The organism is Variovorax sp. OV084 (assembly GCF_900111625.1).
Lineage (GTDB): Bacteria > Pseudomonadota > Gammaproteobacteria > Burkholderiales > Burkholderiaceae_C > Variovorax.
The window spans coordinates 1-55,279 of the sequence record NZ_FOII01000019.1 but is presented as its reverse complement, the minus strand read 5'-3'; the positions used below and the strand labels follow the sequence as shown (position 1 = coordinate 55,279).

At 68.0% G+C, this 55,279-nt stretch carries 55 protein-coding genes (1 of these 55 cut by a window edge); 33 read left to right on the top strand and 22 right to left on the bottom strand.

From position 1 onward, the window contains the following. On the top strand, positions 1-11 hold the end of the coding sequence (locus BMW87_RS29265; RefSeq protein WP_177192871.1) for a Bug family tripartite tricarboxylate transporter substrate binding protein. 1,000 nt of this gene lie to the left of the window's left edge; 11 of the gene's 1,011 nt are visible here — the last part of the coding sequence; its start codon lies beyond the left edge, outside the window; it ends in the stop codon at positions 9-11. A gap of 100 nt (positions 12-111) precedes the next feature. Then, complete coding sequence (locus tag BMW87_RS29260; RefSeq protein ID WP_093081008.1) at positions 112-1,119, top strand: Bug family tripartite tricarboxylate transporter substrate binding protein; 1,008 nt, start codon at positions 112-114, stop codon at positions 1,117-1,119. 12 nt (positions 1,120-1,131) lie between these two features. On the opposite strand, the gene BMW87_RS29255 is transcribed toward BMW87_RS29260, so the two are convergent. After that, positions 1,132-1,824, bottom strand: coding sequence for an ArsR/SmtB family transcription factor (locus BMW87_RS29255; protein WP_093081005.1), 693 nt, complete (start codon positions 1,822-1,824; stop codon positions 1,132-1,134). Positions 1,825-1,906: 82 nt separating this feature from the next. On the opposite strand from BMW87_RS29255, the gene BMW87_RS29250 reads away from it, so the two are divergent. After that, a complete protein-coding gene (locus BMW87_RS29250) occupies positions 1,907-3,085 on the top strand; it encodes a cytochrome P450 (protein WP_256216970.1) in 1,179 nt (392 codons plus the stop codon). Here the strand turns inward: BMW87_RS29250 and BMW87_RS29245 are convergent. Together BMW87_RS29245 and BMW87_RS29240 are read right to left on the bottom strand one after the other, a co-directional pair. Beyond that, complete coding sequence (locus tag BMW87_RS29245) at positions 3,043-4,035, bottom strand: pyridoxamine 5'-phosphate oxidase family protein (RefSeq protein ID WP_093081003.1); 993 nt, start codon at positions 4,033-4,035, stop codon at positions 3,043-3,045. The two genes, BMW87_RS29250 and BMW87_RS29245, sit on opposite strands and share 43 nt — an antisense overlap. After that, positions 4,032-4,691, bottom strand: coding sequence for a glutathione S-transferase family protein (locus tag BMW87_RS29240; protein WP_093081000.1), 660 nt, complete (start codon positions 4,689-4,691; stop codon positions 4,032-4,034). Before BMW87_RS29240 ends, BMW87_RS29245 begins: the two co-directional genes overlap by 4 nt. A gap of 116 nt (positions 4,692-4,807) precedes the next feature. On the opposite strand from BMW87_RS29240, the gene BMW87_RS29235 reads away from it, so the two are divergent. Continuing rightward, the gene (locus tag BMW87_RS29235; RefSeq protein ID WP_093058682.1) at positions 4,808-5,698 is read left to right on the top strand and encodes a LysR family transcriptional regulator; all 891 of its coding nucleotides are present in this window, start codon (positions 4,808-4,810) and stop codon (positions 5,696-5,698) included. Here the strand turns inward: BMW87_RS29235 and BMW87_RS29230 are convergent. Genes BMW87_RS29230 through BMW87_RS29220 form a run of 3 tightly spaced genes read right to left on the bottom strand, consistent with a single transcriptional unit; the run spans position 5,695 to position 7,807 of the window. Next, positions 5,695-6,294, bottom strand: a complete 600-nt coding sequence (locus tag BMW87_RS29230) for a hypothetical protein (protein WP_256216968.1) — start codon at positions 6,292-6,294, stop codon at positions 5,695-5,697. The two genes, BMW87_RS29235 and BMW87_RS29230, sit on opposite strands and share 4 nt — an antisense overlap. Beyond that, positions 6,291-6,914: a hypothetical protein gene (locus BMW87_RS29225; RefSeq protein ID WP_256216967.1), complete on the bottom strand. Its 624-nt coding sequence runs from the start codon at positions 6,912-6,914 to the stop codon at positions 6,291-6,293. The genes BMW87_RS29230 and BMW87_RS29225 overlap by 4 nt, the downstream gene beginning before the upstream one ends. A 50-nt stretch (positions 6,915-6,964) precedes the next feature. After that, positions 6,965-7,807 (bottom strand): hypothetical protein, encoded by an 843-nt coding sequence (locus tag BMW87_RS29220; protein WP_093080995.1) that lies wholly within the window; start codon positions 7,805-7,807, stop codon positions 6,965-6,967. Positions 7,808-7,933: 126 nt separating this feature from the next. Here BMW87_RS29220 and BMW87_RS29215 point away from each other — a divergent pair, with 126 nt between their 5' ends. Both BMW87_RS29215 and BMW87_RS29210 read left to right on the top strand, forming a co-directional pair. Then, entirely contained in the window at positions 7,934-8,884 is a 951-nt protein-coding gene (locus BMW87_RS29215) for an ATP-binding cassette domain-containing protein (RefSeq protein ID WP_177192870.1), read from the top strand. Between the two features lie 3 nt (positions 8,885-8,887). After that, positions 8,888-9,733 carry an ABC transporter permease gene (locus tag BMW87_RS29210; RefSeq protein WP_093058678.1) on the top strand — a complete coding sequence of 282 codons (846 nt, stop codon included), beginning with the start codon at positions 8,888-8,890 and terminating at the stop codon, positions 9,731-9,733. Here the strand turns inward: BMW87_RS29210 and BMW87_RS29205 are convergent. After that, positions 9,723-10,775, bottom strand: a complete 1,053-nt coding sequence (locus tag BMW87_RS29205) for a MerR family transcriptional regulator (RefSeq protein ID WP_093080990.1) — start codon at positions 10,773-10,775, stop codon at positions 9,723-9,725. The genes BMW87_RS29210 and BMW87_RS29205 overlap by 11 nt on opposite strands. 194 nt (positions 10,776-10,969) lie before the next feature. On the opposite strand from BMW87_RS29205, the gene BMW87_RS29200 reads away from it, so the two are divergent. From BMW87_RS29200 to BMW87_RS29185, 4 genes are all read left to right on the top strand, one after another. After that, positions 10,970-11,425 (top strand): MarR family winged helix-turn-helix transcriptional regulator, encoded by a 456-nt coding sequence (locus tag BMW87_RS29200; RefSeq protein ID WP_093080987.1) that lies wholly within the window; start codon positions 10,970-10,972, stop codon positions 11,423-11,425. Between the two features lie 100 nt (positions 11,426-11,525). Further along, entirely contained in the window at positions 11,526-11,951 is a 426-nt protein-coding gene (locus BMW87_RS29195) for an organic hydroperoxide resistance protein (protein WP_093058675.1), read from the top strand. Between the two features lie 160 nt (positions 11,952-12,111). Further along, entirely contained in the window at positions 12,112-13,227 is a 1,116-nt protein-coding gene (locus BMW87_RS29190) for a DUF2855 family protein (RefSeq protein WP_177192869.1), read from the top strand. Positions 13,228-13,260: 33 nt separating this feature from the next. Further along, complete coding sequence (locus BMW87_RS29185) at positions 13,261-14,295, top strand: serine/threonine protein kinase (protein ID WP_093080982.1); 1,035 nt, start codon at positions 13,261-13,263, stop codon at positions 14,293-14,295. On the opposite strand, the gene BMW87_RS29180 is transcribed toward BMW87_RS29185, so the two are convergent. After that, the gene (locus BMW87_RS29180; protein ID WP_093080980.1) at positions 14,292-15,272 is read right to left on the bottom strand and encodes a LysR family transcriptional regulator; all 981 of its coding nucleotides are present in this window, start codon (positions 15,270-15,272) and stop codon (positions 14,292-14,294) included. The genes BMW87_RS29185 and BMW87_RS29180 overlap by 4 nt on opposite strands. A 101-nt stretch (positions 15,273-15,373) precedes the next feature. Between BMW87_RS29180 and BMW87_RS29175 the strand changes: the two genes are divergently transcribed. The 3 genes from BMW87_RS29175 to BMW87_RS29165 all read left to right on the top strand — a co-directional run bounded on the left by BMW87_RS29175 (position 15,374) and on the right by BMW87_RS29165 (position 19,336). Beyond that, positions 15,374-17,068, top strand: a complete 1,695-nt coding sequence (locus BMW87_RS29175; RefSeq protein WP_093081083.1) for an acyl-CoA dehydrogenase family protein — start codon at positions 15,374-15,376, stop codon at positions 17,066-17,068. A gap of 36 nt (positions 17,069-17,104) precedes the next feature. Further along, positions 17,105-18,082 carry a Bug family tripartite tricarboxylate transporter substrate binding protein gene (locus BMW87_RS29170; protein WP_093080977.1) on the top strand — a complete coding sequence of 326 codons (978 nt, stop codon included), beginning with the start codon at positions 17,105-17,107 and terminating at the stop codon, positions 18,080-18,082. 111 nt (positions 18,083-18,193) lie between these two features. After that, positions 18,194-19,336, top strand: a complete 1,143-nt coding sequence (locus BMW87_RS29165; protein ID WP_093080975.1) for a CaiB/BaiF CoA transferase family protein — start codon at positions 18,194-18,196, stop codon at positions 19,334-19,336. Here the strand turns inward: BMW87_RS29165 and BMW87_RS29160 are convergent. Beyond that, complete coding sequence (locus BMW87_RS29160; protein ID WP_093081081.1) at positions 19,322-20,665, bottom strand: UDP-glucose dehydrogenase family protein; 1,344 nt, start codon at positions 20,663-20,665, stop codon at positions 19,322-19,324. The two genes, BMW87_RS29165 and BMW87_RS29160, sit on opposite strands and share 15 nt — an antisense overlap. Before the next feature lie 96 nt (positions 20,666-20,761). On the opposite strand from BMW87_RS29160, the gene BMW87_RS29155 reads away from it, so the two are divergent. Genes BMW87_RS29155 through BMW87_RS29140 form a run of 4 tightly spaced genes read left to right on the top strand, consistent with a single transcriptional unit; the run spans position 20,762 to position 24,735 of the window. Then, positions 20,762-21,787: a glycosyltransferase family 2 protein gene (locus tag BMW87_RS29155; RefSeq protein ID WP_093080972.1), complete on the top strand. Its 1,026-nt coding sequence runs from the start codon at positions 20,762-20,764 to the stop codon at positions 21,785-21,787. A gap of 49 nt (positions 21,788-21,836) precedes the next feature. Beyond that, positions 21,837-22,850: a hypothetical protein gene (locus tag BMW87_RS29150; protein WP_093080970.1), complete on the top strand. Its 1,014-nt coding sequence runs from the start codon at positions 21,837-21,839 to the stop codon at positions 22,848-22,850. Next, on the top strand, positions 22,840-23,613 hold the full coding sequence (locus BMW87_RS29145) for a ferritin family protein (RefSeq protein WP_093080967.1): 774 nt from the start codon (positions 22,840-22,842) through the stop codon (positions 23,611-23,613). The genes BMW87_RS29150 and BMW87_RS29145 overlap by 11 nt, the downstream gene beginning before the upstream one ends. A gap of 3 nt (positions 23,614-23,616) precedes the next feature. Next, entirely contained in the window at positions 23,617-24,735 is a 1,119-nt protein-coding gene (locus BMW87_RS29140) for a glycosyltransferase family protein (protein WP_093080965.1), read from the top strand. Here the strand turns inward: BMW87_RS29140 and BMW87_RS29135 are convergent. From BMW87_RS29135 to htpG, 4 genes are all read right to left on the bottom strand, one after another. Beyond that, on the bottom strand, positions 24,725-26,380 hold the full coding sequence (locus BMW87_RS29135; protein WP_093080962.1) for a hypothetical protein: 1,656 nt from the start codon (positions 26,378-26,380) through the stop codon (positions 24,725-24,727). The two genes, BMW87_RS29140 and BMW87_RS29135, sit on opposite strands and share 11 nt — an antisense overlap. A 138-nt stretch (positions 26,381-26,518) precedes the next feature. Beyond that, positions 26,519-27,505 (bottom strand): Bug family tripartite tricarboxylate transporter substrate binding protein, encoded by a 987-nt coding sequence (locus BMW87_RS29130; RefSeq protein WP_093080960.1) that lies wholly within the window; start codon positions 27,503-27,505, stop codon positions 26,519-26,521. A 74-nt stretch (positions 27,506-27,579) separates the two neighbouring features. Then, a complete protein-coding gene (locus tag BMW87_RS29125; RefSeq protein ID WP_093080957.1) occupies positions 27,580-28,248 on the bottom strand; it encodes a hypothetical protein in 669 nt (222 codons plus the stop codon). Further along, a complete protein-coding gene (htpG, locus tag BMW87_RS29120) occupies positions 28,245-30,281 on the bottom strand; it encodes a molecular chaperone HtpG (protein ID WP_093081078.1) in 2,037 nt (678 codons plus the stop codon). The genes BMW87_RS29125 and htpG overlap by 4 nt, the downstream gene beginning before the upstream one ends. Positions 30,282-30,564: 283 nt before the next feature. Between htpG and BMW87_RS29115 the strand changes: the two genes are divergently transcribed. From BMW87_RS29115 to BMW87_RS29085, 7 genes are all read left to right on the top strand, one after another. Then, the gene (locus BMW87_RS29115) at positions 30,565-32,832 is read left to right on the top strand and encodes an SdrD B-like domain-containing protein (protein ID WP_093080955.1); all 2,268 of its coding nucleotides are present in this window, start codon (positions 30,565-30,567) and stop codon (positions 32,830-32,832) included. A 57-nt stretch (positions 32,833-32,889) separates the two neighbouring features. Then, positions 32,890-33,495, top strand: a complete 606-nt coding sequence (locus tag BMW87_RS29110) for a hypothetical protein (protein ID WP_093080952.1) — start codon at positions 32,890-32,892, stop codon at positions 33,493-33,495. After that, positions 33,495-34,139 carry a hypothetical protein gene (locus BMW87_RS29105; RefSeq protein WP_093080950.1) on the top strand — a complete coding sequence of 215 codons (645 nt, stop codon included), beginning with the start codon at positions 33,495-33,497 and terminating at the stop codon, positions 34,137-34,139. Before BMW87_RS29110 ends, BMW87_RS29105 begins: the two co-directional genes overlap by 1 nt. Continuing rightward, complete coding sequence (locus tag BMW87_RS29100) at positions 34,136-34,630, top strand: hypothetical protein (RefSeq protein WP_093080948.1); 495 nt, start codon at positions 34,136-34,138, stop codon at positions 34,628-34,630. The genes BMW87_RS29105 and BMW87_RS29100 overlap by 4 nt, the downstream gene beginning before the upstream one ends. After that, positions 34,627-35,439: a COG1470 family protein gene (locus BMW87_RS29095; protein WP_093080946.1), complete on the top strand. Its 813-nt coding sequence runs from the start codon at positions 34,627-34,629 to the stop codon at positions 35,437-35,439. Before BMW87_RS29100 ends, BMW87_RS29095 begins: the two co-directional genes overlap by 4 nt. Further along, entirely contained in the window at positions 35,436-36,098 is a 663-nt protein-coding gene (locus tag BMW87_RS29090) for a hypothetical protein (protein ID WP_256216966.1), read from the top strand. The genes BMW87_RS29095 and BMW87_RS29090 overlap by 4 nt, the downstream gene beginning before the upstream one ends. A 93-nt stretch (positions 36,099-36,191) precedes the next feature. Continuing rightward, the gene (locus BMW87_RS29085) at positions 36,192-36,725 is read left to right on the top strand and encodes a DUF3761 domain-containing protein (protein WP_256216965.1); all 534 of its coding nucleotides are present in this window, start codon (positions 36,192-36,194) and stop codon (positions 36,723-36,725) included. A 109-nt stretch (positions 36,726-36,834) separates the two neighbouring features. On the opposite strand, the gene BMW87_RS29080 is transcribed toward BMW87_RS29085, so the two are convergent. Continuing rightward, a complete protein-coding gene (locus BMW87_RS29080) occupies positions 36,835-37,875 on the bottom strand; it encodes an ABC transporter substrate-binding protein (protein ID WP_093080943.1) in 1,041 nt (346 codons plus the stop codon). 48 nt (positions 37,876-37,923) lie between these two features. Beyond that, positions 37,924-38,835, bottom strand: coding sequence for a LysR family transcriptional regulator (locus BMW87_RS29075; RefSeq protein WP_093080941.1), 912 nt, complete (start codon positions 38,833-38,835; stop codon positions 37,924-37,926). Positions 38,836-38,945: 110 nt separating this feature from the next. Here BMW87_RS29075 and BMW87_RS29070 point away from each other — a divergent pair, with 110 nt between their 5' ends. Together BMW87_RS29070 and aqpZ are read left to right on the top strand one after the other, a co-directional pair. Continuing rightward, on the top strand, positions 38,946-39,956 hold the full coding sequence (locus tag BMW87_RS29070) for a zinc-dependent alcohol dehydrogenase family protein (RefSeq protein ID WP_093080938.1): 1,011 nt from the start codon (positions 38,946-38,948) through the stop codon (positions 39,954-39,956). 164 nt (positions 39,957-40,120) lie between these two features. After that, positions 40,121-40,828 carry an aquaporin Z gene (gene aqpZ / locus BMW87_RS29065; RefSeq protein ID WP_093058653.1) on the top strand — a complete coding sequence of 236 codons (708 nt, stop codon included), beginning with the start codon at positions 40,121-40,123 and terminating at the stop codon, positions 40,826-40,828. Between the two features lie 38 nt (positions 40,829-40,866). Here aqpZ and BMW87_RS29060 read toward each other — a convergent pair whose 3' ends face one another. The 5 genes from BMW87_RS29060 to BMW87_RS29040 form a co-directional block, all read right to left on the bottom strand. Beyond that, the gene (locus BMW87_RS29060) at positions 40,867-41,205 is read right to left on the bottom strand and encodes a hypothetical protein (RefSeq protein ID WP_093080935.1); all 339 of its coding nucleotides are present in this window, start codon (positions 41,203-41,205) and stop codon (positions 40,867-40,869) included. 188 nt (positions 41,206-41,393) lie between these two features. Next, complete coding sequence (locus tag BMW87_RS29055; protein WP_093080933.1) at positions 41,394-42,776, bottom strand: sensor histidine kinase; 1,383 nt, start codon at positions 42,774-42,776, stop codon at positions 41,394-41,396. After that, positions 42,773-43,429, bottom strand: coding sequence for a response regulator (locus BMW87_RS29050; RefSeq protein ID WP_093058650.1), 657 nt, complete (start codon positions 43,427-43,429; stop codon positions 42,773-42,775). Before BMW87_RS29050 ends, BMW87_RS29055 begins: the two co-directional genes overlap by 4 nt. Before the next feature lie 142 nt (positions 43,430-43,571). Beyond that, the gene (locus BMW87_RS29045) at positions 43,572-44,687 is read right to left on the bottom strand and encodes a winged helix DNA-binding domain-containing protein (RefSeq protein ID WP_093080930.1); all 1,116 of its coding nucleotides are present in this window, start codon (positions 44,685-44,687) and stop codon (positions 43,572-43,574) included. After that, complete coding sequence (locus BMW87_RS29040; protein ID WP_093080928.1) at positions 44,654-45,487, bottom strand: pseudouridine synthase; 834 nt, start codon at positions 45,485-45,487, stop codon at positions 44,654-44,656. Before BMW87_RS29040 ends, BMW87_RS29045 begins: the two co-directional genes overlap by 34 nt. 82 nt (positions 45,488-45,569) lie before the next feature. Here BMW87_RS29040 and BMW87_RS29035 point away from each other — a divergent pair, with 82 nt between their 5' ends. The 7 genes from BMW87_RS29035 to BMW87_RS29005 all read left to right on the top strand — a co-directional run bounded on the left by BMW87_RS29035 (position 45,570) and on the right by BMW87_RS29005 (position 52,476). Continuing rightward, positions 45,570-46,640 (top strand): bifunctional nicotinamide-nucleotide adenylyltransferase/Nudix hydroxylase, encoded by a 1,071-nt coding sequence (locus BMW87_RS29035; protein ID WP_093058647.1) that lies wholly within the window; start codon positions 45,570-45,572, stop codon positions 46,638-46,640. Positions 46,641-46,706: 66 nt separating this feature from the next. Next, on the top strand, positions 46,707-48,152 hold the full coding sequence (locus BMW87_RS29030; RefSeq protein ID WP_093080925.1) for a nicotinate phosphoribosyltransferase: 1,446 nt from the start codon (positions 46,707-46,709) through the stop codon (positions 48,150-48,152). A gap of 255 nt (positions 48,153-48,407) precedes the next feature. Further along, a complete protein-coding gene (locus BMW87_RS29025) occupies positions 48,408-49,562 on the top strand; it encodes an MGDG synthase family glycosyltransferase (RefSeq protein WP_093080923.1) in 1,155 nt (384 codons plus the stop codon). Then, a complete protein-coding gene (locus tag BMW87_RS29020) occupies positions 49,559-50,062 on the top strand; it encodes a hypothetical protein (RefSeq protein WP_093080920.1) in 504 nt (167 codons plus the stop codon). Before BMW87_RS29025 ends, BMW87_RS29020 begins: the two co-directional genes overlap by 4 nt. Further along, positions 50,059-50,634: a dual specificity protein phosphatase family protein gene (locus tag BMW87_RS29015; protein ID WP_093080917.1), complete on the top strand. Its 576-nt coding sequence runs from the start codon at positions 50,059-50,061 to the stop codon at positions 50,632-50,634. Before BMW87_RS29020 ends, BMW87_RS29015 begins: the two co-directional genes overlap by 4 nt. Before the next feature lie 87 nt (positions 50,635-50,721). Continuing rightward, positions 50,722-51,852 (top strand): zinc-binding dehydrogenase, encoded by a 1,131-nt coding sequence (locus BMW87_RS29010; RefSeq protein ID WP_093080915.1) that lies wholly within the window; start codon positions 50,722-50,724, stop codon positions 51,850-51,852. Positions 51,853-52,035: 183 nt separating this feature from the next. Further along, positions 52,036-52,476, top strand: coding sequence for a hypothetical protein (locus BMW87_RS29005; protein ID WP_093080912.1), 441 nt, complete (start codon positions 52,036-52,038; stop codon positions 52,474-52,476). A 19-nt stretch (positions 52,477-52,495) separates the two neighbouring features. Here the strand turns inward: BMW87_RS29005 and kdpE are convergent, their stop codons facing one another. Continuing rightward, positions 52,496-53,197: a two-component system response regulator KdpE gene (gene kdpE / locus BMW87_RS29000; protein WP_093080910.1), complete on the bottom strand. Its 702-nt coding sequence runs from the start codon at positions 53,195-53,197 to the stop codon at positions 52,496-52,498. 4 nt (positions 53,198-53,201) lie between these two features. Continuing rightward, on the bottom strand, positions 53,202-55,279 hold a 2,078-nt coding region (locus tag BMW87_RS28995), incomplete at its 5' end, for a DUF4118 domain-containing protein (RefSeq protein ID WP_093080907.1).

Below are 55,279 nucleotides of genomic sequence, written 5' to 3'. Positions count from 1 at the left end.
TGAAAGCCTGAGAGCGCCCGCTCCTGCGGGTTTTCCCTAGGCCACGAAGGCAAGGGATTGACACGTTTTTCGGACATCATCCGGTTACTTTTACAGGGAACTGGAAACAAAATGTCGCATTTCGTGCCGACCGGCCTCTCTCGCCGCAGCCTTGCGGCATGGATCGCATCGACCGCTGCCGCGGGCGCAATGCCCGCAGCGCTCTGGCCCACGATGGCCGGCGCGGCCGAACCGCAGCTCGCCACCAAGCTGCGCATCGTCATTCCCGCCAATGAAGGCGGTGGCTGGGACCAGACCGGCCGCGCCCTCGGCGCCGCGATGATCGCGTCGGGCGCGGTGGGCGACATCAGCTACGAGAACATCGGCGGCAAGGGCGGCACCATCGGCCTGGCGAAGTACGTCGAGAAATACGACGCCGACCCCGACACCCTGCTGATGAGCGGCATGGTCATGGTCGGCGCGGTGGCGCTGCAGAAGCCCGCCGTCACGATGGCGCAGGTCGCGCCGGTGGCACGGCTCACCAGCGACTACGAAGTGGTGGCGGTGAAGGCCGACTCGCCCATCAAGACCCCGAAGGACCTGATCGCGCAGCTGCGCGCCGATGCTGCAAAGACGGTCATCGCGGGCGGCTCGGCCGGCGGCGTGGACCACATGTACGCCGGCATGCTGGCGCGTGTGGCCGGCAACGCGGGGGCTCTGGTCTACCTGCCGCACCCCGGCGGCGCACAGGTGGTCGAGGCGCTCGAAACGGGCAAGGCGGCCGCCGGCATCTCGGGCTACAGCGAATTCAGCGATCACCTGGCCAGCGGCAAGCTGCGCGCCATCGGCGTGTCGTCGAAGCGGCCGTTCCAGGGCATTCCGTCGGTGCGTGAACAGGGCGTGGACGCCGACCTCGCCAACTGGCGCGGCGTGCTCACCGGCAAGAAGGTCCCGGCCGAGCGCAAGGCCGTGCTGCTCGAAGCCGTGCGCCGCGCCACCACGGCCGATGTCTGGCAGAAGACCATCAAGCGCAACAACTGGGACGCGTACTGGATGGCGGGCAAGGACTTCGAGAGCTTCCTCGATCTCGATACGGCGATGGCCGGGCCGTTGATCTACCTGCTCAAGCTGAAGGCCTGATCGCTCGAAGCATCACGCGAAAAGCTCGGGCATTTCGCGCTGCGCCTTCGGCGTGAGCGTGAGCGCCCGCCCGTCGAGCTCTTGCCTCACCCATCCCCGACGCAGCGACAGCTGCAGCCATGCAGCGCCCAGCGCACCGCCCAGGTGCGGACGGCGCTCGCTCCAGTCGAGGCAGGCGCAGGCGAAGCGGCGGCGCGAGCGCCGCACCGCATCGACCTCCACGCCCAGGCTCTCCAGCGCGATCGCGCCTTCGGACGTGAGGTCATACGAGCCGCTCTGCAGGCCGCTGAGCCAGCCCTGCGCATGCAGCCTGTCGTGCAGCGTGACGCCGGCCGTGCCCGCCATGTGGTCGTAACAGGTGCGCGCGCTGCGCAGGCGGCTCGGCGTGTTCGGCTTGAACTCTGGCGTGCGCGGCGCGCCGGCCACCACCATCAGGCTTTCGAGCGCGGCGGCGACGTCGTCGTTGGCGAGGCGGAAGTAGCGGTGCTTGCCCTGCACCAGCAGATCGACCAATCGCTCGTCCTTCAGGCGCGCGAGGTGCGCGCTCGCCGTGGACGCGGCCACTTCAGCCACGGTGGCGAGCTCAGTGGCAGTGCGCGCGTGGCCGTCCATCAGGCAGCTCAGCATGCGGGCGCGCGCCGGTTCGGCAATGGCGCCGGCCAGGCGGGCCAGCTGGAAATCGGCGGATGAAGCGGTGGTGTCCATGCGCCCATCGTAAGACGGCGCCGCATCCGACACTTCGTTCGCGGACGAAGTGTGGCGGCGGCTTCGATCGCACACTGATGCCATGAACGAAAGCAACAGCCCCACCCTCGCCGAGATGCCCGCCGACCCGGTCGCTGCCGTCACGCATGCCGATCCCTATCCGTACTACGCCGCCCTTCGCGACGGGCCGCCGCTCGCTTGGAACGAGAAGCTGCGCCTCTGGGTCGCGAGCCGCGCGGACGTGATCGAAGAGGTGCTGCTCGCGCACGGTGCGTTGCGTGTACGGCCGCCCGCCGAGCCGGTGCCGCGCGCCATCGTGGGCAGTGCGGCCGGCGAGGTTTTCGGCCATCTGGTGCGCATGAACGACGGCGTGGCGCACCAGGCGCATCGGCCCGCTCTGCAACGCGCACTGGCCGGGCTCGACCTGAACGCGGTGCACGCGGCAGCCCTGCAGATAGCGCTGCGGGTTCCGCAGCAGCAGCCGCTGTCCGACGCGCTGTTCTCGATGCCTGTGCAGGCCGTCGCGCACCTGCTGGGTTTTGCCGACGACGCGCTGCCGCAGGTGGACCGGTGGATGCGCGACTTCGTGGCCTGCCTGTCGCCGTTGTCCACGCCCGAGCAGTTGCAGCGTGCGAGCGCCGCGGCGGGCGAATTGATGACGCGCTTTGAAGTTCTGGTGGCAGGCAAGTCGCCACGGCACGGCACGCTGCTCGCCGCCGTGCTCGCCGAAAGTGCGGGCGATGCGCCTCTGTCGCGCTCGCTGCTGGCGAACGTGGCCGGCCTGCTATCCCAGACCTGCGATGCAACGGCGGGCCTGGTTGGCAACAGCCTGATCGCGTTGATGCGCGAGCCTTCGCTGCGCACGTCGACTCGCACGCGCGACGGCCTGCAGGCCATCGTCGAGGAGACCGCGAGGCACGATCCGTCAGTGCACAACACACGGCGCTTTGCCGCCGAAGCCGTCACCATCGCCGGCACACCGCTGGCCTCAGGCGATGCGGTGCTGGTGCTGCTGGCGTCGGCCAATCGCGACCCGGCGTTCAACCCCGATCCCGACCGATTCATGCTCGTGCGCGCCCGTCGCCGCATGCTCGGCTTCGGCCACGGCATGCATGCGTGTCCCGGCCAGGCATTGGCGTGCACGCTGGCCGCGGCCAGCCTTGACGCCCTGCTGCGCCGCGCGCCCGACCTCGATGCTCAGCGCCTGCGCGGCTGGAGCTACCGGCCGTCGGTCAACGGGCGCATTCCCGTGTTCCACTGACCCGTGCCCGCCAGGTGAGGCGACAGCTGCGCATCGCCCCAGCGAAGCGGCAACGCCGCCGGGCGACGCAAGGCATGCGTGACGTGGAAGCGCATCAGCCGCTCCGCGCCTTCGAATTCGGCCACCTCGGGCCCGTCCCAAACGATCTCTGCCGTGACTGCCACGTGCAGCAGATCGCCGCTGTCGAAGTCGACGAACAGCAGCCCCGCGCGCGGATGCGCCGCCAGGTTGCCGAGCGTGTTGAAGAAGCGGTTGCCGTTGAAGTCCGGCACGGTGAGCACGTCATCGCCGTCGATGCGCACGAAGCCAGGGCGACCGCCGCGGTGCGACACATCGACGCCGTGCGAACTCGCATCGGCCTCGTCGCCCGCCGCAACCTCGTTCGGATAGGCGGTGGCGATGAACAGCGTGTCGGCGCTGCCGATAAGGCGATGCGCCGCAAGGTCGAGCTTGTCGAGCCATTGCGCCTGCGGCGCTGCATCGGCACGCGGCGAAACGAACACCGGCTCGCGCGCCTGGATGTAGCGCGGGCAGTTGCCGAAGCTCTGCTGCACAGCGACCATGAAACCCGCGTCATCGAGCGCCTCGACCGTACCGTTCATGCGATTGCGCCGCCGCGTATGCGGCTGGATGCCGAGCAGGCCCAGCGTGGCGCCCTGCTTCAACTGGCCAACGAGCGGATCGCCCGACGCGGGCAGCGCATCGACGCGCAGGTGCGTGGCATCTGGTGAATGCGCGAAGCCGGCAGGTGCCGCGAGCACGCTGGCCCAGGGCTGCATATCCGCGTCAAGGCTGCCGACCACGAGGAACGGCAACAGCCCGAAGAACTCGCGGTGCTGGTCGGGCATGTAGTCGCGAATGACGCGCGGCCCGGCCACCTCCATCTGCTCGCGCGAGCCCGCCAGGGCCTGCAACGCCCGCTCGCCGGCGTGGAACGGCGCGGCGATCATGCGACCGCCGCAAGCCCGATGGGCGTGCGCACCATTGGTACGAAGCCCGGCAAGGCTTCCACGCGCTCGAGCCAGCCGCGCACGTTCGGGTAGGTATCGAGCGCCACGCTGCCTTCGGGCGCATGCGCCACATAGGCGTAGTTCGCGATGTCGGCCAGCGTGGCGGCGGGACCGGCAAGGAAGGGCTGCTGCTGCAGGTGCATCTCCATCACCGAGAGCAACGCATGCGAGCGCTTGACGGTCTCCGTCGGGTCGGTGGTGTGGCCGAACAGCGCCATGATCCGCGCGGCCGCCGGGCCATACGCCAGCGGCCCCGCCGCCACCGAGAACCAGCGCTGCACGCGCGCCGCACCGACGGCATCGCGCGGCATCCAGCGCGCGGGGTCGGACGCATAACGCTCGTTGAGGTAGACCAGGATGGCGTTGGAGTCGGCCAGCGTAAGGTCGCCGTCCTCGATCACCGGCACCTGGCCGAAGGGGTTGCGCGCCAGGAACTCCGGCGCACGGTTGTCGCGCTTGCGCATGTCGATCTCGACGTTCTCGAAGGGCAGGCCGAGCATCGTGAGGAACAGCCGCACGCGATGCACGTGGCCGGAGAGCGTGGTGCCGTAGAGCTTGATGGGCTGGGCGGGGCGATTGGCGACTGCGGCGTTCATGGAGGCGTTCCTTTTTCGAGATGGCTGGGACAGTGCCCCGATTCTTCTCTCTTGCGGCAAATGAATGAATAGCCATTCCTGTATTTGACTGCTGCGTTTTCCGGTTTAATCTCCCCATGGATCGTTTCAAGGCCATGCAGACCTTCGTGCAGATTGCCGACCAGGGCAGCCTGACCCGCGCCGCCGAGGCGCTCGGCACCTCGCTGCCCGCGGTGGTGCGCTCGCTCGCCGCGCTGGAGGCGCACCTGGGCGTGCGCCTGTTCCACCGCACCACGCGCCGCCTTTCGCTCACCGAGGAAGGCCGCCACTACCTGTCGAGCGCACGCGAGGTGCTGCTCGCGGCCGACGCCGCCGACCTCGCGTTGAAGGCCGAGGCGCGCGAGCCGGCGGGCCAGCTCACCATCACCGCGCCGGTGCTCTTCGGCCACATGTACGTGGCGCCGGCCATCGTGCGCTTCATGCAGCGCTACGAAAAAGTGCGCTGCAGCGTGCGGCTGTACGACCGCACCGTGAACCTGCTCGAAGAAGGCATCGACGTGGGCATTCGCATCAGCCCGCTGGAAGATTCGTCGCTGGTGGCGCAGACGCTGGGCACCATCCGCCGCGTGGTGGCCGTGAGCCCCGACTACCTGGCGCGGCACGGCACGCCAACGCATCCGCGCGACCTGAACGGCGCGCCCTGCGTGCGAGGCCGCGTCGATGCGCCGGCGCAGTGGCTGTTCCACGAAGGCGGCAAGACGATCAGCGTGACGCCGAACAACCGCCTGGAGTTCAATCACCTCGCGCCGGCCATCGAGTCGTGCGCAGCGGGCATGGGCTTCGGCACCTTCTTCTCGTACCAGGTGATGCCGCACGTGGCGCAGGGTCGGCTGAAGCTGGTGCTGGAAGACTTCGAGCCGCCGCCGCGGCCGGTGAGCGTGATCTATCCCAATGCGCGGCTGCTGCCCGCGCGCACGCGGGCGTTCATCGAGTGGATGAAGATGGAGTTCAGCGGGCTCAGGCTCTAGGTGCAGTTGCCATTGCAGCTGCAGTTGCGGGGCAATTCGCGGCTGTCGAGCAGGCAGATTTCCGAGTCCTGCTTCAGCACCGGCCAGCCGTCGCGCTCGAGCTGTCCGGTCACGGCCGATACGCGCGACGTGAATTCCTCCAGGGATTCGCAGCTGCGCAGCGTCACGAAGCAGGTGCAGGCTTCCTCACGCAGGCTGTCTCGCGACAACTGCGCGCCGTGCGCCTCGCACAGCTGCTGCAGCGCAGACATGTCGCACTGTTGCTGGCGCAGCTTGCCGCGCCACTCGAAATACTGGCCGTCGCAGTCGAGCTGGTCGGCGTCCTGCACAGGCGCATCGACCTTCACGCCCAGCACTGCCATGCCCGCCCGCGCCAGCCATTGCGCCAGCGCCATCGCTTCGGCCTTGGCTTCTTCGAGATCGGCGCGCAACCAGGCGGTAGCCGAGAGCTGCCGATTTCGCTCGCCGCCGTTGTCGCGGTGATGGTCGATCAGCAGCGGCCGCAGCCCGATCTGCTCGCACACCGCGACAAAGAACGGGATCTGCGATTCGTGCGGCACATCGCAGGTCAGGTGAAGTTCCAGTCTGCTCTTCATGGCACGACCACCGGCGCAGGCAAAGGCAGGCCATCGCAGAGCGCGGCGGCATCGCTCGCCATGCCGCGCACCGCCTCTTCGAGGCCGAGATTCAGCACCGACATGAACTCGCCATTGGCGCTGGCCCAGTTGGTGCGCGTGCCCATGCCGTGGTACTGGCGCAAGACAGTCTCGCCGCCGGGCAGGCGGTAGTTCACCTTGAGCACGACGTGCGAAACCAGGTTCAGATCGACCGACCACGCGTGGGCCAGGCGCAGGGCCACATCCGCAGTCACCTGCCTGGCACCGGCGCTCGCGGGCGGTGCGCCCAGCACTGTCTGGAACCCGTAGCGGCTCGTCGACTGCAGCGCGCCGCGCGTCCACCCGGTGGCGTCGCCGCTGCGCAGCGACTGCACGGACCGGGGCGTGGCATGCACCGTCGGCAGCATCACGGTGAGGTTGCCGGCGTTGGCCTTGTTGCTGCGCGCATCTTCGATCGACGGCAGGTACAGCGTGCAGCCGCGCGCGAGTCGCAGCGACACGGCCGGCACGCTGTTGGGGCGTTCGGCCGGCTCAGGCGCGGGCTCGAAAACCATGGGGAGCGGCTCGCTCTCGGTGACGGCATGCGAGAGAGTGGGCATGGTGCAGAGTATGGCCAGAGCGGTAGCGATGGCAAGTCCTTGGCGTGGCCTCATGGGGCGGTGTTCCTGACCGAATACATGGCGCCGTCCTGGTCGCGGAACAGCACGCGGCCGGGCTGCTCGTCGAAGCTCTGGCCGGCCAGTGTCACCCACGAACCGTTGACGTTGAATCGCGCAGTCTTAACGCCACCTGAACGGGCGCCGGCAATGTCCAGCGCGACCGCATGCAGGGTCTGTGCCATCGACTCGCGCATCACGCCGCGCAGCACCTGCCCGTCGTTCGCGGTGAGCCTTCGCAGCACGGCAGCGCGCGCGGTGCCGCCGATGGGCGTCTGGAAGATGGCCGAGGCGCGGTAGCTCGGCTCGCTGCGGCCGTCCTGCCAGAGCAGGGCCGAGGTGCGCGTGGTGAAGGCACCGAGGCCTGGCTCCAGCGCGTATTGCAGCAACAGCACCATGTAGGCGGGGCCAGTTTTCGTGGCAGCGATGCGGGCCTCCTGCTCGGCCTTCAGCGGCATCGCCGCGAGCACCTGCGAGGAGCGGATCTTCAGCGGGAACGAGCTCGGCTCGGCAAGCAGCGTGGTCAGCGCCTTGCCCGCCTCCACGCGGTAGTCGTAGTCGAGCAGCGGGCCGACGATGGCCTGCACTTCGGCGCTCATCTCCTTCTGGCGCGTTTGCTGCACCGACGAGTCGATCAGCGCGCCGATCAGCCCGCCGCCCGTGGCCGCGCTCACGCCCGGGGGCTGTGCGGAGAACATGAAGCTCTCCTGAGCGACGACGACGCGTACGTCGACTTCCTGGACCTTGCTGCGGTCCGCAGCCGCCAGGGGCCGATGAAAAGGTGCGCAGGCGCTGAGCAGCAGCGCAGCCGACAGCACCAACCAGAAACGCAGCATCCTTGGGCCTCCCACCGCGCAATGCAATTGGGCGTCGATTGTGAGGCCGCCGGGGCGTGGTTCGACTCGGGTTATCGAGGGCTTGGAGCGCCCGTGATTTTCAGGTGACTGCGTCAGAATGGTTGTGTGCCGCCCACATCTTCTTCCCCTTCCCCCGCACCTCTCTTTCACGCCAGCCACTTGCGCAAGCGCTATGGCGACACCACGGTCGTCGACGACTTGTCGTTCGAGATCGCGCCCGGCGAATGCCTGGGCGTGATCGGCCCGAACGGCGCGGGCAAGACCACCACCATCCGCATGTGCCTGGGCCTCACCGCGCCCGACGGCGGCGACATCTCCGCGCTGGGGCTGCAGATGCCGCGCGATGCACTGGCCATCAAGGCGCAGCTGGGCGTGGTCACGCAGTTCGAAACGCTCGACCCGGATTTCAGCTGCGCCGAGAACCTCGTGGTGTACGGCCGCTACTTCGGCTTCAGCAAGGCGCATGTGCGTGCACGCGTGCCGCAGCTGCTGGAGTTCGCGGCGCTGTCGCACAAGGCCGATGCGAAGCCGGGCGAGCTCTCGGGCGGCATGCGGCGGCGGCTGTCGCTGGCGCGTGCGCTGGTCAACGACCCGAAGCTGCTGCTGCTCGACGAACCGACCACCGGCCTCGACCCGCAGGCGCGGCACCTGATGTGGGAACGGCTGCAGGTGCTGCTGCAGCAGGGCAAGTCGATCTTGCTGACCACGCACTTCATGGACGAGGCCGAACGCCTGTGCTCGCGCCTGCTGGTGCTCGACCATGGCCGCAAGATCGCCGAAGGCCGCCCGCGCGATCTGATCGCCGAGCACCTGGAGCCCGACGTGGTCGAGGTGTATGGCAACGGCGCACTGTCGCTGGCGGAATCGCCCGAGCTGAAGGCGATGGCGGCACGCGTGGAAGTCAGCGGTGAGACAGTGTTCTTCTACACGCAGGACGCGCGGCGGCTGCTCGATGCGCTGACGCAGCACAGCGGCCTGCGCACCTTTCATCGGCCGGCGAATCTGGAGGACCTCTTCCTCAAGCTCACCGGCCGCCAGATTCGCGAGGACGGCTAGATCATGAACACGACGACAACGACGACCGCACCGATTGCAGCGACCGCGCCTCCTTCGCCTTCAGTGTGGCGCCCGCCCGAAATCTCGCTGCGCTGGTGGCCCGTGTTTTTGCGCAACCTGCTGGTGTGGCGCAAGCTCGCCATCCCCAGCCTGATCGGAAACATCGCCGAACCGCTGATCTGGCTCGTGGCCTTCGGCTACGGCATGGGCGCGCTTGTGGGGCAGGTGTCGGTCGACGGCGTGAAGGTGCCCTACATCCTGTTCCTGGCGAGCGGGTCGATCTGCATGAGCGCGATGAACGCGGCGAGCTTCGAGGCGCTGTATTCGGCGTTCTCGCGCATGCACGTGCAGAAGACATGGGACGGCATCATGAACGCGCCCGTCGGGCTCGACGACATCGTGATGGCCGAGATGCTGTGGGCGGCGTTCAAGTCGATCTTCACCGTGACGGCCATCTTGTTCGTGATGCTCGGGCTGGGCATCAGCCACAGCCCGAAGCTCATCGTCGCGTGGATGGTGCTGATCGGCGCGGGCATCACCTTCTCGTCGATCGCGCTGATCTTCAATGCGCTGGCGAAGGGCTATGACTTCTTCACGTACTACTTCACGCTGTTCATGACGCCGATGATGTTCCTGAGCGGCGTGTTCTTTCCGCTCGAGCAACTGCCCTCCGCCGTCAAGGCCGTGGCGGCGTGGCTGCCGCTGACGAATGCGGTGGCACTGGTGCGGCCGCTGTTCATGGACCAGTGGCCGACCGACTGGTGGCTGCACGCGGCGGTGCTGGCTGTGTATGCGGTGGTGGCGTTCTGGATTGCGTTGGCGTTGACGCGCAAGCGGTTCAAGGGGTGAGGCTGGATCTCTTCATCACCTGCAGCTGCATGACTCCCGCGGTCCGGGCCCTCACTTCAGGCGAAGCCAGGCAAGTGGCAACCGCCTCGTAGCCGGGCGCGCCGGGATAGGGCGTCACCTGGGTCGGCGGGCTGTGGTTGGCGGGGCAGAGGATGATGGTTTCGTCCGGGCCGACGGCAGTCAGGTCGAGGATGGCGCAGGAGCGGGTGAGCATGAAGAGGGGCCGCACGCCGGGCCCGCAGCGGCGCAGCCAGGCAATCAATGCCTCCTGGGTTGCGTGGTCGAGGCCTTGTTCGATCATGTCGATGACCAGAGCGTCCGGCCCGTCGGCCTGCAGCCCCGCGAGCAATGCGATCAAGGCATCCGACGGCGTGGCGCCGTCTTCCACGAGCCAGGTCAGGGCTTCGTCGACGCGGGACTTCAGCAGGGAATCGCCATCCAGCCGCGACTTTGCTGCTGCCACCTCGTCATCTTCAAGCCTCTCCAGGCCCAGCATGGCGGCGTTGGGCAATGCATTGGCGAGGCACTGCGCCAGCCGGGTCTTGCCGCTGCCTAGCGGACCAATGATGTAGTTCAGGGCGCGGATGTCGCGAAGCTCAAAGAGCTCCCCGCCCCATGGCCACGGCAGTTCGAATGCGATGCGGACCTCTGCAGCAGGTGCCAGCAGGCCTGTGAGTTCGCCGATGCTCGGCGTCCGGCCTTGCGCCAGTTCGCTTCGCAAGCCACGGACCTTGTCGACCGTGCGAGCAAGCTGGCGAAGCTGCGCTTCCAGCGCTGTCTGGTGCGCCGCCAGCGTTGGCTCCAGTCCCTGGGAATTGCCTTCCAGCGCCCGCTCCACCTGCGCAAGGCTGAAGCCGAGCGCGCGAAGCGCGACGATCTCGGCGGCCCGGGCCATCTCCTTCTGGCCATACTCCCGCCACCCTGCCGCAGTACGACCAGGCTCCACCAACCCGCGCTGCTCATAGAGCCGCAAGGCCTTGGCCGAAACACCGAGCCGCCTCGCGGCTTCGGATGGACTGAAAGAGCGAGCGGTGGATTGCATGAAGAGAACCTTTTTCGACGTTCTTCTCTTTTTAAGGGCTGCCCCAGGGGCCGGGTCAACAGGCGGACATGAAAGTTGGATTCACTGGCCTTGCAGGTTCAGAATGCCCGTTCCCGGCAGACTGTAGCCTCCGTTGAAACCAACGCTTGCAAATTAGATTGCACACAATCTAATTGCTCGCTACAATTCAGCTCATGCGCTCCACCCCAGTCCCCGCCGACGAAATGCTCAAGCTGGACAACCAGCTGTGTTTCGCCGTGTACTCCGCCTCCCTGGCCATGACGCGGCTCTACAAGCCGGTGCTGGAAAAGCTGCAGCTCACCTACCCCCAATACCTCGTGATGCTCGCCCTCTGGGAGCAAGACGGCCTCATGGTCTCCGAGCTCGGCGAGAAGCTCTCGCTCGACTCGGGCACGCTCACGCCGCTGCTCAAGCGCCTCGAAGCCAACGGCTACGTGGCCCGTGTGCGCGACGTGACCGACGAGCGCCGCGTGCACATCACGCTGACAGCCGCCGGCCGCAGGCTCAAGAGCCGCGCATCCAACGTGCCGGCCTGCCTGATGGCCGCCACCGAATGCTCGGTGCCCGAACTGATTTCGCTCACCCAGCAGATCCAGACCCTGCGCGACCGCATCAAGAAGGCAGCCTGACGCAGCGCAACATTTTTCTCCCGCTTCGGTCGATCCCATCAAGAAAGAACGAAGCCTTTCACCACCCTCCCTCCACTTCATCATCACCAAAGGAATCACCATGACCACCAAGCTCGACAAAGTTCTCTACACCGCAGAAGCTCACACCGTCGGCGGCCGTGACGGCGCAGGCAAGTCCAGCGATGGCGCCATCGACGTCAAGCTGAGCTCGCCCGGTTCCGGCAAGCCCGGCACCAACCCCGAGCAGCTGTTCGCGGTCGGCTATGCCGCCTGCTTCATCGGCGCGATGAAGGCCGTCGGCCCGAAGATCGGCGTGAAGGTGCCTGAAGACGTCGCCATCGACTCCAGCGTTTCCCTTGGCCCGACGAACGGCGGCGCGGCTTACGGCATCGCCGTGAAGCTGGCGATCACGCTGCCCGGCCTGGATGCAGATGCCAAGCAGAAGCTGGTCGACACCGCTCACCAGGTTTGCCCCTACTCGAACGCCACCCGCGGCAACATCGACGTCGAACTCACCATCGCCTAAGCTCCCCGAGCACACGCGAACAAGCGGTCCGGCCACAAGCCGGGCCGCTTTTTTCATGCCCGCCGATGTCTCACGGGTGACGCCAAAACCCGCCGCGAGATAGCGCCTTTCATCAAGCTTGGCTAACGTAGCTGGACACCAACTGCCAGGAGCCTCGCTCATGAGCACCACCAGCTTCCTCATCCGCAAAGACCAGCTCGCCACCACGCGCCTGCACACCGCCACCGACGAAGCGCTCGCCGACGGCCAGGTGCGCGTGCGCATCGACAGCTTTGCGCTCACTTCCAACAACATCACGTATGCCGCCTTCGGCGACGCGATGAGCTACTGGCAGTTCTTCCCGAGCGGCGAAGAGGGCTGGGGCAGCATTCCCGTGTGGGGTTTTGCGAGCGTGGTGCAGTCGCTGCACCCGGGCGTGGCGGTGGGCGAACGGCTCTACGGCTACTGGCCAATGGCTTCAGCCGCGGTGCTGAGCCCCGGGCGGCTCTCGCCCGAGCGCTTCACCGACGTGGCGCCGCACCGCGCAGAGCTGCCCGCCGTCTACAACCAGTACTTCCGCTGCGCGAGCGATGCGCTCTATACGGCCGACACCGAAGACACCCAGGCCCTGCTGCGCCCGCTGTTCATCACCTCGTGGCTGATCGACGACTTCATGGCCGACAACGATTTCTTCGGCGCGAAGACCATGCTGCTGTCGAGCGCATCGAGCAAGACGGCCTACGGCACCGCCTTCCAGCTGCACCAGCGCGAGGGCATCGAGGTGATCGGCCTGACCTCGCCCTCCAACGTGGCCTTCTGCGAAAGCCTCGGCTGCTACGACCGCGTGGTGACCTACGACGCACTCGACACCATCGCGGCCGACACGCCCTGCGTGTACGTCGACTTCGCCGGCAACGGCGCGCTGCGCAACGCCATCCACGAGCGCTTCACGAATCTCGCATACAGCAGCTCCATCGGCGGCACGCACGTCGAGCAGCTTGCGACCAAGGGCGCGGGCAAGGACTTGTCGGGCCCGCGCGCCACGCTGTTCTTCGCACCGGCGCAGATCAAGAAGCGCACCACCGAATGGGGCCCCGACGAATTCGGGCGCCGCATGGTCGCGGCCTGGCACAACTTCCTGGCCACCGTCACCAATGCGAAGGCCCCCTGGCTGCACGCCGAACACCACGATGGCGGCGAGGCAGTGCAGGCCGCCTACGCGCAGGTGCTCGCGGGCAAGGGCGACCCGCGCACGGGCCATATCCTTTCTCTTTACAAACAACCTGCAAGCGCGTGAGCCCGCGGGGCGCCGTGTGGCGACAATCGCCGCATGACCCTTTCTTCCGCGGCGCCCGCGAACACACATCCTTACGAGAGCCTCACGCCAGACGTGGTGCTCGACGCGCTCGCGACGCTCGGCCTGTACGGCGACGGCCGGCTCACAGGCCTGAACTCCTATGAAAACCGGGTCTACCAAGTCTACCTGGAGGATCGCAGTGCCGTGGTGGTCAAGTTCTACCGCCCCGGCCGCTGGAGCGAAGCCGAGATCCTCGAAGAGCACGGCTTCTCGCTCGAACTGGCCGCCGGCGAAGTGCCGGCCGTGCCGCCGCTGGCCTTCGAAGGCAAGACGCTGCATCACCACGCCGGCTTCGCCTTCAGCGTGAGCCCCTACCGCGGCGGCCGCGCACCAGAGCTCGACAACTTCGAGGTGCTCGAGTGGGTGGGCCGCTTTCTGGCGCGCATCCATACCGTGGGCAGCACCAAGCCTTTCGAGGCCCGCCCCGCGCTCGACCTGCAGACCTTCGGCCTCGACTCGCGCGACTGGCTGCTGGAAAACGACAAGATTCCGCTCGACATGCAGCGCGACTGGGAAAAGATCTGCAACGAGGCGCTGGACATGGTTCGCGCGACCGCCCTCGCGCTGCAGCCACCGGCCTCCGACTTCAAGCCCCGCAAGCTGCGCCTGCATGGCGACGTGCATCCCGGCAACATCCTGTGGACGCCCACCGACCGCCCCGGCGGCGGCCCGCACTTCGTCGACCTCGACGACGCGCGCACCGGCTTCGCGGTGCAAGACCTGTGGATGCTGCTGTCGGGCGACCGCGCACAGCGCACGTCGCAACTGTCGGGCCTGCTCGACGGCTACGAGCAGTTCCGCGAATTCGACCGCCGCGAGCTGGCGCTGATCGAGCCGCTGCGCACGCTGCGGCTCATCCACTACAGCGCCTGGCTGGCGCGGCGCTGGGAAGACCCGATCTTCCCGATCAACTTTCCGTGGTTCGGCTCCAGCGACTACTGGAAGGGGCAGATCCTCGTGCTGGAAGACCAGTGCGAGCAGATGGCCGAAGAGCCCCTTTACGCCTAGAAATGTCGGCCCTCCGGCTTTTCACTCCGCTTCGCTGCGTGTAATTCTCCACCCCCCAAGGAGGAGGCCCGGCCGCCTTGGGGCGGCACGGCGGCGGCCGGCTGCGCGTCGACCACGCCCTGCAGCAGCCGCTCGACCAACACATTGGCCGGTCCGTTGCGCCAGATGCCATAGGCCTCCGACTGCGCCACCACCCGATCGAGCGGCCTGAACACCGCGCCGCGCAGGGCCGAATGCCGCATCGCCTGCGGCACCAGCGCCACGCCCATGCCCTGCGACACCAGCGAGACCACGGCCAGCCAATGGCGCACCTCGTGGCGCACCTCGGGCAGAAAGCCCGCGTCGGCGCAGATCGACAGGATGCGCTCGTGATAGTCGGGTGAAGCCTCGCGCGAGAACAGCACGAAGGGCTGCTCGCGCAGGTCGGCCGGGGCCAGCACCCGCTTGCGCGCCAGCGCATGCCCAGCCGGCAGGCAGGCCACGAAGGGTTCGGACAGCAACAGCCGGTGCTGCAGTTCGAGCGGCACGCGGCGCGTGTGGGCAAAGCCGATGTCCAGCCGGTCGTTCAGCAGCTCGGTGATCTGCACGCCGGAGTTGAGTTCGCTCAGCGTGATGCGCACCGCCGGGTGCTTCGCCTGGAAGGCACGCAGCGCCTGCGGCAGGCCCCGGTACAGCATCGCGCCCACGAAGCCGATGCGCAGTCGCCCGGCCGAGCCCAGCGCCACGTCGCGCGCCTCGATGGCGGCTTCTTCCGCCTGCAGCAGCACGCGCCGCGCCGAGATGCGCAGCGCCTCGCCGGCGGGCGTGAGCCGCACCTCCTTGCTGTTGCGCTCGAACAGCCGCGCGCCCACGTTGTCTTCCAGCTGCCGGATCGCCACCGACAGCGGCGGCTGCGAGATCGACAGGCGCCGCGCTGCCCGCCCGAAGTGCAGTTCCTCGGCGAGCACGGAGAAGTAGCGCAGGTGCCGTAGTTCCATGGATAGTCAGATCGAATCGAACAAGACCAAATCGATATTAGACACGGATCGTCGCGGCTTCAACAATGCGCCAAACCAAGGAAACCATGGAGACAAAGCGCATGTCCGCAGAGCACGCCCATCCGATCCCCGATCGCCACGGCCAGAACCTGTTCACCACCGACGCCGAGCTGCACGCGCTGCTCGCGCTCTACCTGCCCGACGACCTGCGCCGCCACATGCAGCCGCACTTCGAGCGCCTGGGCGACCTCGCGGGCGGCCTGCTCGACGAGCTGGCCGGCACCGCCGACCGCAACCCGCCCGTGCTGAAGCAACGCACGCGCACCGGCCTCGACGAGCAGAAGGTCGTGAAGCACCCCGCGTACGTCGAAATGGAACGCCTCGCGCTCAGCGAATTCGGCCTGGCCGCCATCTCGCATCGCGACGACACGCTGGGCTGGAAGGGCAAGATGCCGCCGCTGGTCAAGTACGTGCTGACCTACCTGTTCGTGCAGGCCGAGTTCGGTTTGTGCTGCCCGGTGTCGATGACCGACTCCCTCACGCGCACGCTGAAGAAGTTCGGCAGCCCGGAGCTGCTCGCAAAGTACCTGCCGCGCCTGACCTCTCTCGACTTCGACGAGCTGGCGCAAGGCGCAATGTTCATGACCGAGCAGGCCGCCGGCTCCGACATTGCCGCCACCGCCACGATGGCGCACCAGGAAGCCGACGGCAGCTGGCGCCTTGCCGGCGACAAGTGGTTCTGCTCCAACCCCGATGCCGACTTCGCGATGGTGCTGGCACGCGCCGACGACGGCTTGCCCGGCATGAAGGGCGTGTCGCTGTTCCTGCTGCCGCGCCGGCTCGAAGATGGCGGCCTCAACCACTACCGAATCATCCGGCTGAAGGACAAGCTGGGCACGCGCTCGATGGCCAGCGGCGAGATCCGCCTCGAAGGCGCGGTCGCGTACCTCGTGGGTGAAGCGGGCCGCGGCTTCGTGCAGATGGCGGACATGGTCAACAACTCGCGCCTGTCGAACGGCGTGCGCGCTGCCGGCCTGATGCGCCGTGCGGTGGCCGAGGCCGAGTTCATCGCATCCGAGCGCCGCGCCTTCGGCCGCACGCTCGACCAGATGCCGCTGATGCAGCGCCAGCTCGACAAGCTGCGCCTGCCGGCCGAGCAGGCGCGCACGATGGTGTGCCAGACGGCCCTGGCGCTCGCGCGTTCCGACGCGGCCGAGCCCGACGCGTATGCGCTGCTGCGCATCCTCACGCCGCTCATCAAGTTCCGCGCCTGCCGCGATGCGCGCAAGGTCACGGGCGACGCGATGGAAGTGCGCGGCGGCTGCGGCTACATCGAGGAATGGAGCGACGCGCGCCTCGTGCGCGATGCGCACCTGGGCTCGATCTGGGAAGGCACGAGCAACATCGTGGCGCTCGACGTGATTCGCGCGGTGAAGCGCGAAGGCTCGCTGCCGGTGCTGCGCGCGCACTGCGCGAAGCAGCTGGGAGATGCGGCGCTCGCTCCTGGCTTTGCGAAGGCCTTGCGCGATGCACTCGACCGCGCCGCAGCGCTGACCGAAACCGCCGCGCGTGAAGGCGGCGACGTGCTCGCGCGGCAGGCCGCATCGGCGCTTTATCACTGCACCAGCGCCATCGCGATGGCCTGGGAGGCCGCACACAGCGGCTCCGCACCGCGCATGCGCTGGGCGCAATTGGTGCTGCTGCACCGCGTGCTGCCGCGTGATCCGCTCTCGCCCGATGCCATGCCCGCGGACTGGAATGCCGCCACCGTTCAATCCGCGCCCGTGCCGGCCTGAGCCTCTTTTCCCCTCATACAAAAACGGAGACATCCCTTGAAACGCTTCCCCTTCCTGCTGGCCGCCTGCGCCACGCTGCTGACAGCAATGCCCGCAGCGCAAGCCGCCGACGCCTTCCCCACCAAGCCCCTGATGCTGGTCGTTCCCTTCCCGCCCGGCGGCCCCACCGACGCGATGGCCCGCACGCTGGCCGCCGAGATGAAGGACCGCCTCGGCCAGCCCATGATCGTGGAGAACCGCGCAGGCGCCGGCGGCAACATCGGCGCCGAATACGTGGCGCGCGCCGAGGCCGACGGCCACACACTGCTGTTCGGCACCTCGGGCCCGTTGGCCATCAACGCGAGCCTGTACCGCAAGATCAACTACGACCCGGTGAAGAGCTTCGCGCCGGTGATCCAGGTCGGCTACCTGCCCAACATCCTGGTGGTGAACCCCGCCCTGCCCGTGAAGACCGTGCCGGAGCTCGTGGCCTACGCCAAGGCCAACCCCGGCAAGCTCAGCTATGCATCGTCTGGCAACGGCGCGTCGTCGCACCTCGCGGGCGTGCTCTTCAACTCGGTGGCGGGCACCGATCTGCAGCACATTCCCTACAAGGGCACCGGCCCCGCGCTCAACGACCTGCTGGGCAACCAGGTCAGCATGACCTTCACCGACATCCTCACCGCGCTGCCTTACGTCAAGGCCGGCAAGCTGCGCGCACTGGGCGTGGCCACCGTCGCGCGCTCGCAGGCGCTGCCCGACGTGCCAACGATTTCAGAGCAGGGCTACAAGGGCTACGACGTGAGCGTGTTCTTCGGCATCGTCGCGCCGGCCGGCACGCCAGCCGACCGCGTGAGCAAGCTCAACCATGCCTTCGCCGAAGTGCTGAACTCGCCCAAGGTGAAGCAGATGTTCGCGGCGCAAGGCCTCGAAGCTTCGGCCGACACTTCGCCGCAGAAGCTGGGGCAGTTCATTGGTAGCGAGTCTGTGAAGTGGAAGGACGTGGTGAAGAAGTCGGGGGCGCAGCTGGATTGATGCAGCTGCGTTGTCCGGGGCGCGCTCACACCGACGGGAGACATTCGCGGAGGGGAGTACCCGGTGTCATTCGCACGCACCCCGAAAGAACGAACAACCGAAAGCACCGAAATGACACAAGCCCCAAAAGGCGCCCTGGCAGGCATCCGAGTACTAGACATCTCCCGTATCCTCGGCGGCCCCTACTGCGGCCAGATCCTCGGCGATCACGGTGCCGACGTGCTCAAGGTCGAGCCGCCACAGGGCGACGACACGCGCACATGGGGCCCGCCCTTCAGGGAAGGCGTGGCCTCGTACTACCACGGGCTCAACCGCAACAAGCGCGTGCAGCACCTCGACTTCTCGACGGAAGAAGGCCGCACTGCACTGCTCGCGCTGGTGGCCGAAGCCGACGTGCTGATCGAGAACTTCAAGACCGGCACGATGGAACGCTGGGGCATCGGCTACGAAACGCTGTCGCAGCGCTTTCCGCGCCTCGTGTGGTGCCGCGTGTCGGGCTTCGGCGCCGACGGCCCGCTAGGTGCGCTGCCGGGCTATGACGCCGCCGTGCAGGCCATGACCGGCATCATGAGCATCAACGGCGAAGCCGACGGCGGTCCGCTGCGCGTGGGCCTGCCGGTGGTCGACATGGTGACCGGGCTGAACGCAGTCATCGGCGTGCTGCTCGCTCTGCAGGAGCGCCAGCGCAGCGGGCGTGGGCAGTTCGTGGAGGCAGCGCTGTACGACAGCGGCCTGTCGCTGCTGCATCCGCATGCGGCCAACTGGTTCATGGACGGCACCGAGCCGCGCCGCACCGGCAATGCGCATCCGAACATCTATCCGTACGACGCGCTGGCCACCGGCACCGACCCGGTGTTCGTGGCCGTGGGCAACGACCGGCAGTTCGCCAGCCTGTGCCGCTGCATCGGGCTGCCCGATCTGGCGGACGATCCGCTCTACCGCACGGCCGGCGCTCGCTCGGTGCATCGCGACGGACTCAAGCAGCAACTCGAGGTGGCGATGGCGGCCTTCGATGGCCGCGCGCTGGTCGAGCAACTGATGGCGGCCGGCGTGCCCGCCGCGCCAGTGCTGCCAGTCGATGCCGCGTTGCAGCATCCGCACACGCTGCACCGCGAGATGGTGGTGGAGATGCCCGGCGGATATCGCGGCATCGGCGCGCCGGTGAAGCTGAGCCGCACGCCGGCAAGCTACCGGCATGCGCCACTCACGCCGGGCGATGCCTTCCTGCCGCTGGACGACTCAATGGAGCAGTGATGATCGGCCGCGGCCGATGCCGTAGTACGCGATGCCCGCAGACTCGACCTCCGCGGCGTCGTAGACATTGCGGCCATCGAAGATCGCCGGCGTGCGCAGTGCCTTCGCGATGCCCGCGAAATCGGGCCGCCGGAACTCCGCCCACTCGGTAACGAGTGCCAGCACATCGGCGCCCTGCAGGGCCTCTTGCGCCGTGTCGCACCAGCGCACGTCATCGCGCTCGCCGATGAGGCCGCGTGCGTTCGGCATTGCCGCCGGGTCGTATACCTGCACGCGCGCACCGGCGGCCCACAGCCGCTCCAGCAGCACGAGGCTCGGCGCATCGCGCATGTCGTCGGTATCTGGCTTGAAGGCCAGGCCCCACACGGCGATGGTCTTGCCCGCGATGCGGCCTTCGAAGTGGTGCGTCATCAGGTCGAACAGCCGGCCCTTCTGCTCGTGGTTCGTGGCCTCGACCGCCGAGAGGATGCGAAGCGCATGGCCGTCGCGGTCGGCCGCGTACCTCAGCGCCCGCACGTCCTTCGCGAGGCACGAGCCGCCATAGCCCGCGCCCGCTTGCAGAAAGTCGGGCCCGATGCGCCGGTCGGCACCGATGCCGCGTCGCACCATCTCGATGTCGGCGCCCGCATGCTCGGCCAGGCGGGCCATCTCGTTCATGAAGCTGATGCGGGTGGCGAGCATGGCGTTGGCCGCGTACTTGGTGAGCTCGGCCGAGCGGCGGTCCATCACCAGCAACTGCCTTGTCGGGTCCTCGATGAAGGGTTCGTAGAGCCGGGTCAGCAGGTCGACGGCCCACGGGTTTTCGCTGCCGATCACCACGCGGTCGGGCCGCCGGCAGTCGCGCACGGCCGAGCCTTCGCGCAGGAACTCGGGGTTCGCCGCCACCGCGATGCGAAGCCGCGCGCCGCGTTGCGAGAGCTCGCCGCTCAATACCGCCTCGACCTGGTCGGCAGTGCCCACCGGCGCGGTCGACTTGCACACGACCACCGCCTCGCGGTCACGGTGCCGCCCGATGCCTGCTGCCACGGCCATCACATGGCGCAGGTCGACGCAGCCTTCGGCATCGGCCGGCGTGTTCACCACGATGAAGAGCACGTCGCCATGCAGGCAGGCCGTGCGCTCGTCGGCGGTGAACTGCAGCGTTCCGGCGGCCAGGCCAGCGACCACCAGCGCCTCCAGGTCCGGTTCATGCAAGGGCATCAGGCCGCGCTGCAGCCCTTCGATGCGCGCCAAATCCGCGTCCGCGCACAGCACTTCGTGGCCCGCTTCGGCCAGGCAGGCGGCAAAGCTCAGGCCCACGTAGCCGGCGCCGAAGATGCTGACTTTCATGGGCGAGCCCATGGCGCACGGCACTGGTGGCGGGCGCGGTTGTGCGATAAAAGCAGGATGCAAGCCTTCAAAACAATGTCCGGACAGGAAAATTCGATGATGCCCGATCAAGTTGCCGCGCGTTGCGCGCTGGTCCTGGAGACCAACAACCTGCGCGGCGGAGCCGATGCCGAGGCCAAAGCGGGCACCAGCCTGCAGCGCCTCGTCGCCCTGCTGGCGAAGCAGAAACTGCCGCTCACCGCGCTCGCACAGGTGGTCGTCACGCACGACGGGCTGAGCCCGGCCACCTGCGAGGCCGTGAGCAAGCTCGCAGGCTGCCCGGTCGACTTCGTGCGCATCGACGCCGCTACCGGCTACTACGACGCCAAGAACGTCGGCTTCGAGGCCACCGATGCGCAACGCTGCACGCACGTGGTGTTCGCCGACGCCGACTGCCTGCCCGACGACGACTGGCTGCTGCAGATGCTGCTGCCGTTCACCCGAAGCGACGCGCCCGCCGTGGTGGCTGGCCGCACCAGCTACGCGGCCAACGTGGTCGGCACCGCGCTCACGACCATCGACTTCATGTATTTCCCCAACGCGGACCATGCCGGCGCCACGAGCAACTTCTACGCGAACAACGTGGCCTTCCGCCGCGACGTGTTCGAGCAGCACAGCTACCAGGCGCTCGACGGCGTGTACCGCGCGCACTGCCAGGTGCTGGGCATGCGGCTGAAGGCGGCGGGCGTGCCGATCCACTACGCGGCACAGGCCCACACCGAACACCGCCTGCCCGATACGCGCGCCGAGGCGCTCAAGCTGCGCTGGATGCGCGGGCAGGACACGTACTCGCTCACGCCGCACCTGCTGCGCAGCTACGTATCGCCGCGCTGGCAGTGGCTTGCGAAGAGCGGGCCGATCGGGCCGCTGGCCGTGCTGTTCACCCGGCTGGGGTTCAGCGTGAAGGCGCTCAATCACCAAGACCTGCCGCCGCTGCGCGGGCTGCGCTGGCTCGCGGGCGTGGCGTTGATCCTCGGCTTCTCGGCGGTCGACATGCTGGGTGCGTTCGCGCGCGGCATCGGGTGGCACACCACGGGCAGCACCAACGCCGACGCGCAGGCGCTTTCGTATCACCGGCCCTGAACGCCTTTCGCGCCTTCCTTCTCTTCCAGAAGAACAACAAGACAAGAACATGCCAATTCGCTCTTCATTCATCGCTCGCCAGCTGACGCTCGGCCTCGCGCTCGCCGGCGCCTTCACGCTGGCGAGTGCAGCCGACTTTGTCGGCCGCGGCGTCTTCAACTTCAAGTCCGACGCCGGCTGCCCCTTCGCCGCGCTCGCGGGCCCCGGCAACGACTGCAACCGCCTCGCCCTCGACGACCCCGACACGCGCGCCGCACTCGACAGCGCCGCGCACACCATCCGCTTCGTCAACACGCGCAGCTACAACGAGAAAACCATCGTCGGCGACGTGCTGTTGCAAGGTTCCGGCCGGGCGCGCAGCGGCCAGCGCGTGCCGCTGACCTTTCATGCGCTGGTGAGCCGTTCGGGCAGCGAATGGTCGGTGAGCAGCCACGCCCACTCGCCCATGGGCGGCGAGTTCAGCGACATCCGCATCGACCCATACCAGATCGTGGTGGTGAACGAGGCGACCACCGACCATGTGCTGCTCACAGCCGACCAGGTCGTCGAGGCGCTGGCCAAGCCTTCGCTGACCGCGCGCCTGGCCAACGTGCTGGTGCAGGTGGAAGACAACCGCACGAATGGCGCAAGGGACGCCGACATCACCATCGGCCTCGGCCTGAGCAAGGCCTCGAAGTCGGTAGCGCGCGCGCGCTTTCATGCGCCGGCCGCCAGGGGGATGCAACTGGCCGAGGCCATGCAGCAGGGCAACTGGACGCTGGAGCTGCAGGCGCTGAGCGGCCAGATCCCGCACCAGGTGGTGCAGCGCGACATGTTCCTGTACGGGCTCGAATCGCAGTCGCTGCTGCAGCCGTTGCTGCAGCGCGGCTTCCGCAAGAACGAGAAGCTCGTGCTCGGCGCCGCCAACGGCAAGGGCTATGTGCGCTACGACGGCCAGCAACGCGAATTCGCGGGTGCCGATGCCGCCGCGCGCGCCTTCCTGCAGGACAGCTTCATCGGGCTGGTGCTGGGCTGGCAGCAGCAGACACCACAGACCACGAAGGCCAAGGCCGATGGCCGCTGAGCCAGCCGACGACATCGCAGCCGGCTTCGACTGCCTCTCTGCGCCCACCTTGCGCGGCTGGCCGGCCCTGCAGGCCCGCCTCGTGCACCACGTCAAGCGCGCCGCACTGCGCCAGCTGCATGCGAGCAATGCTGGTGAGATGCTGTTGCTGCGCTTCTATCTGGTGGGCGAGGAATCATCCGAGCAGGCCCTGCAGCGCGAGCTGCGCATTGCCCCGCCCGAGTGGCTGGCGCGCCAGCTCGACCAGCACCTGGCCGATGAGCAACACCATGCGCGGCTGTTCGCGCAGGCCATCGTCGAGCGCGGCGGCAACGCGCAGGCGGCAGCTTCACCCGAAGAGGCGCCGCAGCCCGACTGGTTCAGCCGCCGCAAGCTCGCGCGCTGGCAGGCGCTCATTCGCCGCCATGCCCCGCACTTTGCGCACGGCGGGCTGGTGCCGGCCTATGCCATTGGCCTTGCGGCCGAGCAGATGGCCTCGCGCATCCTGCAGCGCCATTGCGCGCTGATCGGCCCGCAACATGCGCTGCACCCGCTGCTGTCGCGCGTGCTGATTGATGAAGACCGCCACATCCGTCTGTGCAGCCACACCTTGCAGCGCTGCGTGGCGCCGCATGAACAGGCGCGGCTCGCGCAACTGATGCGCGAGGTGCGCGACACCGAGCGCGGCTTCGGCGTCACGGGCGCACTAGGCATGTGGATCGCCGGCGTGGCGCTGCGGCTGCGCCCCGGCGCAGCGCGGCCGGTGCAGCAGCATCACGCCTGAGCGATGCCGCCGCGCATCCTCTACCTCGCGACCGCGGACGCGCGCGGCCACCTGATGCGTGCGCAGCTGCTGGCCCATGCGCTGCGCGCAGCCGGCGCGCAGGTGCAGGTGCTCACCACCTCGGACGAAGGCGCGCGCTTTCTCGCCGGCTTCGACATCGATGCGCCAGTGCTCTCGCGCCATTACGCCGTGCAGTTCGACACGCAGCAGAACATGCTGCGCCGCGAAACCGACCGCAACGTGGCGCACTACATGTTCCGCCCCGAACGCATGCTGCGCGACGTGTGGCGGCTGCGCGCACGCTTTCGTGAAGCCGACCTGGTGGTGAACGACTCGTTCCACCCCGCGCTGCTGCTGATGGGCTGGCTGCCGTTCTGGCGGCGCAAGGTCGTGCACGTGTACGGCGCCAGCCTGCGCCGCGCGCTCGAAACCAATTTCAAGGGACGGATGCCCGGCGCAATTGCGAAGCTGTTCGGCGGCATCGTGGCGTGGCAGATCGACCGCAGCCTCGCGCGCATCGAGCACGACTTCGCTTATGGCGAGCCGCAGCACGACGGCCACGGCCGCCACCGGCTGGCCACGCCGGTCGCGGTGGTCGATGCGGTGGACCACAGCGAAGCGGCGCAGCGCGCGGCTGCCGTGTACCTCAATCCGCATTTCCAGGAGCCGGCACTGGCCGACGGCCTCGAACAGGGTCTTGCCGACGCGGGCGTGCCAGCACATCTCGTCGGCGAAGGCTATGCCCATCGGCCGCATTGGCATGCGCGCGACGAGCACTGGATAGAGGCGGCAGCGCACAGCGCGTTCATCGTTTCGGCACCGGGCATGGCGGCGCTGTCTATCGCGGCGGTCTACCGCAAACCGATCCTGCTGCTGCTGACCGACCAGCCGGAGCAGGCGATCAACGCGGGGCGCGCGGCACAGCTTGGTCTGGCGCACCGTGTGGTGGTGTGGCGCGGCGATGCGCCGAAGTTTGCACGGGCAGTTGCCGCCGCGGCCGGCGAATTGCTTGCACTGCCGGCTAGCGTGGCGGATGCCACTGCGGGGCGACAGGGGGCCATCGAACGGCTCCGGCACTGGACTACGCTGCTGTACGGCCTTTCCTCGACAGCTACCCGATAACCCCACGCGCCGTATCGATCAACGCGCGAAATACCCGCGTCATCGCACGCACCGGATGCATCTCGGACCACGGCTTCGCTGTTGTCTTCGGCGGCGCGGAGATCACTCCCCGGCCCATGCGCAGCGACACCTGCAGCTTCCTGATGGTGAAAGCCGGTTGGGCCATGCGGCGCCCCGTGCCGGCGGCCACGACGAACTGCAGCACCAGGCACTTGCGTCCCGCCGTCGGTTCGATCTCGAACACCAGACTGCGCCGCCGTGCGCCGGTGCCGCGCTGACCCGGCAGCACCGTGCCGTCGAATATGGCGAGCACGCTGGTGGCCTTGGCGTTGCTGCGGTAGTCGATGCTCACCTCGAGCCGGTACGGCCGCTGGTGCGACAGCACAGGTGACTGCGCCAGCGAAGGCAAGGGAATGACGAGGCAGGCCAGTTCGCCCTCGCTGCGCGCGCCATCGCCGTCGAAGCCCGCCCAGCCGTGACTGAGCCAGCTCATCGCGGGGCTGCCGGGATGGAACAGGTAGGAACGGCCCATCTGCAGCTCGGCCACTTCGGGCAGGCCTTGTGTCTGGTCGTCGAGGCCCCAGCGCGTGAGGAAGGCGCGGTCGATCGCCGCTGCGGGCCAGGCCGTGAGGCTCGGCTTGGCATTGTTGTTGTCGTCGGCGCCGCAGGCCGCGGCCATGAAATCCATCGCGCCCAACGCGGCGCCCACGGGGATCCAGTCAGAGCAGGTCTCGGGCAGCAACCCGGCCCCATTGCGGTCGGCGCGGATCAGCGCGTGCGCGGGCTTGCGAAAGTAGCGCGCCTCGGTCAGCACACTCGACGACAGGCTGGATGCGAAATGCACATTGGCAGCCGACAGCAGCGCGTACGTGTTCTCCTTTGTCCACGCCACATTGGGAATGGCGCGCGCAATGGGCGCCAGGTCGTGCAACGCATTCTCATAAGGGTGCGGCTTGATGACCAGCAAGTCGACGCTGTTCGCCAGCTCGCGCAGCGGTGCGATCACGCTGGCAGGGTGCATGGTGCGTCCACCACTGACCAGCGACAGGTCGACCAGGCTCTGGCCGAAGAACAGGCCTACGCGCAGCCGCGGATCGAACAGCGAGGCCGCGCCGTGGCGCGCGAAGCGGCCCTTGAGCGCGCTCGCGTGGTTCCAGAACAGCTCTTCGTCCACGCGACGCGACAGCAGCGCGGCTTCGATCACGGGGTCATTGGTGCGCGCGCAGAAGTGCAGATGCTCGGTGAAGCGGCGCGGATCGATCTCGATGTCCAGGTAGCTCGCGCCGCTGCGGTCTATGCACTGCTGCAGCGCGGGCGTGAGGCCCCAGCCGATCACGAGGCAGCCGGGGTCGAACATCGGCAGGCCCTCGCGCCCGGCCAGCGGCAACAGGTTGGCGATGCAGGCGCGCGCCCAGCCGGCTGGGGTGCAGGGCAGCTCCAACCGGTCCATCAGGCGCTCGACGTCGATGCGGCCGCCTTCCGACAGCGGCGTGATCTCGCGCACCGGCAGGCCCAGGCGGCCCAGCGCGGTGTCGAAGAAGCCCCGGAGGAAGCGCCGGTTGGCGGCGTGATACTGCAGCCCGTTGGCTGGAGAGCGGAAGAAGTCGTCCGCAAAAATGACGTGGTGGAACCGGCTCGTGGTCATGGGTCTCGGGAGGACCGGCCTGCCCCTTGCAACCCGCCTCGCCGACCTTTTCTGTGCGATGCGCCAATCTAGGCAGCGACTCTTAGTTCAAAGTGAGGAAGGCTCGGCACATGCGCAAAGTTGCCGTAAAGGACCTGCTCAGTCGAGCGAGAGATTGAGATCGCGGATCAGCGGATGCCAGCGCGCCGACTCGCCCTGCAGCAGCGCCGCGAACTGCGAAGGCGCATCGCCCACCGGCTCGACACCGAACTCGGCAAGCTTGCGCAGCACGGCGGGGTTGTGGATGGCGCTGGCCACCGACTGCTGCAGCCGCATCACGATCTCGCCCGGGGTGTTGGCGGGCACCACCAGGCCCATGAACGCGGCAGCTTCGACGCGCGGCATGCCTAGCTCGGCAAAGGTGGGGACGTTGGGCAGTTCCTTCAGCCGCTGCGGGTGCGCCACCGCCAGCGCGCGCAGCTTGCCCCCCTGGATGAAGCGGCGCGACGCGGCCAGGTCGCACATCAGCACCGGCAACTGGCCGCCCGCCACGTCGGCCAGCGCGGGCGCGGCGCCGCGGTAGGGCACGTGCACCATCTCCAGCCCTGCCTCGCGTTCGAGCAGTTCCATCGCCAGGTGCTGCGGACTGCCGGTGCCGGCCGAGGCAAAGCTGACCTTGCCGGGAAAGGCGCGCGCATCGTCGATGAAGGCGCGCGCGTCCCTCACGCCGCTGGAAGGGCCTACCAGCAGCACCATCGGCAGCCGGCCCAGCAGGGTGACGGGCGCGAAGTCGCGCGAGGGGTTGTAGCTGAGGTTGCGATACAGCGCGGGGTTGAACACCAGCGTGCCGTTGTCGGCCGACAGCAGCGTGTAGCCGTCGGCCGGGGCGCGCGCGGCCTCGATGGCGCCGAGCGCGGTGTTGCCGCCTGCGCGGTTCTCGATGATCACCGGCTGGCCTGCGTCGATGGCGAGCTGCGTGCCGATGGTTCGCGCGACGATGTCGGCGCCGGCCCCTGCGGGGTACGGCACGATCCAGCGGATGGGCCTGGCGGGGTATGCGGCCTGCGCCTTCGCTGCGCGGGGCAGTCCCGTGGCCGCGAGGGCGGCTATGGACAAGAAGTGCAGCAGCAGCGGTCGACGGGTCATGGACGACTGTCTCCGGAGGAGATACCAGCCGCGATGTTAGGCCGGGTCGCGTGTTCGTGTGAAAGGCGCGTCGATCAGGGCGCGACGGGGTTTCCGGGCGTGCCGGTTTCGCGGGCCGAGGCCGCAGCGGCAGCCACGGCCGGGGTGCGGTACTTGATGTTCACGGCGGGCGCCGGAGGCTCCGGGGGCGGACGCGTGATCTTGACGAGGGGCGGCCGGGCCGGTGCCGCGGTGCGTGCCACCGAGGAGGCAGCAGGTGCCTGGGCCGCAGCAGCAGGAGTGGCGATGGGCGTGAACGGATCGGCAGGTGTCGAATAGCGCACGGGGACAACCGTCGCCGGCGTTCCCGCAGGGGTCGGCGCCGAAGCCACGGGTGCTACAGGTGCCACAGGTGCAGCGGGCGGAGCGACCGCCACAGCAGCGGGAGCCGCAGGCGCGGCCTTGGGGTCATAAAGCACAGCGCCCTTGCTGACCCCCGTGGCCACCGGCCCTACGCCGACACCCACGCCGGCCGAGCCCGACACCTGCCCGCCGTTGTTCACGGCCACGCCCGCACCGAGCGGACCGAAGCCGGTGTTGAGCCCCACCGAGAAATTGCCGTCCTTGGTGGCGCCCAGCCCCAGCGAGAGCCCGGGCACCAGCGGAATGCCGACGTGATAGTGAGAACAGCCGCCCGTCAGAAGCAACAGCAGCGCCGCCGGAACGACGGCTGCTGCACGAGGGACGCGCGGCCGGTCGTTCACACCAGCAGCGCGTTGACGCGCCTCACGTAGGCGGCCGGGTCGGCCGGCAGCCCGCCTTCGGCGAGCAGCGCCTGGTCGAACAGGATGTTCGCGAGATCGTCGAAATGCGACGAGCCCTCGAGCTTCTTCACCAGCGGATGCTCGGCGTTCACTTCGAGCACCGGCTTCAGTTCGGGCGCGGGCTGGCCGGCCTGCTTGAGCATGCGCGCGAGCTGCGTGCTCATGCCGCCGTCCTGCACCACGAGGCAGGCGGGCGAATCGACCAGGCGGGTGGTCACGCGCACGTCTTCGGCCTTGTCCTTGAGCGCTTCCTTGAGCTTCTCGAGCATGGGCTTGAACGACTCGGCAGCTTCCTCGGCGGCCTTCTTCTCGGACTCGTCCTGCAGCTTGCCGAGATCGACCGCGCCCTTGGCCACGCTCTGCAGCGGGGTGCCGTCGAACTCGCTCAGATAGTTCAGCGCCCACTCGTCGACACGGTCGGTCATGAGCAGCACCTCGATGCCCTTCTTCTTGAAGACTTCGAGCTGCGGGCTGTTCTTGGCGGCGGCGAGCGTGTCGGCCGTGATGTAGTAGATCGCGTCCTGGCCTTCCTTCATGCGGGCCTTGTAGTCCGCGAAGCTCACGCTCACCGCATCGGTGGTGGTGGAGGCGTAGCGCAGCAGCTTGGCGATGCGGTCACGGTTGCCCATGTCTTCGCCCAGGCCTTCTTTCAGCACCGCGCCGAACTCGGCGTAGAACTTGGCGTACTTGCCGGATTCATCGGCAGCCGCGGCAGCAGTTTCGGCCGCAGTGGGCGTGTTCTTGTCGACGACATCGGTCACGCCTTCGGTCGGATCGGGTGCAGGCACCGATTCGCCCGAGCCCACGTCGATCTTGCCTTCGCCGCTCTCGGGCGCGGTCTTCTGCTTCTTCGCCAGGTCTTCCAGCATGCCGAGCACGCGCTTGGTGCTGCCTTCGCGGATCGCCTTCACGTCGCGGCTTTCCTGCAGCAGCTCGCGGCTCACGTTCAGCGGCAGGTCGGCGGAGTCGATCACGCCCTTGACGAAGCGCAGGTAGCTGGGCATCAGCGCCTCGGCATCGTCCATGATGAAGACGCGCTTCACGTAGAGCTTCACGCCCGCGCTCTTGTCGCGGTTCCACAGGTCGAACGGGGCCTTGGCCGGGATGTACAGCAGCTGCGTGTACTCGGTGCTGCCTTCCACGCGGTTGTGGCTCCAGGCGAGCGGGGCCTCATAGTCGTGGCTGATGCTCTTGTAGAACTCTTCGTACTGATCGGTGGTGATGTCCTTCTTGGGGCGGCTCCACAGGGCGTTGGCCTTGTTGACGGTTTCCCACTCGCCGGTCTTCACCATGTCGCCGGGCTGGTCGTTCTCGCCGTCCTTCCACTCTTCCTTTTCCATCAGGATGGGCAGGGAGATGTGGTCGGAGTACTTGCCGACGATCTGCTTGATCTTCCAGGCGTTGAGGTATTCGTCAGCGTCGTCGCGCAGGTGCAGCGTGATGCTGGTGCCGCGCTCTGCGCGCGTGATGTCGGCCACCTCGAAGTCGCCGGCGCCGCCGCTGGCCCAGCGCACGCCCTGGTCGGCGGGCAGGCCCGCGCGGCGCGATTCGACGGTGATCTTGTCGGCCACGATGAAGCCCGAGTAGAAGCCCACGCCGAACTGGCCGATGAGCTGAGCGTCGGCTTTCTGATCGCCGCTGAGCTTGCTCATGAAGTCTTTTGTGCCGCTCTTGGCGATGGTGCCGAGGTTGTCGATGGCCTCCTGGCGCGACAGGCCGATGCCCTTGTCGGTGATGGTGATGGTGCGCGCGGCCTTGTCGAAGCTCAGGCGCACGTCGAGCTCTGGCTGGTCTTCATACAGCTCGGGGTGGTCGAGCGCCTCGAAGCGCAGCTTGTCGCACGCGTCCGACGCGTTCGAGATCAGCTCGCGCAGGAAGATTTCCTTGTTCGAATACAGCGCATGCGTGACGAGGTGCAGCAGTTGCGCGACTTCAGCCTGGAAGGGGAGTTTGGTTTTGGAGGAATCAGCCATGGAAAGAGAAATATCGAAGCCAAAAAATTCTATGCCGGGCACGGCGTCCATGCGGTGACGCTGTGCCAACTTCTTCAAATGGGTGGTCTTTCGACCTCATCAAGAGGCAAATGGGGTCGAAAGGCTCCATTTTGCGCACCCCTGAAGGCGTAAGACCAACGTTCTCGCCCGGGGAAGCCTTCCGGGTCACGAAATATTAACGGTCGTCAACACTTCTGAAATATCCTGCGTTGATCCGGAACAGGGCCGCAACACCCGGGAGACAAAACAGGGATGTCGCCAGATGATTCGAACAACGCCGTGGACCGTACCTGGTCCCGTCGGAGCCCTGTGGCATCCGAGGGGCGTGCTCGTGTGGCTCGAATGCACGACCGCCCTGGCATGGCTGTCCTGCGCGCAGGCGCAGGCCGAGCCCCAGAAACCCCAGGCCGTGGCTGACGCACGCATCGAGACCCTCGACCGTGCACAGGCGGAGCAGGCGCGGCTGAAGGCGCTCGTCGACTCCGCGCCCAAGGCCTACGAAGACCGCTTCGAGACTCTCGATGCCGATACCGCGGCAGCCGACGCAACGCCCGAAGCCGAGCAGCCGCAGGGTTATCGCGCCTGGCTGGTGGAAAGCCGCATCGGCTTCGGCGACGCCACGACCACCGGCTACGGCCGCCAGCGCGCGACCGAGTTCGGCCAGCGTTTCGAGTACCGGCGCGAAACCCTCAACTACGGCGAGTTCGTTCTGCAGGCCGACGGCCGCCACCTGGGTGGCGACAACAGCGCGAGCGGCATCGGCATCGGCTCGCTGGGCTATGCGCGCGAGGCAACCAGCGGCCGCTTCACGCTGCGCAACCTCGGCTTTCCGCTGACCACGCAGACCTTCACCGACACCGCCGTGGGCGACATCTACAGCGAAGTCACCGATGGCCTGGCGCGCAACTACAGGCTCACGCTGGGCTCGTCCACGGTGCGCGGCGCTTCGACGCGCATCTTCAGCACGGATCTCGACGTGCGCGCCGGCATCGGCCAGCGCGGCAACCTCACTGGCGGGCCGTACCCCGGCTTCGAGAAGAGCCAGGGCACGCTCGGCTGGCTCGGGGCCACGCTGCGCCTGGGCGATCCATGGTTCGCCTCGTTCCAGCTCGACCAGGCGCGCGACATTCCGGCCTATTACATCGACCCCATCACGGCGATGGGGATCGGCCGCAAGGACGTCACGAGCTGGGCAACGTCGATCGGCTACGGCCGCGAGGTGGTGCGCGACGGCGACTTCAAGGCGCGCGCCACACTGGTCGGCAGCCGCGTCAACTCGCCCACGCCGGGTGTGGCGACCGGCAACTCGCAGGGCCTCTTCATCGAGGCGAGCGCGCGCACCGGCCTGTACCGCCATGAATTCGGCATCTACACCGCGCGGCCCAACCTGTACTTCGGCGACTACGCGCTGGCGACCGGCACGCGCGGCGCGTACTGGCGCGTGGACCGCAACACCAGCCGCATGAGCTGGGGCGCCGGCCTGGACTACGAGCGCGCGGCGCCGGACACCAGCTTCCATCTCTCGGGCTACCGGCGCTTCGGCGCGAGCGGCAACTTCCAATACCTGTTCGACCGCTACAACTCCGTCGGCGGCAGCCTGAGCGCGTACCGCACGCGCTACGACGGGCTGAAAGACGGCAGCACCACAAGCTCCGCCGGTAGCGGCGACGGGCGCAGCCTCTACGGCAGCGCCTTCTACCAGACCCGCTTCTTCGACTGGCCGCGCAGCCGCTTCACGCTGACGGTGCGGCGCAACGAGCTGATCGTGCTCGGCGACAGCGCCGCCACCGGCCAGGAAGTGCAGTGGGAGCAGGACTGGATCGGCGGGCGCTACGAGACGATGCGCCCCGAGCTCACCACCACCCTCGGCCATGCGCGCGACAGCAGCGGCGGCACCACCCGCAGCTACCCGACGGCGGGCCTGCAATTCCGCTACTGGATCGACAGCGGCTTCAACGTCGGCGGCAACCTGCGCTACACCTCGCAAAGCGGCGGCCTCTACACCAGCCGCGGCCTGTCGGGCTCGCTCATGGCCGAGAAGGAGCTGGGCGCGGGCTGGCGCGTGGGCTTCATGGCCAACTTCAACCAGGCGCGCGCATCGCTGCTGCCGACCTCTTATTCCGCACCCAATCTCTATCGCAGCAATGAGAAGACCGCCTACGTCTACCTGCGCTGGGAGGGCAGCGCGGGCACGGCCTACCGGGCGGCGGGCATGCGCGGCGAGGGTGCGGGCGGCGGCAGCGTGTCGGGCCGCGTGTTCTATGACGCCAACCGCGACGGCGAGCAGCAGTCAGGCGAAGGCGGCGTGGCCGGCGTCGAGGTGCTGCTCGACGGCCGCTACCGCGCCATCACCGATCGCGACGGCCGCTTCGAATTTCCGCTGGTAACCACCGGCCGGCATCAACTGACGCTCACGCTCGAAAGCGTGCCGTTGCCCTGGGGCGCGACCGGCGACACGGGGACGAGCGTAAACGTGCCGTTGCGTGGCCAGGCCACTGCCGCGATTCCCGTGGTCAAGGTGGGCGAATGAACCACGACACCGACCTTTCGATTTTTTTCCCCGCATACACAACCCCAAGGAGACTTCATGACCCGAAAACCCATTGCCCGCCTCGCGCTGGCCGCCTCGCTCACAGGCCTCGCCCTTGCCGGAGCACCCGCCATGGCCGAGAGCCAGTACGGCTCCGGCACGGGCACGATCACGGCGCAGGCCAAGGTGAACCTGAGCGTGACGGTGCCCAAGCTGATCCTGCTGCGCGTCGGTTCGACCAACACCACGGTCGACACAGTGACCTGGACTTCAGCCCTCAGCATTCCGGGCGTGCCCACTACGCCAGTGGTGGGCAACAACACCAACGTGGACTGGAACGGCGCGGCGCCCACCGTCACGACCACGTCCGCCGCGAGCACGCTCACCGTGTACGCCTGGACCAACGCCGGCGCCGGCACCATCAACTGCGCCATGGGCGCCTGGGCGCCCCTCACGGGCGGCCCGACGAACGCGGACTTCACCGTCACCGCGACGGGCACGCTGCCGCACCCGGGCGCCAACCTCGGCGCCTGCGCCTCGACCTCGTTCCCCTCGAACGCGGTCGCCACCGGCACCTGGGCCTACTCGCTGGGTGGCACGCCCGCCGGCTGGGCTGCGAACACGTACACGAACACCATCACGTACACAGCCCAGGGCATCTGATGACGCGCAGCCGCCGATGCCAGGCGATCGCCACGACGGCGCTCGTGGCGGCGGCGAGCCTCGCCCCGCCCGCCCACGCCGTCATCACCACGGTGACCGACACGGGCAGCAGCTACGGCCTGACCCTGCGCGTGGGATCGCCCGGCGCGACCATCGACACGGTGGCCTTCAGCGTGACCGGCGCCAACGCCGGGCTGACCCCCACGGCCGTGACCGGCACACCGACCATCGACGTCTGGGTGATGCCGGTGCGCCCCATAGCCAACACCACGGTGGCGCGGCCGGTGACGCTGCGCGTCGATTCCTCCATCGCGCTGACCTGCCAGTCGGGCGGCTGCGGCGCCACGACCATTCCCTTCAGCAAGATCAGCTGGGTGGCCACGAACAACAGCAACGCCGCCTCTGGCGACATCCAGAACGGCCGCTTCACCGCCGCCGCCAACCAGTCGATCGCGAGCTACGACGCGAACGCCACCTTCTGCGTCGGCCTGCTCGGCCTGCCCTGCGTCCTGGGCGTCGGCACCTGGACCTACCTGTCGCGCAACGTGACTGCCACGCGGCTGCAGTTCTCCTACGACAACGACGTGGTGTACCCAGGCGGCAACTACAAGGGCACCGTGCGCTTCACGGCCTCGATGGAATGACCTCCCTGCGCTTTCACCGATGGCCAGCCGCTGCACTGCTGCTCTGCGGTGCAGCGCTCGCCCCCGCATGGGCGGCGGTCGCCCGGCTCGACGATTCGGCCTCCCCGCGCGCACAGGTGCGCAGCGATTTCAGCAACGCCCAGGGGATGGACGGCAACATGGTCGTGCTGCCCCTCGGGCGCATCGAGTACCGGCTGGCCACTGCCCCCCACGTGGGCCGGCGCGCGCGCATCTTCTATGTGATTCCGTCGATGGTCGCGGGCCTGCGCTCGCCGGCCGGAATGCAGGTGCAATGGCGTGGCAACGGCGCCTTCGCAAGCGGCAGCGGCCGGCCCGGCGACCGGGTGCAGGTGTGGAACGGCGTGGTCCAGGCGCCCTGGATGAACGAGACCTTCGAGTTGACGCTGCGCGTCGACCCCCGCGAGCTGCGCATGCCTTCGGGCTCGGCGCTGAGCTTCGAGTCGTTCTTCGAAATCGAAACCCTGCCATGAACGTTTTTCTCTCTCCCTCTTCTCTCGTCCTCCTGCTGCTGGCAGCGGCCGGCGCAGCAACAGCCGCGCCCTTCGAGCTGGCCGTCACGCCGTCGCGCTTCGAACTCTCGGGCAAGGCCGGCGCGCGCCTGGGGCAGTCGCTCGACATCCACAACCTGGCGCCGACCGCCACCGAGGTGACGATGCGCACCATCGACTGGAGCTATTCGGCCGAAGGCAACATCGGCTACCACGACGAGCTGCTGCCCGGCAGCTGCAGGCCGTGGGTGGTGCTGGAGCGGCGCAGCGTTTCGGTGCCGGCGCGCAGCAAGAAGGCGTTCCGCTTCCAGGTCGATCCGCCGGCCGACGCGCCGCGCGGCGAGTGCCGCTTCATGATCGCCATCGAGGGCACGGAGCCGGCGCAGCAGACCATCATCCAGAGCGGCGGCGCCAGCCTGAGCCTGCCGGTCACGGGCCGCATCGCGGTGGCGGTGTACGTCATGCTCAACGGCGCCGAGCCCAAGCTCGAAATCAAGCAGATTGCCAGCGGAGAAACAAACGGCGCACGCCGCACGCTGGTGACCGTGAGCAACACGGGCGACGCGCACGGCCGGCTCGAAGGCAGCCTGGACGCCACCGACAGCAAGGGCCGCGCGTTCGAACTGGTGCCCGAAGGCACCCCCATCCTGCCGGGCCAGACACGCACGCTGGCACTGGTGCCCAAGGGCGAGAGCGGCCAGCCCGCGCCGCAGCCCGCCTACCCGGTCAAGGCCAGCGGTACGCTGGACTGGGACAAGGGCAGCTTCAAGGTGGACATGGAGCTCAAGTGACGCACCGTATAGGCCCCCTGGCAGGCACGTTCTCGGGCCTGCTCGCCACGGCCGTCGGCATGGCGCCGATGGGGGCTACGCACGCCGCATCGAGCACCGTCGGCCCGAGCGCCTCGGTGCCGCTGACCACCGGGTTGGTGAACCTCGACTTCACGATCGCCATCGACAAGTTCATCTTCTTTCGCATCGGCGACGGCGCGTGGCCCACGCCGGGCGGCACCACGAGCACGGTGAGCTTCGTGCTGACGCCGTCGATCCCGGGCGGGCCCACCACGCCGGTCGCGGGCAACAACACGCCCGTGAACTGGAGCGGCGCGGCGCCGACCTTCAGCGTCACGCCGAGCGGCAACGCGCTGCCGGTCGAGGTGCGCAGCAATGCGGGGCAGGTCACGCTGCGGGCAGCCGCGACCGCGCCGCTCACGAGCGGGGCAAACACGATCCCGCTGTCGGAGATCACGATCGCCAGCAGCGACAGCAACCTGCCCGCGCCGCCGATTCCCAACTCGGGCACGGGCACCACGGTCAATGTCGTGGGCACCAGCTTCGCCAACCTCGTCACCCAGCGCACCGCGACCTGGACCTTCTCGTACGCAAACCTGGCCAGCCGCACCGCCGGCACCTACACCGGACAAGTCACCTTCACGGCCAGTTCGCCCTGATTGGCTCTTTCCGGCGTGCAAGTCAGCTGGCGCTGGGATCGCTCGCCAAAGCTGCGCGGTGGATCTTTTCCTTCACCCCTCCAGGAGCTTTGCATGAACAACAAGAAATCCCGCATGCTGTGCGTCGCAGCCTTCCTCGGGCTCGCCTCGCTCGGCGCGCAGGCACAGGTTCCGGCCGATGCGCCCGCCGGCACCACCGTGCAATGCAAGGACGGCAGCTACGCATCGCCCGACACCAAGTCCGGTGCCTGCCGCGGTCACAAGGGCATCAAGACCTGGTTCGGCAAGGCCGCGCCGGCTGCTGCCGGTGCTGCGGCGACAACTGCGCCGGCCGCAGCGGCTGCGCCCGCACCCGCGGTCGAGACCCAGTCGGCGAAGGTCGACAAGACCGGCGTGGCACCGAGCACCGGCACGGCCACCAGGACGCCGGGCTCGCCCGACCTCACGAAGATGGCGGCCGCGCCCGGTGGCGGCGCAGGCAAGGTGTGGGCGAACGACGAGACCAAGGTCTATCACTGCATGGGCGACCGCTACTACGGCAAGACCAAGAAGGGCGAGTACCTGACGGAGGCCGATGCCAAGGCCAAGGGCATGCACGCGTCTCACAACAAGACCTGCACGTCCTGAAGGGCTCCTTCCAGAAACACCGCGGAACCGGCTTTGCCGGGCCGCTGGTGTTGCCCCCGGTAGGGGGTTGGCGCAGCGACACGAAGTGCGCGAAGCCTGGGGGCGAGCCCTACTTCGGCTGTGACTCCACTTCTCGCGTCCAGCGGTCGATCAGGCGCTTGCGCTCGGCTGCCTTGCCATACTTCTCGAAGTCGTACTTGATGAGCTTCACGTCGGCCATCGACGGGATGCGCGGGTCGGGTTTGAAGGTCTTGTTGGCCGGCGACTGCAGGCTGCCCGACTGCCCGCCGATGGCCTGGCCCGCGGGGCTCATGAGCCAGTCGTAGTAGCGCCTGGCGTTCTCCTTGTTGCGCGCGCCTTTCACGAGGGCGATGCCGCCGATCTCGTAGCCCGTGCCTTCGCAGGGCGCGGCCGTCTTCACGGGAAATTTGTCGTAGCGCCAGCGCTCGAAGCCGAAGATGAAGCTCACGCCGATGGCCACCTCGCCCTTGGCCACGTTGGGCGCCTGGGCCTGGCCGCTGCGGGTGTAGCTGGTGACGTTGCGGTGCAGCTTCTTCAGGTACTCGAAGGCCGCTTCTTCACCCATCTGCTGCACCAGGCCCGCGATGATGGTGTAGGCCGTGCCGCTGGATGCCGGGTGCGAGATCTCGATCTCGCCCCTGTATTCGGGTTTGATCAGGTCGGCCCAGCACCTGGGCTCGTGCAGCTTCTTTTTCTTGAGCAGGTCGGTGTTGAAGCCGAAGCCGATGGCACTGGTGTAGAAGCCGCCCACCATGTTCTGCGACAGCGCGTACTGGCGCACCGCCCAGTCGTGCAGGTCGTTGATGTAGGCCGGGCGGTAGGGTTCGAGCAGGCCCTGCTCGGCGGCCTGCAGGAACGGGTCGCCGGTGCCACCCCACCAGATGTCGGTCTTGGGGTTGGCGGCTTCCGCGCGCAGCTGCGCGCCGATTTCACCTGTGCCCTTGTGGGCCTGCTGCACCTTGATGCCGGTTTCGCGCGTGAAGGCGGTGGCCGCCGCCTCGCACCAGCCCGCGTCGGTGCTGCACAGCGCGTTGACGGTGCCCTGCGCCGCGGTGTTCGACACCCCCAGCAGGGCCGCCGTGGCAATGCATGCGGCGGTGGCGATGTGTCGGACGGCAAAAGGATGCATGCGCGGATCTCCTCGTTCGTTGTTTGAACGCGCAGGATAGCGTCCGCTTCAGCGCGCGGCCAGCAGCGGCGGCAGGTGCTCGGCGAGCCAGTCGATCACCACCCGCGTCTTCAGCGGCAGGTAGCGGCTGCGCGGGCGGATCACGTGCAGCGCGAAGCCGAAGGGCCGCGGCTCGTCGAACACGCGCACCAGCGTGCCTGCCGCGAGCTCATCGGCCGCGAGCCAGGCCGGCAGGCGCGCGAGGCCCATGCCGCCAATGGCGGCTTCGAGCAGCACCTCGGCGCTGTCGCAGCGCAGCCTTGAAGGCAGCGTCACGTCGACAAGACGGCCCTCGGTGTCATGGAAGCGCCAGGACGAGATCTGGCCGTCGCGCGCATAGAGCACGGCCTCGTGCGGCTCCTTCAGGTCGTCGATGTTCGCGGGATGCCCATGTTCGGCCAGGTAGGCGGGCGAGGCGCACAGCGCCATCCACTGCATGCCGACCGGCCGGGCAGCCAGTTCCGCGCTGTCGGCGAGTTCGCCGCTGCGGATGGCCAGGTCGAGCCCCTCTTCCACGAGATCCACGCGCCGGTCATTGAACGAGAGTTCGAGCGACAGCTGCGGATGCCGGCGCGCCAGCGCCAGCAGCAGCGGCCCGACCTTCAGCCGGCCCAGCATCGCCGGCATGCTCAGGCGCACGAGGCCCGAGGCGGTGCTGCGCGCGGCGTCGGTCACGGCTTCGGCCGCCTCGAGCTCAGCCAGCACGCGACGGCAGCGCTCGTAGTAGCCGTGGCCTTCCTCGGTGAGGCTCTGGCTGCGCGTGGTGCGCAAAAAGAGCCGCGTGTTCAGGCGCGCTTCGAGCCGCGCGATGCTCTTGGCGACGGCCGAGCGCGTGACATGCAGGCGCTGCGCGGCCAGCGCGAAGCTGCCCGCCTCCGCCGCCGCGACGAATTCCTCGATGCCTTGCAGACGTTGGCCCATTGGAGACTTTCAAGCACCAGTGAAAGGAAAATTATCCACCACCGGGTACCTGGCATCGTCAATAGCATGAAGGCTCCTCTTTTTTCTTTTTCCTTTCGCGGAGTCTTTTCATGCAGGAACCTCGAACGCTGCGCCGCTGGCAACTCCCCACGCTCGGCCGCGCCCACCTCGAACAGGCCGAAGCGCCGCTGCCCGTGCCGGGCGCCAACCAGATCCTCGTGAAGGTCGGCGCGGTGTCGCTCAACTACCGCGACCTGCTGATGATTCGCGACGGCATGGGCATGGCGCTCGACCTGCCCTTCACACCCGGCTCCGACATGGCGGGCACCGTGGCGGCCATCGGCCCCGGCGTGACGCGCTTCGCCGTCGGCGACCGAGTCGTCAACACCTTCTGGGGCGGCTGGATCGACAGCCACTGGCACGCGGAGGCCACGCTGCTCGGCGGACCCGGCCCCGGCATGCTCGCCTCGCATGTGCTGCTCGACGCCGCCTGGGCCGTGGCCGCGCCCACGACGCTGAGCCTGGCCGAAGCCAGCACGCTGCCGTGCGCAGGCCTCACCGCGTGGTTCGCGCTCGCCGAGACCGGTGCGCTGCGCGCGGGCGAGACGGTGCTGATCCACGGCACCGGCGGCGTCGCGCTGTTCGGCCTGCAGATCGCGCGGCTGCATGGCGCGCAGGCCATCGTCGTCACGGGCAGCGAAGACAAGCGCGCACAGGCGCTCGCACTCGGCGCCACGCACGTGCTGGCGCGCGACGGCGACTGGCCCGCCGAAGTGCGCAGGCTCACGCAAGGCCGCGGCGCCGACCACGTGCTCGAACTCGCGAGCGGCCCCAACCTCGACCGCTCGCTGCAGGCCGTGAGGCAGGGCGGGCGCGTGTCGATCATCGGCATGCTCGGGGGCGAGACGCTGAGCGCGTCGTTCTACGCGATGGTGCTGGGCCGCGTGACGGTGCAGGGCATCGGCGTGGGCCACCGTCGCGCGCTCGAAGACCTGGTGCGCGCCGTCGATGCGAATGCGCTCAAGCCGGTGATTGCCGCGCAGTACGGCTTCGATGCGCTGCCCGCCGCGCTCGATCACCTCGAGCGCGGTGCGTTCGGAAAGATCGTCGTGACGCTCTGAACGAAGACGCAACGCAGTTGCGGCGCTGCACAAAAGCCGCGCCATCCGTGAACAGGTTCCGTTAGTACGAATTACACGCTCGACGCCCCCTCCTGGCGTTCCTAGAATCCGCCCGCGCACGGCCTCGTGCATTGCGCGCTTTCTCAACTTCAGGATGGAGAGTTATGGAACACAGTACCTACAAAAAATGGTCGGCCGAGTTCATTGGTACTTTCTGGCTCACGCTCGGAGGCTGCGGAAGCGCAGTTCTGGCAGCGGCCTTTCCGGGTGTCGGCATCGGCCTGCTCGGGGTCTCGCTGGCCTTCGGTCTCACGGTGGTGACGGGCGCCTATGCACTGGGCCCGATCTCGGGCGGGCACTTCAACCCTGCCGTGTCGATCGGCCTTGCGGCCGCGGGCCGCTTCAAGGCCTCGCAGCTCGCTGGCTACATCGTGGCGCAGGTGCTCGGCGCCATCGCGGCGGCCGGTGTGCTGTACCTCATCGCCACGGGCAAGCCGGGCGCTGACATCGGCGGCTTCGCCACCAACGGCTACGGCGAGCACTCACCCGGCAAGTACGGCATGACGGCCGCATTGCTGTGCGAAGTGGTGATGACTGCCGTGTTCCTGATCGTGATCCTCGGCTCCACCGCCAAGCGCGCGGCCGGCGGCTTCGCGGGTCTTGCGATCGGCCTGTGCCTCACGCTGATCCACCTGATCTCGATCCCTGTGACCAACACTTCGGTGAACCCAGCGCGCAGCACGGGCCCGGCCCTGTTCGGGCCGTCCTATGCGGTGTCGGAACTGTGGCTGTTCTGGGCGGCACCCATTGCGGGGGCCATCATCGGCGCGGTGATCTACCGCGCGCTACTCAGCAACGGCAACGACGACTGATCGCTGATCGTCGTCATCACCGGCAGCGCAGCTTCAGTTCAGCTGCCGCTGCCCGACTTCACCATCGGCAGTGAAGTCGATTGCCCGATCGGCTCGGTGCCGGTCGGGTGCGACGCCCCATAGGCGCCGGCCTGGATGTCGGCCACCGGCATCGTCGAGCTCATCGCGGGTGCGCTGGTCGACTGGCCCATTGGCTCGGTGCCGCTCGGACGGGCCGCGGCCATCGCGCCGGCCTGGACGTCCGGGTTCGCGGGCGAATTCATCTGCAGCGGATGGAAATCCGAACCATCGGTGGTTTCGGCCGATGCGGTGACGGCGCCCATGGCTGCCAGCGCAGCAAAGGAACCGACGGCGAGAAGCTTGAAGGAAGTGCGCATGACGTGTTCTCCTGATTGCAGGTTGTCCCCGGTCACGTGCCATCGCGCGAACTGCGCGTGGCAGGACCTGAATGCACTCTAGGCACGCAGACTGAGGTGAATGTGAGGGAAGAGTTACGCACGCGTGAGCAGCACGCTTTTTCCTGAAACTTTGGACCGCAGGTGCCTCGCGTGCCGGCAGGCCTTCGCTACACCGGCAGCACGGGCAGGTGCACGCGCGCCATCAGCCCCGGCCCACCAGTGCGATTGCGCAGCTCGATGCGCAGGCCGTGCCGCTCGGCCGCCGTACGCGCAATCGCCAGCCCCAGCCCGCTGCCGCCCGCCACAGCGCCGGGCACGCGAAAGAAGCGATCGAACACGCGGCCGATGACGGCCTGCGGAATGCCGGGGCCGTTGTCGAGCACATCGACCACCGCGTGGCCATCGACCTCGTGCAGCTTCACGTCGACCACGCCGCCTTCGGGCGCGTAGCGCAGCGCGTTGTCGATCAGGTTGTCGAACACGCTGCGCAGTTCGGCCGCGGGCGCGAACACCACCGCGGCAATACTGCCCTCAAAGCCGATGTCCACGCGCCGCGCATCGGCCAGCACCATCAGCTGGCTCACGCTCTCGCGCAGCAGCACTTCGATGTCGACGCGCTCGCGCGCATTGCCGAGGCTCTGTGGCGCGTCCTGCCGCGAGAGATGCAGCAATTGCTCGATCAGGTGCTGCGCGCGCGTGACGCCGGCCTCGAGCTGGTTGAAACGCTCGGTGGCCTCGCCGGCCGGTACGTGCGCGCGCAGGTTCTCGATCTGCAGGCCGATGGCGGCCATCGGCGTGCGCAGCTCGTGGGCCGCGTCCTGCACGAAGCGCCGCTGCGTGGCGAAGGCATTGCGCACGCGTGTCAGCAGGTTGTTGAAGGCGCCCACCAGCGGCGCGATCTCGTCGGGCACGCGCGCGAGCGACAGCTCGGTGGGGCTGCGCTCGTCCTGCGAGGCCACGTCGCGCGCCACCGCGCGCAGCGAGCGCGAAGCCGCCGACACGATGATCCACAGGATCAGCAGCGCCAGCGGCAGCAGCAGCGCGATCGGCAGGCCTTCGAACATTGCGCGGCGCAGGGCGCGGCGGCGGCGGTAGTCCTCGTTCTGCAGCACCTGCACGCGCGGCTGGTCGGCGCGCGTGCCGGGCTTGGCGGTGAACACGCGCCAGTCGGAGCCCGCATGCGCGCCCGTGTTCACGTCGCTGAAGCCGGGCTGGGGTTGCAAGGGCACCGTCAGCACGGGCCACGAGGTGGCGCGCAGCGTCTGGCCGTCGGCACTCCAGATCTGCACGATGAAAGCGCCGCGCGAGAAGGCGGCCTCGCCGTCCATCGGGTGCGGCAGCTTCTGCGGGTCGCTGCCTTCGTACGACTCGGCCACCAGGCGCATCTGGTCGTCCAGCGCGTTGTGCACGAGGTTGCCGTAGGCCTCGAAGGAGAACCACGCCGTGAGCACGGCCGCGCCCAGGTGCAGCGTGATGAGCCACAGCAGCAGTTGCGTGCGCAGCGAACGTGGCCGCCACCAGCGGCCGCCGCTGCGCGGAGCTCCGGTCATGCAGCCACGCGCCAGCCCAGGCCGCGTACGTTGCGGATCGCGTCCGCACCGAGCTTGCGGCGCATGCCGTGGATCAGCACGTCGATTGCGTTGCTGGTGACTTCCTCGCCCCAGCCGTAGATGCGGTTTTCGAGTTGCTCGCGCGAAAGAATGGCGCCGGGCCGCTCCAGCAGCGCATGCAGCAGCGCGAACTCGCGCGCGGTGAGCGCTTCGCGCGCGCCGTTGACCACCACTTCGCGCGTGGTGAGGTCGAGCTGCAACGAGCCGCTGCCGACCAGCGAATGCGCGGCGCCGTCGCGGCGGCGCACCACGGCGCGCATGCGCGCGAGCAGCTCGCGGAATTCGAAAGGCTTGAGCAGATAGTCGTCGGCGCCGAGGTCGAGGCTGTGGATGCGGTCGTCGAGGCCGTCGCGCGCGGTGAGTACCAGCACGGGAGTGGCATCGCCGCGCTCGCGCGCGCGGCGCAGCACTTCGGTGCCGTCCTGCCTGGGCAGGCCAAGGTCGAGCAGCACGCAGGTGTAGCCACCGTCACCCAGCGCGCTTTGCGCCAGTTCGCCGTCGCGCACCCAGTCCGCGGACCAGCCCGCGCCCTCGAGCGCCTGCTTCAGGCTGCGCCCGATCATTTCATCGTCTTCCACCAGTAGAACGCGCATCGCGGCGACTCCTTCGGCCGCAAGGTAGCACGCGACCGGGATGATCGGAAGTGTCTGCGCCGTGGCGCAGCGTAGAAACGAATACTTAGGGCACGCTTAGACGGCGGGTACGCCACGGGGTCATGGCCTGGTCATGGCCCGTTCAAGGCAGACGCACGGCATGGTGTTCGCCCTCGCCGTCCGAGGCAAAGGCCAGCAGGTCGAGGGCTTCTTGCTCCACTCCTACGCGGTCGGCCTTCGACCAGCGCGTGAACGGTTCCAGCACCACGGTGGCGGTGTTCTTCGCACGCTCGATCTTCCAGACGCCCGCCACGAAGCCGTCGAGCAGCACCGTGCCACGCACGATGCCGTTGACGGTGAACACGCGGGCACGGTGCGCCTCGCTCAGCACGCGGCTGCGGTCGGCGTGCGAGAGCAGCAGGTTGTCCCACTCGGCCACGAGGCGCGGCGGCGCGGGCGTGTCGGCGTCAGGGCGCGGCGCGCGGGGCAGGTCGAACAGTTCCTGGCCGTCTTCGCCCGTGAACACGCGCAACTGCGGCCGCAGGCGCTCGGCCACGGCCTTCCAGCCGGTGAGGCCCGACCAGGCGCCGGCATCAGCCAGCGTGGCGGGGCCGAAGGCGGCAAGGTAGCGCAGCAGCAGGTCGTCTTGCGTGGCCGGGACAGCATCGAGAACGCCCAGCCAAGCACCGAGGGGCTGCAGCAGCGCGCTCTGGTGCGAGTTCCAGGTGCCGGCCGGCGGCAGGTGCACCAGCGGTACGTTGTTGCGGATCAGGCCGGCCAGCGAGACGGTCTCGCGGCCCTTCCATCGCACGCCGAGGGCCTGCCCGAGTTCGGCGCCGGTGTGCGGCCGCTCAGCGAGCAGCGCACGCCCTGCCTCGACCACCGCCGCGCGGTCGATGCCGTCGAGCGCCTTCTTGTGATTGCCCAGCAGGCCGCGCTGGTGCACGGGCTCCAGCAGCGGACGCCACGCCAGCGCATCGCTCGCGGTCATCAGGTGCAGGGTCGCGCGCATCGTCGACATGCGCACGATGCGGCGCTTCTGCAGTGCTTCGGTCAGCTGCTCGCGCCGGAAACCTTCGAGCCGGCTCCAGAGGCCGATGTAGGGTGGGTTGGGCGCCTGCGCCTGCAGGCCGGCCAGGCGTTCGACGGCCTGCGTCACCGTCAGCCTGCGCCGTGCCAGCAGCATCTGCCGCGCCAGTGTGGCGCGGTTCAGCGCGCGCAGGCTCAGAACTTCTCGTGCGGCCCGAGGTAGCGCCATTGGCCCACTGGCAGGTTGCCGAGCATCACCTTGCCGATGCGCACGCGCTTCAGGCCCACCACCTTCAGGCCGACCAGCTCGCACATGCGGCGGATCTGCCGCTTCTTGCCCTCGGTGAGCACGAAGCGCAGCTGCTCGGGGTTCTGCCATTCGACGCGCGCCGGCTTGAGCGGCTGGCCATCGAGGCTCAGGCCGTGTCGCAGCCTGGCCAGCATGGCCGGCGGAAAGACCGCCTGCACGTTGGTGGTGATGGGGTCGTCGTCGTCCATGCGCACCAGCTGGCCGGTAGGCGCGGGCTGGCCCAGGCCGTGATAGGCCACGCGCACCAGGTATTCCTTCTCCATCACGGAGTCTTCACCGATCAACTGGCGCGCGATGCGGCCGTCCTGCGTCATGACCAGCAGGCCGATGGAGTCGATGTCGAGCCGCCCGCACGGCGCCAGGCCGCGCAGCTGCTGGGGACTGAAGAAGAAGCGCGCGTTGTCTTCCGCCCAGCGGTTCTGCGGCGTGAAGAGCGTGACCGCCGGCTCGTGGCCGTCCTCGGCCTGCCCGCTCACGTAGCCGATGGGCTTGTTGATGAGGATGGTGACCTGGTTCGCCTGCTGGCCCTTGGCGGCCTTGTCGATCTCGATGCGGTCGGACGGCGTGACCTTCACGCCCATCTCGGCCGGCTTGCCGTTGACCTTCACCCAGCCGTTGGCGATCCACTCGTCGGCCTCGCGGCGCGAGCACATCTTGAGCTCGGCCATGCGCTTGTTGAGGCGAACGGCATCGGTAGGGGGAGAAGAGGGCTCGGTCATCGGAGGCTTGATCAATGTGCGGCACCGATGCTATCCTGAACGCAAGCGCGAGTTGATCGCGCCCTTTTTGGGGGATTCCCAAGTGAGCACACGCAAGTTTCAATACGCCATCGTCATCGGGCGTTTCCAGCCCGTTCATTTCGGACATCAACGACTCATCGAAGAAGGCCTTCGCGCCGCCGATCGGGTCATCGTGGTGGTCGGCTCCGACCGCAAGCCACGCAGCGTCAAGAACCCCTTTACCTTCGACGAACGCGAACGCATGGTGCGCGCCTGCCTGCGCGGCACCGAGCAGATGCGCGTGAGCGTGGTCGGCGTGGGCGACTCGCCCTACAACGACCAGATCTGGATCGCGTCGATCCAGTCGGCGGTCGAACGGCTCATCGTGCAGGACGGCCATGCACCCGCCAAGGCCAAGGTCGCGCTGGTGGGCCACCTCAAGGACGCATCGAGCTACTACCTCAAGCTCTTCCCGCACTGGGAGTTCGTCGGCCAGAACAGCGTGGAAAGCCTCAACGCCACCGACGTGCGCGGCCTCTACTTCGACCCCGAGAACCGCGGCCAGCTCGCACGCGCCGACCTGCCCGACGGCACCGCAGCCTTTCTCGAACAATTCACCACCACGGCCGACTACGCCGATCTCTGCGAAGAACGTGCCTTCCTCGTCGACTACCGCGACAAGTACCGCTATGCGGGCAGCGACTTTCCGCCGATCTACACCACCGTCGACGCCATCGTGGTCGAAGCCGGCCACATCCTGCTGGTGCAGCGCAAGTTCCATCCCGGCAAGGGCACCTGGGCGCTGCCCGGCGGCTTCGTCGGTCAGCACGAGCGTCTGCAGGACGCGGCCATCCGCGAGCTGAAGGAAGAAACCCGCCTCAAGGTGCCCGTGCCCGTGCTCAACGGCAGCATGAAGGCCAGCCACGTGTTCGACGCGCCCGACCGCTCGCAGCGCGGCCGCACGATCACGCACGGCTTCTTCTTCGAGCTGGCGCACAACCAGTGGACGGGCCTTTCAGACGTGCGTGCCGACGACGACGCGGCCGAGGTGCGATGGGTGCCGATTGCCGAGTTCCTCGACATGCAGGACCACGTCTACGAAGACCACTTCTTCATCGCGAATCATTTTTTGGGTGGCCTGGGCAAGAACTGAACGACCAGGCTTTGTCAGCAAGAACGGCACCTGGTTGACGGGTGCCAACGTGAAAGGAGCTTTCACATGAACCGCAATCTCACCTCCTCGCCCCTGGGCAACAACCTGCTGCTTCGCACCGACTCCTACAAGGTGTCGCACTGGATGCAATATCCACCCGGCACGCAGACGGTGTACAGCTACATCGAGTCGCGCGGCGGCATCTTCAGCCACTCGCTGTTCTTCGGCCTGCAGGCCTATCTGCGCGAATATCTGCAGACGCCGGTGACGCGCGACGACGTGGAAGAAGCCGCCCTGCTCATGGCCGCGCACGGCGAGCCGTTCAACCGCGAAGGCTGGCTGCGCCTGATCGAGAAGCATGGCGGGCTGATGCCGGTGCGCATCCGCGCGGTGCCTGAAGGCAGCGTGCTGCCGGTGCACAACGTGCTGGCCACCATCGAGAACACGGACCCCGAGTTCTTCTGGGTCACGAGTTTTCTCGAGACCGAGTTGCTGCGCGCGATCTGGTACCCCACCACGGTCGCCACGCTCTCGGCTGCCGCGCGCACCACACTGCTGCGGTACCTCGAAGCGACTTGCGACGACCCGCAAGGGCAGATCGCCTTCAGGCTGCACGACTTCGGCGCGCGTGGGGTGTCGAGTCTCGAATCGGCCGCGCTCGGCGGCATGGCCCACCTGGTGAACTTCATGGGCACCGACACGCTGGCCGCGCTGGTGGCCGCGCGCCGGTACTACGACTGCGACGTGGCGGGCTTCTCGATTCCCGCGGCCGAGCACAGCACCATCACGGGCTGGGGCCGCGAGCATGAAGCCGACGCGTACAGCAACATGGTCGAGCAGTTCGGCAAGCCCGGCGCGACCTTTGCGGTGGTGAGCGACAGCTACGACATCTTCAATGCCTGCGCGCGCATCTGGGGCGGCGAGCTGAAGGCGAAGGTGGTGGCCTCTGGCGCAACGCTGGTGGTGCGACCCGACTCGGGCGACCCGGCCGAGACCACGCTGAAGGTGGCGCAGATATTGGCCGATCGCTTCGGCACGACGACGAATGCCAAGGGCTTTCGGGTGCTGAACAACGTGCGCATCATCCAGGGCGACGGCGTGAACCTCGACTCGCTGCGGCTGTGCCTGTCGAACTTCTTCCACAACGGTTTCTCGACGGAGAACATCTCCTTCGGCATGGGTGGCGGGCTGCTGCAGCAGGTCAATCGCGACACGATGCAGTGGGCGATGAAGTGCTCGGCCATGCAGGTGAACGGCGAATGGCGTGACGTGTACAAGTCGCCGGTGGGTGATGTGAGCAAGGCCTCGAAGAAGGGTCGGCTTGCGCTGGTGCATGATGCGAACGGCGTCGAGAACACCGTGCGTGAGGAGACGCTTGCGGCAGGTCAGGTCGACCTGCTGCAGACGGTGTTCGAGAACGGGCGCATTGTCGAGAGCACCACGTTCGATGCAATACGCGAGCGGGCTGCCATCGGGGTGAACCAGTTCGTCACCTCTCGCGCGCCGCTCTGAGGCGGTTCGGGTCGCTCCTTCGGGGCGGGTGCGAATGACACCGGGTACTCCCCTCCGCGAATGTCCCCCGGCCTGCGGCCTCCTCCTTTATTTCGCTGCGGGGAGCACCCGGTGCCATTCGCACATGAGCGCAGCGCTTGTGCCGGCCGATCAACCAGTGCTCTGAACGATCACCCCGTCGGCGTGATCGCGCCCCAGAGCCTCAAAGGCCTGTGCCACACGGCATAGCCATAATCCGCCCAGACCGCCGAATCCATGACCAAACTCCTGATCCTCAGCGTGAGCGCCGGCAACGGCCACGTGCGTGCAGCACAGGCGCTTGCCGCCACCGCCCAGAACCTAGTCCCGCCCTGCACGGCGGTCCACATCGACGCGATGGCCCACGTGGCCAGCGGCTTCCGCAAGGTCTACACCGACTGGTACATCCAGCTCGTGAACAGCGCCCCCGAGCTGTGGTCGTACCTGCACCAGCGCACCGACACCACGCCGCACCACGCGCCATCGCAGCGCCTGCGCCGCGGCATCGAGCGGCTGAGCACCGGCGCACTGGTGCGCGAAATCCGCCGCGAAAAGCCCGATGCCGTGGTCTGCACGCACTTCCTGCCGGCCGAACTGCTGATGCGCGAACGCAATCGCGGCCGCATCGAATATCCCGTGTGGCTGCAGATCACCGACTACGACCTGCACAACATGTGGCTGGTGCCGGGCATGGCGGGCTACCTTGCTGCGACGGAAGAGGTTGCTTTCCGCTTGCGCGCGCGGGGCATTCCGGCGGAGCGGATCCACGTCACCGGCATTCCGGTGATGCCGGCTTTTTCCGAACCCGATGTGCCGGCGCTGGCGCGCAATGCCTGCGCGGCGGAACTCGGCCTCGATCCTTCGCGCCCCGTGCTGCTGATGGCGTCGGGCGGTGCCGGCGTCGGCGACCTGCCGAGCATGGTCGAGCGCGTGCTCGGCCTGGGTGGCCATGACGGCAAGGAAGGCAACTTCCAGGTGATCGCCGTGGCGGGCCGCAACGTGGAAGCGCATGGCAAGCTCGAAGCGCTGGCCAGGCGCTATCCGGGCCGCGTGGTGGCCATCGGCTTCACCAACGAAATGCACAAGATGATGGCCGCGTCCGACCTGGTGGTGACCAAGCCCGGCGGCCTCACGGTCTCGGAATGCCTGGCGCTGGGCAAGCCGATGCTGCTGATCTCGCCGATTCCCGGGCAGGAAGAACACAACGCCGGCTTCCTGATGGAAGAAGGCGCGGCCTGGCTGGCCTACGACGCGATCGGCCTCGACTACAAGGTGGCGCGCCTGATGGCCGACCCCGCCAAGCTCGCGACCATGGCTGCGCGCAGCCGGGCGTTGGGCAAGCCGCAGGCGGCGCGCGCGGTGCTGCAACACGTGCTGGGTGCCAAGGCGTGAGCGGCGCCGTCGAAAAGACGAGCGTGGCCCGCACGCTCGGTTATCTCGCCTGGGTGGTCGTGATGGCCTTCTTCTTCGCCAATGCCGAGATCCAGATCGAAGGCGGCGCGGGCTGGGCCACGTCGCTGCCGACCTGGCGCATCGAGAACAGCATCTGGCTCGACATCTTCTGGGGCGGCCGCGCGATGACGGGCTATCACGCCTGGGTGTTCACCTTCATGGCGCTGGTGTTCTTCTCGCCGCTGGCATTCAACGGGCGCTGGACTTGGCGCGACGTGGGGCTGGCGGGAGCGGGCCTCATCGTGTTCTGGGTCTGCGAAGACTTCAGCTGGTTCCTCATCAACCCGGCCTTCGGCTGGGCGCGCTTCAACCCGGTCGATGCGTTCTGGCACAAGCACTGGATGTGGGGTGCGCCGGTCGACTACTGGGGCGGGCTCGCGGTGGCGGCCCTGATACTGGCAACGCGGCACTGGCCTCGCCAGAAGCAACGACAGCAATGACGAAGAAGAAACACGGCAAGGCTGCAGCGGCAGCAGAAGAAGGCATCGCCGACCCGCGCCCCGGCCACTGGGCCGATCCGCTGGACGCATTGCAAGTCGAGAACCTGCACCGCATCACGCCTACGCTGTACCGCAGCGCGCAGCCGCGGCGCGCCAACATGGCGGCGCTGCAATCGCTGGGCATCCACACGGTGGTGAGCCTGCGCTCCTTCAACGACGACAGGAAGGTGTTCGCGGGCAGCGGCATCCGGCTGGTGCGCGTGCCGATCAACACCTGGTCCATCGACGACGCCAAGGTGCTGCGCGCGCTACTCGCCATTCGCGAGGCCGAAAAGCACGGCCCGGTGCTCATCCACTGCATGCACGGCGCCGACCGCACCGGCGTGGTCGCGGCGGTGTACCGCATGGCGGTACAAGACTGGGACAAGGACAGCGCGCGCCACGAAATGCTGCGCGGCGGCTACGGCTATCACACGCTGTGGCGCAACATTCCGCGCTACATCGAGCGGCTCGACCCGGTGAAGATGCGCCAGGCGCTGGCCCATGCCCCGGTGGTGCCCGTGGTGTCCTGAAGGCGCCAGCGCCTTTCGTACCCCGCTCCTATACTGGCCGCCCCGTGGCCACAGGCCATCTGCGAACCTTCTGAAAAGGGCTCTTCCATGGCACTGCAAATCCGCTCCCTCATTCGCGCCAGCGGCGAACTCGAACTCTCGCTGCACGACGACCCGATTCCCGAACCGCAGGCCCACGAAGTGGTGATTCGCGTCGAGGCGTCGCCCCTGAACCCGTCGGACCTGGGCCTGCTGTTCGGCGCAGCCGACATGAGCACGGCCAAGGCCTCCGGCACGGCCGAACGCCCCGTCGTCACCGCCACCGTGCCCGAGCGTGTGCTTCCCGCGATGGCGGCACGGCTCGACCAGTCGATGCCGGTCGGCAACGAAGGTGCGGGCGTGGTGGTGAAAGCCGGTTCGTCGCCGGCCGCGCAGGCCCTGCTCGGCAAGACCGTGGCGGCCATCGGCGGCGCGATGTACTCGCAGTACCGCTGCCTTGCCGCCGCGCAGTGCCTGGAACTGCCGGACGGCACCAAGCCAGCCGAAGGCGCCTCGTGCTTCGTCAACCCGCTCACGTCGCTCAGCATGGTCGAGACGATGCGCATGGAAGGCCACAAGGCGCTGGTGCACACGGCTGCTGCGTCCAACCTGGGCCAGATGCTCAACAAGATCTGCCAGAAGGACGGCATCGCCCTCGTCAACATCGTGCGCAAGCAGGAGCAGGAAGACCTGCTGCGCGGCCTGGGCGCGAAGTACGTGTGCAACGCGACCTCGCCCACCTTCCTCGAAGACCTGACGCAGGCGCTGGTCGAGACCGGCGCCACGCTGGCCTTCGACGCCACCGGCGGCGGCAAGCTCGCAGGGCAGATCCTCGGCTGCATGGAAGCGGCCATCAACCGCACCGCCAAGGAATACAGCCGCTACGGCTCGACCACGCACAAGCAGGTGTACATCTACGGCGGCCTCGACCGCGCTCCCACGGAATTTGTGCGCAACTTCGGCATGGCCTGGGGCATGGGCGGGTGGCTGCTGTTCCCGTTCCTCGGGAAGCTCGGCGATGCGGGCACCCAGCGTTTGAAGGCGCGTGTCGTTGCGGAGTTGAAGACGACGTTTGCCAGCCACTACACGCGTGAGGTGTCGCTGGTCGAGGCGCTGCAGCTCGATGCGATCGGCGTTTATGGGAAGCAGGCTACTGGTGAGAAGTTCTTGCTGAATCCGAACAAGGGTGTTGCGGGCTGAGAAGGTTTTCTGGCGGGGGTGCGATCACGCCGACGGCGTGATCGTTCAGGGCACTCGTTGATCGGCCTGTACAAGCGCTGCGTCCAACCCCTTCCCTCGACGAACGTCATCGATCCGTAAAACTGGCGAAGGGCAAGCAGGGTGTAATCCAGGCTCATCATTCAGCTTGCTGAGGAACAGAAGATGGGAATACTCTCGGATTTCTTCGTCGCCAGCCCCGAAGAGGCATTGCGCTATGCCAACCGGATCGAGGAACCCGATGAGGGCGACGAGATCGAGGAACTGCTGGAGCCGGTCCAGTACAAGCGATTCACCGACATCGAGATCACGACGCTCTGGGCCATCATGGAAGGCAAGGAGTGGGACGTCGACAGGCACATGCTCGAGTACGTCGAACTCGGCGAAGACAACGATGCGTGGCTCAATCGATTTCCCGATGAACTGACGACACTGTTGACCCAAGTCGACTCTGCATCGTTGGCCCCCGTGCTGGAGCGATGGGCAAACACGGAAGAACTCGCGTGCGAGCCCACCGAGCTGCATCCGGTCATGGAAGACCTCCGGAGGCTCGCAGCCGAGGCGCTCGCCAGGAACAAGTCCGTATATCTGTGGGGCTGCCTCTGAGGCATCCCCTTGCGTGCAGCTACACCACCAACCGATACCCCACAGCCGTCTCAGTCAACAGATGCCGGGGCTGCGCAGGATCGGCCTCCAGCTTCTGCCGCAGATGCCCCATGTAGATCCGCAGGTAATGGCTCTGGTCGGAGTGCGACGGCCCCCACACCTCGCGCAGCAGTTGACGCTGCGTCAGCACGCGCCCCGCGTTCGCGACCAGCACCGACAGCAGGCGGTACTCGGTAGGTGTCAGATGCACCTCGACGCCTGAACGCCGCACGAGGCGCGCGGCGCGGTCGAGCTCGATCTCGCCGAAGCGGAACAGCGCCTCGGGAGGTTCTTCGCTGCCGTTGCCACCTGCCGCTCGCGGACGGCGCAGGTTGGCTCGCACCCGCGCCAGCAATTCGCCGGTGCCGAAGGGCTTCGTCAGATAGTCGTCGGCGCCGGCGTCGAGCGCGGCGATCTTGTCGGCTTCGTCGGTGCGTGCCGACAGCACGATGATCGGCACCGCCGACCAACCACGCACGTCGCGAATCAGCGAGACGCCATCGCCATCGGGCAACCCCAGATCGAGCACCAGCAGATCGGGCTGCCGCGTGCCGGCCGCCGCCAGTCCATCGCGCAACGTGCCAGCCTCATGCACCACCCAGCCTTCGGCCTCCAGCGCGCCGCGCACAAAGCGGCGAATCTGCGGCTCGTCTTCGATCACGATGGCGATGGGGGTTGGCATGGGTTCAGAGTTGGGCTTCTGCCGGTTCGGGAGGCTCGCGGCGGGGCAAAGTGACCGTGAATTCTGCACCGCCGTCGCGCGCATTGCCCGCGGCGATTTCGCCGCCGTGCGCGTTCACCACGGCCTTGCAGATCGCAAGGCCCAAGCCCACGCCGGGCGTGGCCGATTCGACCTCGCCGCGCGTGAACTTGTCGAACAGCTTCTGCTCGTGGCCCAGTAGCGCGGCAGACAGGCCGGGGCCGTGGTCGCGCACCGTCAGCACCAGCGTGCCGGGCTCGGCCCGCGCACCCACCACGATGGGTGGCGCGCCGTACTTGGTGGCGTTCTCCAGCAGGTTGACCAGCACACGTTCGATCAGCACCGCGTCGAACTCGACCAGCGGCAGCTCGGGGTCGAGCGCGGTCTGCACGACGGTGTTGCCGAGCGACGTGCGCGCTGCGCGAATCGCAGAGCCCACCACCTCCTCCACCGACTGCCAGTCGCGCCGCAGGTTCACCGCACCGCCCGCAATGCCGCTTTCGAGCCGCGCCATGTCGAGCAGGTTGTTGACCAGCGCATGCAGTTCGTGTGCCTGCGCGACGATGGCGCGCGCGGTGTTGCCGTGCTCCTCGGGCGGCAGGGTCTGCAGCGATTCGGCCAGCACGATCAGCGCGGTGAGCGGCGTGCGCACGTCGTGCGAGATGGCGCCGAGCAGGGCGTTGCGCAGGCGCTCCGATTCCATCTCGACCACGGCCTGCTGCGCCACCTCGACGTAGTGCACGCGCTCCAGCGCGATGGCGATCTGCCGCGCCAGCGTGTCGAGCTGCTGCGCCTGTTCGGGAATGAGCAGCCAGCGCGGCTGCGCGGGCGACAGCGCGAGCACGCCACGCACGCGCATCGGCGCCTGCAACGGCACGTAGTGCCAGGCCTGCGCCGCCAGCGTGGCGGTCGCAAGGCCGGCGGGCTGGGCGTGGCGGAAGGCCCAGTCGGCCACCTGCGGGTCGAAGCCCTTGGGAGGGTCGGCGGGCAGCATCAGTTGATCGGCCGCGTCGGTCACCAGCACAAGTGCATCGCCGCCGAAGTGACCTTGCACAGCGGCGGTGCCGAGCGTGATCACCTGCGAACTTTCCAGCGCGGCCGACAGTTCGCGCGTGAGCTCGAACAGCGAACGCGCGCGCCGCTCGCGGCTGGCCGACACGCCGGCCGCGAAGCGCAGCCCCGCCGTAAGCTGCCCCACCAGCAGGCCGACGCCGAGCATGATCGCGAAGGTCAGCACGTACTGCACGTCGCTCACGGCGAACGACAGGCGCGGCGGCACGAAGAAATAGTCGAAGGCCGCGACGTTGAGCAGAGCCGCCAGCGCCGCGGGCCCGCGCCCGAAGCGCATCGCCACGCCCACCACGCCGAGCAGGAACAGCATGACGATGTTCGACAGCTCCAGCACGTGGGCCAGCGGCGTGCAGATCAGCGTGAGCGCGATGCTGGTGGCAGCGGCCCATGCGTAGGCGGGCCAGTGGGTGGGCGCCTTCTCGTGATCGTCGCTGTCGATGCGCATGCCCTCCAGCTGGGTGCGCGACAGGCGGCGCGAGCTTTCCGCGCGGGCCACTTCCATGATGTCGAGCGCGGGTGCGCGTTGGGCCAGCGCACGCGCCAGCGGCTGCGCTCCCGGGGGCCACCAGCGGCGCCAGCCGGTGGCGGGTTCGGCGCGCCCCAGCACCAGCGTCGCGCAATTGAGCCGGCGTGCCTGTTCGGCCAGCTGCTCCGCCACATCGGAGCCGGTGAGCACGGCAGTGGCCGCGCCCAGTTCTTCCGCCAGCTTGAGCACAGCAAGAGTGCGATCGCGCTCCGCCGCGGCAAGCCGCTGCAACCTGGGCGTTTCGACATACACCGCATGCCAGCGCACATTGAGCTGACCCGCGAGACGCGCCGCCGTGCGCACCGTCTGCGCCGCGCCTTCATGCGGGCCCACGCAGGCGAGGATCGCGCCCGAGGTGTTCCAGGCCTGCAACTCGCGGCCCTGCCCGTTGCCGCCAGCGCCCGATTGCTCCACGCGCCAGCCGCGCACGTCGTCTTCCACATGCTCGGCGGTGCGGCGCAGCGCAA

Excerpts from the sequence above, each read along its gene's own strand:
- BMW87_RS29260 (WP_093081008.1), top strand. The coding sequence starts at position 112 with ATGTCGCATTTCGTGCCGACCGGCCTCTCTCGCCGCAGCCTTGCGGCA.
- BMW87_RS29255 (WP_093081005.1), bottom strand. The coding sequence starts at position 1,824 with ATGGACACCACCGCTTCATCCGCCGATTTCCAGCTGGCCCGCCTGGCC.
- BMW87_RS29250 (WP_256216970.1), top strand. The coding sequence starts at position 1,907 with ATGAACGAAAGCAACAGCCCCACCCTCGCCGAGATGCCCGCCGACCCG.
- BMW87_RS29245 (WP_093081003.1), bottom strand. The coding sequence starts at position 4,035 with ATGATCGCCGCGCCGTTCCACGCCGGCGAGCGGGCGTTGCAGGCCCTG.
- BMW87_RS29240 (WP_093081000.1), bottom strand. The coding sequence starts at position 4,691 with ATGAACGCCGCAGTCGCCAATCGCCCCGCCCAGCCCATCAAGCTCTAC.
- BMW87_RS29235 (WP_093058682.1), top strand. The coding sequence starts at position 4,808 with ATGGATCGTTTCAAGGCCATGCAGACCTTCGTGCAGATTGCCGACCAG.
- BMW87_RS29230 (WP_256216968.1), bottom strand. The coding sequence starts at position 6,294 with ATGAAGAGCAGACTGGAACTTCACCTGACCTGCGATGTGCCGCACGAA.
- BMW87_RS29225 (WP_256216967.1), bottom strand. The coding sequence starts at position 6,914 with ATGCCCACTCTCTCGCATGCCGTCACCGAGAGCGAGCCGCTCCCCATG.
- BMW87_RS29220 (WP_093080995.1), bottom strand. The coding sequence starts at position 7,807 with ATGCTGCGTTTCTGGTTGGTGCTGTCGGCTGCGCTGCTGCTCAGCGCC.
- BMW87_RS29210 (WP_093058678.1), top strand. The coding sequence starts at position 8,888 with ATGAACACGACGACAACGACGACCGCACCGATTGCAGCGACCGCGCCT.
- BMW87_RS29205 (WP_093080990.1), bottom strand. The coding sequence starts at position 10,775 with ATGCAATCCACCGCTCGCTCTTTCAGTCCATCCGAAGCCGCGAGGCGG.
- BMW87_RS29200 (WP_093080987.1), top strand. The coding sequence starts at position 10,970 with ATGCGCTCCACCCCAGTCCCCGCCGACGAAATGCTCAAGCTGGACAAC.
- BMW87_RS29195 (WP_093058675.1), top strand. The coding sequence starts at position 11,526 with ATGACCACCAAGCTCGACAAAGTTCTCTACACCGCAGAAGCTCACACC.
- BMW87_RS29190 (WP_177192869.1), top strand. The coding sequence starts at position 12,112 with ATGAGCACCACCAGCTTCCTCATCCGCAAAGACCAGCTCGCCACCACG.
- BMW87_RS29185 (WP_093080982.1), top strand. The coding sequence starts at position 13,261 with ATGACCCTTTCTTCCGCGGCGCCCGCGAACACACATCCTTACGAGAGC.
- BMW87_RS29180 (WP_093080980.1), bottom strand. The coding sequence starts at position 15,272 with ATGGAACTACGGCACCTGCGCTACTTCTCCGTGCTCGCCGAGGAACTG.
- BMW87_RS29175 (WP_093081083.1), top strand. The coding sequence starts at position 15,374 with ATGTCCGCAGAGCACGCCCATCCGATCCCCGATCGCCACGGCCAGAAC.
- BMW87_RS29165 (WP_093080975.1), top strand. The coding sequence starts at position 18,194 with ATGACACAAGCCCCAAAAGGCGCCCTGGCAGGCATCCGAGTACTAGAC.
- BMW87_RS29160 (WP_093081081.1), bottom strand. The coding sequence starts at position 20,665 with ATGAAAGTCAGCATCTTCGGCGCCGGCTACGTGGGCCTGAGCTTTGCC.
- BMW87_RS29155 (WP_093080972.1), top strand. The coding sequence starts at position 20,762 with ATGATGCCCGATCAAGTTGCCGCGCGTTGCGCGCTGGTCCTGGAGACC.
- BMW87_RS29150 (WP_093080970.1), top strand. The coding sequence starts at position 21,837 with ATGCCAATTCGCTCTTCATTCATCGCTCGCCAGCTGACGCTCGGCCTC.
- BMW87_RS29145 (WP_093080967.1), top strand. The coding sequence starts at position 22,840 with ATGGCCGCTGAGCCAGCCGACGACATCGCAGCCGGCTTCGACTGCCTC.
- BMW87_RS29140 (WP_093080965.1), top strand. The coding sequence starts at position 23,617 with ATGCCGCCGCGCATCCTCTACCTCGCGACCGCGGACGCGCGCGGCCAC.
- BMW87_RS29135 (WP_093080962.1), bottom strand. The coding sequence starts at position 26,380 with ATGACCACGAGCCGGTTCCACCACGTCATTTTTGCGGACGACTTCTTC.
- BMW87_RS29130 (WP_093080960.1), bottom strand. The coding sequence starts at position 27,505 with ATGACCCGTCGACCGCTGCTGCTGCACTTCTTGTCCATAGCCGCCCTC.
- htpG (WP_093081078.1), bottom strand. The coding sequence starts at position 30,281 with ATGGCTGATTCCTCCAAAACCAAACTCCCCTTCCAGGCTGAAGTCGCG.
- BMW87_RS29115 (WP_093080955.1), top strand. The coding sequence starts at position 30,565 with ATGATTCGAACAACGCCGTGGACCGTACCTGGTCCCGTCGGAGCCCTG.
- BMW87_RS29110 (WP_093080952.1), top strand. The coding sequence starts at position 32,890 with ATGACCCGAAAACCCATTGCCCGCCTCGCGCTGGCCGCCTCGCTCACA.
- BMW87_RS29105 (WP_093080950.1), top strand. The coding sequence starts at position 33,495 with ATGACGCGCAGCCGCCGATGCCAGGCGATCGCCACGACGGCGCTCGTG.
- BMW87_RS29100 (WP_093080948.1), top strand. The coding sequence starts at position 34,136 with ATGACCTCCCTGCGCTTTCACCGATGGCCAGCCGCTGCACTGCTGCTC.
- BMW87_RS29095 (WP_093080946.1), top strand. The coding sequence starts at position 34,627 with ATGAACGTTTTTCTCTCTCCCTCTTCTCTCGTCCTCCTGCTGCTGGCA.
- BMW87_RS29085 (WP_256216965.1), top strand. The coding sequence starts at position 36,192 with ATGAACAACAAGAAATCCCGCATGCTGTGCGTCGCAGCCTTCCTCGGG.
- BMW87_RS29080 (WP_093080943.1), bottom strand. The coding sequence starts at position 37,875 with ATGCATCCTTTTGCCGTCCGACACATCGCCACCGCCGCATGCATTGCC.
- BMW87_RS29075 (WP_093080941.1), bottom strand. The coding sequence starts at position 38,835 with ATGGGCCAACGTCTGCAAGGCATCGAGGAATTCGTCGCGGCGGCGGAG.
- BMW87_RS29070 (WP_093080938.1), top strand. The coding sequence starts at position 38,946 with ATGCAGGAACCTCGAACGCTGCGCCGCTGGCAACTCCCCACGCTCGGC.
- aqpZ (WP_093058653.1), top strand. The coding sequence starts at position 40,121 with ATGGAACACAGTACCTACAAAAAATGGTCGGCCGAGTTCATTGGTACT.
- BMW87_RS29060 (WP_093080935.1), bottom strand. The coding sequence starts at position 41,205 with ATGCGCACTTCCTTCAAGCTTCTCGCCGTCGGTTCCTTTGCTGCGCTG.
- BMW87_RS29055 (WP_093080933.1), bottom strand. The coding sequence starts at position 42,776 with ATGACCGGAGCTCCGCGCAGCGGCGGCCGCTGGTGGCGGCCACGTTCG.
- BMW87_RS29050 (WP_093058650.1), bottom strand. The coding sequence starts at position 43,429 with ATGCGCGTTCTACTGGTGGAAGACGATGAAATGATCGGGCGCAGCCTG.
- BMW87_RS29045 (WP_093080930.1), bottom strand. The coding sequence starts at position 44,687 with ATGGCGCTACCTCGGGCCGCACGAGAAGTTCTGAGCCTGCGCGCGCTG.
- BMW87_RS29040 (WP_093080928.1), bottom strand. The coding sequence starts at position 45,487 with ATGACCGAGCCCTCTTCTCCCCCTACCGATGCCGTTCGCCTCAACAAG.
- BMW87_RS29030 (WP_093080925.1), top strand. The coding sequence starts at position 46,707 with ATGAACCGCAATCTCACCTCCTCGCCCCTGGGCAACAACCTGCTGCTT.
- BMW87_RS29025 (WP_093080923.1), top strand. The coding sequence starts at position 48,408 with ATGACCAAACTCCTGATCCTCAGCGTGAGCGCCGGCAACGGCCACGTG.
- BMW87_RS29015 (WP_093080917.1), top strand. The coding sequence starts at position 50,059 with ATGACGAAGAAGAAACACGGCAAGGCTGCAGCGGCAGCAGAAGAAGGC.
- BMW87_RS29010 (WP_093080915.1), top strand. The coding sequence starts at position 50,722 with ATGGCACTGCAAATCCGCTCCCTCATTCGCGCCAGCGGCGAACTCGAA.
- BMW87_RS29005 (WP_093080912.1), top strand. The coding sequence starts at position 52,036 with ATGGGAATACTCTCGGATTTCTTCGTCGCCAGCCCCGAAGAGGCATTG.
- kdpE (WP_093080910.1), bottom strand. The coding sequence starts at position 53,197 with ATGCCAACCCCCATCGCCATCGTGATCGAAGACGAGCCGCAGATTCGC.